The organism is Flavobacterium sp. GNP001 (genome assembly GCF_054343775.1).
The window spans coordinates 1,211,102-1,268,772 of sequence record NZ_JBTGUX010000001.1 but is presented as its reverse complement, the minus strand read 5'-3'; the positions used below and the strand labels follow the sequence as shown (position 1 = coordinate 1,268,772).

General features: G+C 35.8%; 48 protein-coding genes, 4 tRNA genes and 3 rRNA genes (1 of these 55 cut by a window edge). 30 read left to right on the top strand and 25 right to left on the bottom strand.

Annotation, left to right across the window (positions count from 1 at the left end):
• Positions 1 to 1,247, top strand: the 3' portion of a protein-coding gene (pheT, locus tag ACXX8U_RS05365; protein ID WP_458564943.1) for a phenylalanine--tRNA ligase subunit beta. The gene continues 1,174 nt to the left of window position 1, outside the view; the window shows 1,247 of its 2,421 coding nt (coding positions 1,175-2,421); its start codon lies beyond the left edge, outside the window; it ends in the stop codon at positions 1,245 to 1,247.
• A 126-nt stretch (positions 1,248 to 1,373) separates the two neighbouring features.
• On the opposite strand, the gene ACXX8U_RS05360 is transcribed toward pheT, so the two are convergent.
• On the bottom strand, positions 1,374 to 1,928 hold the full coding sequence (locus tag ACXX8U_RS05360) for a fasciclin domain-containing protein (RefSeq protein ID WP_458564942.1): 555 nt from the start codon (positions 1,926 to 1,928) through the stop codon (positions 1,374 to 1,376).
• A gap of 222 nt (positions 1,929 to 2,150) precedes the next feature.
• Between ACXX8U_RS05360 and ACXX8U_RS05355 the strand changes: the two genes are divergently transcribed.
• Positions 2,151 to 2,696 carry an ExbD/TolR family protein gene (locus tag ACXX8U_RS05355; protein ID WP_458564941.1) on the top strand — a complete coding sequence of 182 codons (546 nt, stop codon included), beginning with the start codon at positions 2,151 to 2,153 and terminating at the stop codon, positions 2,694 to 2,696.
• A gap of 321 nt (positions 2,697 to 3,017) precedes the next feature.
• Here ACXX8U_RS05355 and rpsA read toward each other — a convergent pair whose 3' ends face one another.
• The 4 genes from rpsA to porQ form a co-directional block, all read right to left on the bottom strand.
• The gene (rpsA, locus tag ACXX8U_RS05350; protein WP_210790290.1) at positions 3,018 to 4,793 is read right to left on the bottom strand and encodes a 30S ribosomal protein S1; all 1,776 of its coding nucleotides are present in this window, start codon (positions 4,791 to 4,793) and stop codon (positions 3,018 to 3,020) included.
• Between the two features lie 376 nt (positions 4,794 to 5,169).
• Positions 5,170 to 6,546, bottom strand: coding sequence for a nucleoside permease (locus ACXX8U_RS05345; RefSeq protein WP_458564940.1), 1,377 nt, complete (start codon positions 6,544 to 6,546; stop codon positions 5,170 to 5,172).
• Positions 6,547 to 6,621: 75 nt separating this feature from the next.
• Positions 6,622 to 7,317: a (d)CMP kinase gene (gene cmk, locus ACXX8U_RS05340; protein ID WP_458564939.1), complete on the bottom strand. Its 696-nt coding sequence runs from the start codon at positions 7,315 to 7,317 to the stop codon at positions 6,622 to 6,624.
• A gap of 34 nt (positions 7,318 to 7,351) precedes the next feature.
• On the bottom strand, positions 7,352 to 8,374 hold the full coding sequence (porQ, locus tag ACXX8U_RS05335) for a type IX secretion system protein PorQ (RefSeq protein WP_458564938.1): 1,023 nt from the start codon (positions 8,372 to 8,374) through the stop codon (positions 7,352 to 7,354).
• Positions 8,375 to 8,557: 183 nt separating this feature from the next.
• On the opposite strand from porQ, the gene ACXX8U_RS05330 reads away from it, so the two are divergent.
• On the top strand, positions 8,558 to 9,364 hold the full coding sequence (locus ACXX8U_RS05330; protein WP_458564937.1) for an alpha/beta hydrolase: 807 nt from the start codon (positions 8,558 to 8,560) through the stop codon (positions 9,362 to 9,364).
• Between the two features lie 91 nt (positions 9,365 to 9,455).
• On the opposite strand, the gene lon is transcribed toward ACXX8U_RS05330, so the two are convergent.
• Entirely contained in the window at positions 9,456 to 11,906 is a 2,451-nt protein-coding gene (gene lon, locus ACXX8U_RS05325; protein WP_458564936.1) for an endopeptidase La, read from the bottom strand.
• Positions 11,907 to 12,191: 285 nt separating this feature from the next.
• Between lon and ACXX8U_RS05320 the strand changes: the two genes are divergently transcribed.
• Genes ACXX8U_RS05320 through ACXX8U_RS05305 form a run of 4 tightly spaced genes read left to right on the top strand, consistent with a single transcriptional unit; the run spans position 12,192 to position 15,071 of the window.
• Positions 12,192 to 12,746, top strand: coding sequence for an RNA polymerase sigma factor (locus ACXX8U_RS05320; protein ID WP_458564935.1), 555 nt, complete (start codon positions 12,192 to 12,194; stop codon positions 12,744 to 12,746).
• Positions 12,743 to 13,279: an anti-sigma factor gene (locus ACXX8U_RS05315; RefSeq protein WP_458564934.1), complete on the top strand. Its 537-nt coding sequence runs from the start codon at positions 12,743 to 12,745 to the stop codon at positions 13,277 to 13,279. Before ACXX8U_RS05320 ends, ACXX8U_RS05315 begins: the two co-directional genes overlap by 4 nt.
• On the top strand, positions 13,263 to 14,324 hold the full coding sequence (locus ACXX8U_RS05310) for a hypothetical protein (RefSeq protein ID WP_458564933.1): 1,062 nt from the start codon (positions 13,263 to 13,265) through the stop codon (positions 14,322 to 14,324). Before ACXX8U_RS05315 ends, ACXX8U_RS05310 begins: the two co-directional genes overlap by 17 nt.
• Before the next feature lie 12 nt (positions 14,325 to 14,336).
• The gene (locus ACXX8U_RS05305; RefSeq protein WP_458564932.1) at positions 14,337 to 15,071 is read left to right on the top strand and encodes a head GIN domain-containing protein; all 735 of its coding nucleotides are present in this window, start codon (positions 14,337 to 14,339) and stop codon (positions 15,069 to 15,071) included.
• A 31-nt stretch (positions 15,072 to 15,102) separates the two neighbouring features.
• Here ACXX8U_RS05305 and ACXX8U_RS05300 read toward each other — a convergent pair whose 3' ends face one another.
• From ACXX8U_RS05300 to ACXX8U_RS05275, 6 genes are all read right to left on the bottom strand, one after another.
• Positions 15,103 to 16,431 (bottom strand): MFS transporter, encoded by a 1,329-nt coding sequence (locus ACXX8U_RS05300; RefSeq protein ID WP_458564931.1) that lies wholly within the window; start codon positions 16,429 to 16,431, stop codon positions 15,103 to 15,105.
• A gap of 169 nt (positions 16,432 to 16,600) precedes the next feature.
• Complete coding sequence (locus tag ACXX8U_RS05295; protein WP_458564930.1) at positions 16,601 to 17,413, bottom strand: M48 family metallopeptidase; 813 nt, start codon at positions 17,411 to 17,413, stop codon at positions 16,601 to 16,603.
• An 89-nt stretch (positions 17,414 to 17,502) separates the two neighbouring features.
• Positions 17,503 to 19,899 carry a glycoside hydrolase family 31 protein gene (locus tag ACXX8U_RS05290; protein ID WP_458564929.1) on the bottom strand — a complete coding sequence of 799 codons (2,397 nt, stop codon included), beginning with the start codon at positions 19,897 to 19,899 and terminating at the stop codon, positions 17,503 to 17,505.
• Positions 19,900 to 19,973: 74 nt separating this feature from the next.
• Positions 19,974 to 21,881 (bottom strand): 1,4-alpha-glucan branching protein GlgB, encoded by a 1,908-nt coding sequence (gene glgB / locus ACXX8U_RS05285; RefSeq protein ID WP_458564928.1) that lies wholly within the window; start codon positions 21,879 to 21,881, stop codon positions 19,974 to 19,976.
• A 57-nt stretch (positions 21,882 to 21,938) separates the two neighbouring features.
• Positions 21,939 to 23,219: a glucose-1-phosphate adenylyltransferase gene (locus ACXX8U_RS05280; protein ID WP_458564927.1), complete on the bottom strand. Its 1,281-nt coding sequence runs from the start codon at positions 23,217 to 23,219 to the stop codon at positions 21,939 to 21,941.
• Positions 23,209 to 24,636 carry a glycogen synthase gene (locus tag ACXX8U_RS05275; protein WP_458564926.1) on the bottom strand — a complete coding sequence of 476 codons (1,428 nt, stop codon included), beginning with the start codon at positions 24,634 to 24,636 and terminating at the stop codon, positions 23,209 to 23,211. Before ACXX8U_RS05275 ends, ACXX8U_RS05280 begins: the two co-directional genes overlap by 11 nt.
• 185 nt (positions 24,637 to 24,821) lie before the next feature.
• Between ACXX8U_RS05275 and ACXX8U_RS05270 the strand changes: the two genes are divergently transcribed.
• Together ACXX8U_RS05270 and msrB are read left to right on the top strand one after the other, a co-directional pair.
• Positions 24,822 to 25,697 (top strand): alpha/beta fold hydrolase, encoded by an 876-nt coding sequence (locus tag ACXX8U_RS05270; RefSeq protein ID WP_458564925.1) that lies wholly within the window; start codon positions 24,822 to 24,824, stop codon positions 25,695 to 25,697.
• 10 nt (positions 25,698 to 25,707) lie between these two features.
• Positions 25,708 to 26,097, top strand: a complete 390-nt coding sequence (gene msrB / locus ACXX8U_RS05265; protein WP_458564924.1) for a peptide-methionine (R)-S-oxide reductase MsrB — start codon at positions 25,708 to 25,710, stop codon at positions 26,095 to 26,097.
• Between the two features lie 65 nt (positions 26,098 to 26,162).
• On the opposite strand, the gene ACXX8U_RS05260 is transcribed toward msrB, so the two are convergent.
• The 8 genes from ACXX8U_RS05260 to ACXX8U_RS05225 form a co-directional block, all read right to left on the bottom strand.
• Positions 26,163 to 27,788: an amidase gene (locus ACXX8U_RS05260; RefSeq protein ID WP_458564923.1), complete on the bottom strand. Its 1,626-nt coding sequence runs from the start codon at positions 27,786 to 27,788 to the stop codon at positions 26,163 to 26,165.
• 161 nt (positions 27,789 to 27,949) lie between these two features.
• Positions 27,950 to 28,035, bottom strand: a tRNA-Leu gene (locus ACXX8U_RS05255).
• Positions 28,036 to 28,047: 12 nt separating this feature from the next.
• Positions 28,048 to 28,120 (bottom strand) — tRNA-Phe (locus ACXX8U_RS05250).
• A 58-nt stretch (positions 28,121 to 28,178) separates the two neighbouring features.
• Positions 28,179 to 28,288: ribosomal RNA gene (rrf, locus tag ACXX8U_RS05245) — 5S ribosomal RNA — on the bottom strand.
• 183 nt (positions 28,289 to 28,471) lie between these two features.
• A 23S ribosomal RNA gene (locus ACXX8U_RS05240) occupies positions 28,472 to 31,355 on the bottom strand.
• A gap of 190 nt (positions 31,356 to 31,545) precedes the next feature.
• A tRNA-Ala gene (locus ACXX8U_RS05235) sits at positions 31,546 to 31,619 on the bottom strand.
• A gap of 91 nt (positions 31,620 to 31,710) precedes the next feature.
• Positions 31,711 to 31,784 (bottom strand) — tRNA-Ile (locus ACXX8U_RS05230).
• Between the two features lie 132 nt (positions 31,785 to 31,916).
• A 16S ribosomal RNA gene (locus ACXX8U_RS05225) occupies positions 31,917 to 33,430 on the bottom strand.
• Together the 16S, 23S and 5S rRNA genes with 4 tRNA genes alongside form the textbook arrangement of a ribosomal RNA operon.
• A gap of 899 nt (positions 33,431 to 34,329) precedes the next feature.
• On the opposite strand from ACXX8U_RS05225, the gene ACXX8U_RS05220 reads away from it, so the two are divergent.
• Genes ACXX8U_RS05220 through arsB form a run of 4 tightly spaced genes read left to right on the top strand, consistent with a single transcriptional unit; the run spans position 34,330 to position 36,833 of the window.
• Positions 34,330 to 34,662 carry an ArsR/SmtB family transcription factor gene (locus ACXX8U_RS05220; protein WP_458564922.1) on the top strand — a complete coding sequence of 111 codons (333 nt, stop codon included), beginning with the start codon at positions 34,330 to 34,332 and terminating at the stop codon, positions 34,660 to 34,662.
• 18 nt (positions 34,663 to 34,680) lie between these two features.
• On the top strand, positions 34,681 to 35,145 hold the full coding sequence (locus ACXX8U_RS05215; protein ID WP_458564921.1) for a DUF6428 family protein: 465 nt from the start codon (positions 34,681 to 34,683) through the stop codon (positions 35,143 to 35,145).
• A gap of 12 nt (positions 35,146 to 35,157) precedes the next feature.
• Positions 35,158 to 35,793, top strand: a complete 636-nt coding sequence (locus tag ACXX8U_RS05210; protein WP_458564920.1) for a low molecular weight phosphatase family protein — start codon at positions 35,158 to 35,160, stop codon at positions 35,791 to 35,793.
• Positions 35,793 to 36,833 (top strand): ACR3 family arsenite efflux transporter, encoded by a 1,041-nt coding sequence (gene arsB / locus ACXX8U_RS05205; RefSeq protein ID WP_458564919.1) that lies wholly within the window; start codon positions 35,793 to 35,795, stop codon positions 36,831 to 36,833. Before ACXX8U_RS05210 ends, arsB begins: the two co-directional genes overlap by 1 nt.
• A gap of 118 nt (positions 36,834 to 36,951) precedes the next feature.
• Here arsB and ACXX8U_RS05200 read toward each other — a convergent pair whose 3' ends face one another.
• Both ACXX8U_RS05200 and rocD read right to left on the bottom strand, forming a co-directional pair.
• Positions 36,952 to 37,908 carry an arginase gene (locus ACXX8U_RS05200; protein ID WP_458564918.1) on the bottom strand — a complete coding sequence of 319 codons (957 nt, stop codon included), beginning with the start codon at positions 37,906 to 37,908 and terminating at the stop codon, positions 36,952 to 36,954.
• Between the two features lie 13 nt (positions 37,909 to 37,921).
• Complete coding sequence (gene rocD / locus ACXX8U_RS05195; protein WP_458564917.1) at positions 37,922 to 39,205, bottom strand: ornithine--oxo-acid transaminase; 1,284 nt, start codon at positions 39,203 to 39,205, stop codon at positions 37,922 to 37,924.
• Between the two features lie 224 nt (positions 39,206 to 39,429).
• Here rocD and ACXX8U_RS05190 point away from each other — a divergent pair, with 224 nt between their 5' ends.
• The 5 genes from ACXX8U_RS05190 (at position 39,430) to xerA (ending at position 45,688) form a co-directional block, all read left to right on the top strand.
• Positions 39,430 to 39,882 carry an Lrp/AsnC family transcriptional regulator gene (locus ACXX8U_RS05190; protein WP_166139113.1) on the top strand — a complete coding sequence of 151 codons (453 nt, stop codon included), beginning with the start codon at positions 39,430 to 39,432 and terminating at the stop codon, positions 39,880 to 39,882.
• Between the two features lie 19 nt (positions 39,883 to 39,901).
• Positions 39,902 to 42,103 carry a penicillin acylase family protein gene (locus tag ACXX8U_RS05185; protein WP_458564916.1) on the top strand — a complete coding sequence of 734 codons (2,202 nt, stop codon included), beginning with the start codon at positions 39,902 to 39,904 and terminating at the stop codon, positions 42,101 to 42,103.
• Positions 42,104 to 42,217: 114 nt separating this feature from the next.
• Complete coding sequence (locus ACXX8U_RS05180) at positions 42,218 to 42,988, top strand: dienelactone hydrolase family protein (RefSeq protein WP_458564915.1); 771 nt, start codon at positions 42,218 to 42,220, stop codon at positions 42,986 to 42,988.
• Positions 42,989 to 43,305: 317 nt separating this feature from the next.
• On the top strand, positions 43,306 to 44,316 hold the full coding sequence (locus ACXX8U_RS05175; protein WP_458564914.1) for a M28 family peptidase: 1,011 nt from the start codon (positions 43,306 to 43,308) through the stop codon (positions 44,314 to 44,316).
• A gap of 328 nt (positions 44,317 to 44,644) precedes the next feature.
• Complete coding sequence (xerA, locus tag ACXX8U_RS05170; protein WP_458564913.1) at positions 44,645 to 45,688, top strand: site-specific tyrosine recombinase/integron integrase; 1,044 nt, start codon at positions 44,645 to 44,647, stop codon at positions 45,686 to 45,688.
• Between the two features lie 131 nt (positions 45,689 to 45,819).
• Here xerA and ACXX8U_RS05165 read toward each other — a convergent pair whose 3' ends face one another.
• The 3 genes from ACXX8U_RS05165 to ACXX8U_RS05155 form a co-directional block, all read right to left on the bottom strand.
• A complete protein-coding gene (locus ACXX8U_RS05165; protein WP_458564912.1) occupies positions 45,820 to 46,065 on the bottom strand; it encodes a hypothetical protein in 246 nt (81 codons plus the stop codon).
• 163 nt (positions 46,066 to 46,228) lie between these two features.
• Complete coding sequence (locus tag ACXX8U_RS05160) at positions 46,229 to 46,378, bottom strand: hypothetical protein (protein WP_458564911.1); 150 nt, start codon at positions 46,376 to 46,378, stop codon at positions 46,229 to 46,231.
• Between the two features lie 1,169 nt (positions 46,379 to 47,547).
• Positions 47,548 to 47,964: a hypothetical protein gene (locus tag ACXX8U_RS05155; protein ID WP_458564910.1), complete on the bottom strand. Its 417-nt coding sequence runs from the start codon at positions 47,962 to 47,964 to the stop codon at positions 47,548 to 47,550.
• 187 nt (positions 47,965 to 48,151) lie between these two features.
• Between ACXX8U_RS05155 and ACXX8U_RS05150 the strand changes: the two genes are divergently transcribed.
• The 12 genes from ACXX8U_RS05150 to ACXX8U_RS05095 all read left to right on the top strand — a co-directional run bounded on the left by ACXX8U_RS05150 (position 48,152) and on the right by ACXX8U_RS05095 (position 56,633).
• Positions 48,152 to 48,583: a hypothetical protein gene (locus tag ACXX8U_RS05150; RefSeq protein ID WP_458564909.1), complete on the top strand. Its 432-nt coding sequence runs from the start codon at positions 48,152 to 48,154 to the stop codon at positions 48,581 to 48,583.
• Positions 48,574 to 48,708 (top strand): hypothetical protein, encoded by a 135-nt coding sequence (locus ACXX8U_RS05145; protein WP_458564908.1) that lies wholly within the window; start codon positions 48,574 to 48,576, stop codon positions 48,706 to 48,708. The genes ACXX8U_RS05150 and ACXX8U_RS05145 overlap by 10 nt, the downstream gene beginning before the upstream one ends.
• A gap of 39 nt (positions 48,709 to 48,747) precedes the next feature.
• Positions 48,748 to 49,152 carry a hypothetical protein gene (locus ACXX8U_RS05140; protein ID WP_458564907.1) on the top strand — a complete coding sequence of 135 codons (405 nt, stop codon included), beginning with the start codon at positions 48,748 to 48,750 and terminating at the stop codon, positions 49,150 to 49,152.
• A 171-nt stretch (positions 49,153 to 49,323) separates the two neighbouring features.
• Positions 49,324 to 50,175, top strand: a complete 852-nt coding sequence (locus tag ACXX8U_RS05135) for a hypothetical protein (protein WP_458564906.1) — start codon at positions 49,324 to 49,326, stop codon at positions 50,173 to 50,175.
• Between the two features lie 193 nt (positions 50,176 to 50,368).
• On the top strand, positions 50,369 to 50,728 hold the full coding sequence (locus tag ACXX8U_RS05130) for a hypothetical protein (RefSeq protein ID WP_458564905.1): 360 nt from the start codon (positions 50,369 to 50,371) through the stop codon (positions 50,726 to 50,728).
• Between the two features lie 152 nt (positions 50,729 to 50,880).
• Positions 50,881 to 51,543 carry a hypothetical protein gene (locus tag ACXX8U_RS05125; RefSeq protein WP_458564904.1) on the top strand — a complete coding sequence of 221 codons (663 nt, stop codon included), beginning with the start codon at positions 50,881 to 50,883 and terminating at the stop codon, positions 51,541 to 51,543.
• A 150-nt stretch (positions 51,544 to 51,693) separates the two neighbouring features.
• Entirely contained in the window at positions 51,694 to 52,227 is a 534-nt protein-coding gene (locus ACXX8U_RS05120; RefSeq protein WP_458564903.1) for a hypothetical protein, read from the top strand.
• A gap of 154 nt (positions 52,228 to 52,381) precedes the next feature.
• On the top strand, positions 52,382 to 52,984 hold the full coding sequence (locus tag ACXX8U_RS05115; RefSeq protein ID WP_458564868.1) for a hypothetical protein: 603 nt from the start codon (positions 52,382 to 52,384) through the stop codon (positions 52,982 to 52,984).
• Between the two features lie 167 nt (positions 52,985 to 53,151).
• Entirely contained in the window at positions 53,152 to 53,742 is a 591-nt protein-coding gene (locus ACXX8U_RS05110; protein ID WP_458564902.1) for a hypothetical protein, read from the top strand.
• Between the two features lie 183 nt (positions 53,743 to 53,925).
• Positions 53,926 to 55,281, top strand: coding sequence for a hypothetical protein (locus ACXX8U_RS05105; protein WP_458564901.1), 1,356 nt, complete (start codon positions 53,926 to 53,928; stop codon positions 55,279 to 55,281).
• 197 nt (positions 55,282 to 55,478) lie between these two features.
• On the top strand, positions 55,479 to 55,997 hold the full coding sequence (locus tag ACXX8U_RS05100; RefSeq protein WP_166124865.1) for a CbrC family protein: 519 nt from the start codon (positions 55,479 to 55,481) through the stop codon (positions 55,995 to 55,997).
• Between the two features lie 156 nt (positions 55,998 to 56,153).
• Positions 56,154 to 56,633 (top strand): hypothetical protein, encoded by a 480-nt coding sequence (locus ACXX8U_RS05095; RefSeq protein WP_458564900.1) that lies wholly within the window; start codon positions 56,154 to 56,156, stop codon positions 56,631 to 56,633.
• Positions 56,634 to 57,671: the final 1,038 nt, after the last annotated feature.

Genomic DNA, 57,671 nt, shown 5'->3' with positions numbered 1-57,671 from the left:
TAATTCAAGAAGTAGCCGGGGGAGAAATCACATCTGACGTGGTGAATTTTTATCCAAAAAAGATCGAGGATTTCACGGTTTTCTTGAATTTTAGTAAAGTTGCAAAGATAATTGGTCAAGAAATTCCAAAAGATACAATTAAGAAAATTTTAGTTTCACTTGATATTAAAGTTAATAGTGTTTCTGATGCTGGGCTTGGTTTAACTATTCCGTCTTACCGAGTAGATGTACAGAGAGAAATTGATGTTATTGAGGAAATTTTAAGAGTATACGGTTACAACAATATTGCTTTTTCAAATAAGTTGAACGCAACCGTTTTTAACGCTCCTAGAAACGAAGATTACAAAATACAAAATACAATTGCTACACAATTGAATTCTCAAGGATTTCATGAAATGATGGCCAACTCGTTAACAACAGCGTCCTATGTTGATTTATCAGAGCAATTGAATCCTAGCAATAATGTTACGATTTTAAATCCGTTGAGTACTGATTTATCGACCATGCGCCAATCGTTATTGTTTTCTGGTTTAGAGGCTGTATCGTATAATATTAATCGTAAAAATGCCGATTTAAAGTTATTTGAATTCGGAAAAACGTACCATAAATATTTGGCAGGTTACGAAGAAAAAAAGCATTTGTCTTTGTTTTTAACCGGTAATCGCAACGCTGAAAGCTGGACGGCTACACAAAAACAATCTGACTTTTTCTTATTTAAAGGTTATGTAGAAGGAATTTTATCACGTTTGGGATTATCTAAATTCCAAAACATCCCGACTAATCTAGATGTATTGTCAGAAGGAATTTCATTATCGATAGGAAACGATGTTTTAGTATCGTTAGGAGTTGTGAAAAAGAGCATTTTGAAACAGTTCGGAATCAAACAAGAAGTATTTTATGCCGATTTTGATTGGGATTTAATTTTGAAAAAACTTTCAACCAAAATTAAGTTTGTTGAAATTCCAAAATACCCTGAAGTACGACGTGACTTAGCTTTGTTGATTGATGAGAACGTAACTTACAGCAGTATCTACAACTTAGCGAGACAAACTGAAAAAGGCTTACTTAAAAATGTAGATTTATTTGATGTATATCAAGGCCAAAATCTTGCAGAAGGAAAAAAATCATACGCTATTAGTTTTACCATTCAGGATAGCGCTAAAACCTTGACAGATGTACAAATTGACAAAATCATGAGCAAGTTGCAAAAAACATTTGAAACGGAATTAGGTGCAGTTTTAAGATAAAAAGAACCAACAAAAATTAAAAAAACCGATATTCACAAAAAGTATCGGTTTTTTTATTGCACAAAAAAGCCCTGCATTTGGCAGGGCTTTTAAGACTAACAAACATATTAACCTTAAACTTGATTATTATTGTTTTGGCAACACTACTGTATCAACAACGTGAATTACACCATTTGATTGGTTTACATCAGCAATTGTAACTTTTGACATGTTTCCGTTTTCATCAGTGATGTACAAATCTTTACCTTTCATCCAAGCTGTTAATGTACCACCGCTTACGGTTTTCACGATAGCTTTACCGTTTCCTGCTTTAATTGCTTTAGCAATATCAGCAGCATTCATTTTTCCTGCAACTACATGGTAGGTCAAAATAGTTTGCAAAGTTTTCAAATTTTCTGGTTTTAGCAAAGTATCTACTGTACCTGCTGGCAATTTCGCAAACGCTGCATTTGTTGGGGCAAAAACGGTGAATGGTCCTTTACTTTGTAATGTTTCTACTAAACCTGCTGCAGTAACTGCCGCTACAAGAGTAGTATGGTCTTTCGAATTTACAGCATTTTCAACAATGTTTTTAGAAGGATACATTGCTGCTCCACCTACCATTACTGTTTTTTGAGCGAAAGAAGTTGCTCCAAATACTAAGGCCATAAATGCGATTGATAAGAATTTTTTAGTTTTCATAAAATTTATTTTTGTTAAGTTATATAAAGTCATTTACGCACATTAAATGGTTTTGGTTTTGATTTTTTACGAATTTGACAAAACAAATTCACCAAGCCTTAATCTATAAGGAGTTACAGATTAAAAATTTTGTAAAATTATTCTGCAAGAATGATTTTTTTGTATCTTTATTTCAATTGAAACACGATTTTGCTACTAATATCAATTTAAATCAAAACGATTATGGAAGATTTCAACCCGAATAGCGAAAAGAAACTTAAAAAAATTAGAAGCAAAAAACTAGAATCAAGAGTTGACCTCACTGCAATGGTTAGCGTATCTTTTCTTTTGATAGTGTTTTTTATGGTCACTATTGATTTGGCAAAGCCGAAAAGTATAAGTTTGGGTTTACCTGATAAGAATCCAGAATGGGATGGTAGAACAAATTGTGGATCAGGCACAGACATTCGCATGATTACCATTTTACTAGACAATAATAACAGGCTAGTAAGCTACCATGGCCTTTTAGGCTACCCTACTGAAAAACCCAAAACATTATCTTACGATGAAAATGGAATTCGAAAAGAATTGCAAAATAAAAAACGTTTAATTCAAGAGATTTACGGTGATCCATCAAGAGGACCAATTGTGATTATTAAACCAAGTAAAAAATCAAACTATAAAAATCTAGTTGACATTTTAGATGAAATGGCTATTGCCAAAATTGACACTTATAGTATCATAGACTATTTTACACCCGAAGAATCTCAATTATTAAGAGCTAATTAGACTGCGGCTCATTAAAAAGAGATTTACTGCTAAAAAATAAAACACAAATTACACAGATTTACACGAATGTAAATTGGTACAATTCTGAGTAAATTTTAACGTTGAATGAATACCAAATAGGTGAAACTTATAAAGAATTTATGTACTGCAAACGAATTCCCTAGCCCTGATAGCAGCGTAAATCCTTTTATGAAGCTTTTAGCCTCTGGCCAGAAGCTTTATAAAAGATTGGAGCGAATAGCAGGATTAGCTCCTATAAAAATTAAAGCACAAAAAAAGTCCCACATTGCTGTGGGACTTTCTATTTTAAAAAACGGAGAATTATTTTTTCTCTGATTTTTCCATTTTTGCTTTCAATGCAGCTAACATATCATTGTTATCTCCTAAAGTTGCAGCTGGTGCATTAGTAGATGAACCTGAATTGTTTTCTGAAGCTGATTTCACATTTTTCTCTTCTTCTTCACGGAAGATAGCAGTGTGAGATGCAACTACTCTTTTGAATTCTTTATTGAATTCGATTACTTTGAAATCAGCAGTATCGCCTTTTTTCAATTTCTTTCCGTCTTCTTTTTCAAGGTGACGAGTTGGAATGAAAGCAACGATATCATCTCCGAATTCTACAGTAGCTCCTTTGTCAACAATTTCAGAAATTTCACCATTGTGGATAGTTCCTACAGCGAATGAATCTTCGTACTGATCCCAAGGGTTAGCAGTAGTTTGTTTGTGACCTAAAGATAATTTACGTCCGTCAACATCCAACTCTAATACTACAACGTCAAGTTTTTCACCAACGTTTACGAATTCAGATGGGTGTTTGATTTTCTTAGTCCAAGATAAGTCAGAGATGTAGATTAATCCATCAATTCCTTCTTCCAATTCTACGAAAATTCCAAAGTTTGTAAAGTTTCTAACGATACCTGTGTGCTTAGAACCTACTGGGTATTTAGCAGTGATATCAGTCCAAGGATCTTGAGACAATTGTTTGATACCTAATGACATTTTACGGTCATCTCTATCTAAAGTTAAGATAACAGCTTCAACAACATCACCAACTTTCACGAAATCTTGAGCTGAACGCAAGTGCGTAGACCATGACATTTCAGAAACGTGGATTAAACCTTCAACACCTTCAGCAACTTCGATAAATGCACCGTAATCAGCGATTACAACTACTTTACCGTTTACTTTATCACCAATTTTCAAATCAGCATTTAAAGCATCCCATGGGTGAGCGTTTAATTGTTTCAATCCTAATTGAATTCTTGTTTTCTCATCATCGAAATCAAGGATTACAACGTTCAATTTTTGATCTAATTCAAGAACTTCAGATGGGTGGTTGATTCTAGACCAAGAAAGGTCAGTAATGTGAATCAATCCATCAACTCCACCTAAGTCAATAAACACACCATAAGAAGTAATGTTTTTAACAACACCTTCTAATACTTGTCCTTTTTGTAATTGACCAATGATTTCTTTTTTCTGGATTTCAATATCCGCTTCAATAAGCGCTTTGTGAGATACAACTACGTTTTTGAATTCGTGGTTAATTTTCACAACTTTGAACTCCATCATTTTGTTTACGTATACATCGTAATCTCTAATTGGCTTAACATCAATTTGAGATCCTGGTAAGAACGCTTCAATTCCGAAAACGTCAACGATCATACCACCTTTAGTTCTGCATTTAACAAAACCATTAACGATTTCACCTGTTTCGTTAGCCGAAATAACTCTATCCCAAGATTTGATAGTACGTGCTTTACGGTGAGATAATACTAATTGACCTGTTTTATCCTCACGGATGTCAATTAATACCTCAACAGTATCACCTACTTTTAATGCTGGGTTGTAACGGAATTCATTCAATGAAATTACACCTTCAGATTTAGCGTTGATATCAACGATAACGTCTCTATCTGTAATTCTTACAACTGTACCTTCTACAACTTCTTCTTGATCAGTTGCAATAAAAGTTTTAGAAACTAATTCTTCAAACTCTAATAAGTTTTTTTCATCAACAGCATCAATACCTTCTTCGAAATTGTGCCAGTTAAAATTTGCTAAAAACTCTTCTTGTGATTTTACTTGTTCAGACATGCTGATTAAAAATTTGTATTCTGTATTTTCTCGAGTTTCATAATGTGATAGAAAACAGCAGAAGTTGTTGGTATAATTTACTACAACCCAATGGAAACTCTTATTCACCAAAAGGTGTGCAAAAGTAACACATTAATCTTAAACCACAAAACTTTAGGCAAAAGTTAATCATTTGACTATCAGGAGCGAATAAATTGGCTTTTTTTGCGGAGAAAGTTCCCGCTTTCCGCTCTATCTTTTACAGTCCTTTCCCTTCGCTGCGGCGAACTGCAAGTCCTGAAAAAGGATGCCGCTGCAATCGGGGCTATTGAGGAAATTAGGGCATTTCTGGAATAAAAAAACCCGATACAAAATGGTATCGAATTTTGAATTTATTTTAGTGACTAATTTGCTCTACATCTTCTGGATTATGCTTGTGCTTGAATAAAACCGCAAAAGCTATTGCAATTGCTAGTGCGTACAGTGCAAAAGCCAACCAAATCGTATGCCAATCTTTCATTTGTATAACCGAATCAAAAAGACCGTCTGTTCCTATTGTTTTGCCCTGACTAGTAACAAACTCAACCATTTTTGCATTAGTAGGTTCCGTTTGTAAGAAACTAGCTAAATCAGCAGTTCCTGTAAATGACTTTGTAAAATATTTATCAATAGCCCAACCTGAAGTAAAACTTCCTAAAACCGCTCCTACTCCATTGGTCATCATCATAAACAATCCTTGCGCTGACGATCTGTTTTTAGCATCAGTATTCGTTTCAACAAATAAAGATCCTGATATGTTAAAGAAATCAAATGCCATTCCGTACACAATACAAGACATAATAATCATCCACAAACCACTTGTTGGATCTCCGTAAGCAAACAACCCAAAACGCAATACCCAAGCCAACATACTAATTAACATTACTTGTTTGATACCAAAACGCTTCAAGAAAAACGGAATTGCTAAAATAAACAAGGTCTCAGAAATTTGAGAAATCGACATGATAATTGTAGAATATTCCACTACAAATGAATCGGCGTATTTAGGAAAATGCTTGAACTCATCCAAGAAAACATCTCCGTAAGCATTTGTTAATTGCAAAGCGCCTCCTAAAAACATAGAGAAGATAAAAAACAAAGCCATTTTATAATTTGCAAACAATTTAAAAGATTCTAATCCTAAAGTTTCCATTAAAGAAGCATTCTCTTTAGACAATCGTTGTGGTTTACATGGTGGCAAAGTAAAGGCGTACAAACCAAGTGCTACCGCTGCTAAACCTGCAATGTAGAATTGATAGGCCGTTGCTTTATTTCCTGTTAAGTTGGTGATCCACATTGCTGCGATAAAACCAATTGTTCCATAAACTCGGATAGGCGGAAAACTCTTAACTACATCCAATCCATTTGTTTTTAATGCATTGTATGAAATTGAATTACTCAAGGCAATTGTTGGCATATAACAACACATAGCCAATAACATAATGTAAATAAAATTTTCAGGCGTAGTAACTTGCGGAATATAAAACAAAACCGCAGCGTACAATATATGTAACGCTCCATATAACTTTTCAGCATTGATCCATCGGTCTGCTAAAATACCCGTAAGCGTTGGCATAAATAAGGAAGCGATTCCCATGGTACTAAAAACCAATCCAAACTGAGTTCCCTCCCATCCTTTCGTTCCAAACCAATAATTTGCAATTGTAATTAACCAAGCTCCCCAAACAAAAAACTGGAGAAAACTCATTATTACCAATCTATTTTTAATTCCCATGAGATGAATTGTTTTATATACTTTAAAAAATTTACAAGGCGTAAATCTACTATTAAAAATGAAATCTGCAAATAATTATATGTTTTTAGTACGCTGTGCAACCAAATCTAAAACAACTGCAAATTGCTGCTCACGTGTCATAGCAGAATTATTTACTGATATGGCATCATCAGCCATTACTAAAGGCGAATCGTCTCTGTGTGTATCAATATAATCGCGCTCTTCCACATTTTTAAGCACCTCTTCGTAAGTTACTGCATCACCTTTTGCCACAAGCTCATCAAAACGTCGCTGCGCACGGGTACTTGCACTGGCAGTCATAAATACTTTCAGTTCTGCATCCGGAAAAACAACCGTACCAATATCGCGACCATCCATAACGATGCCTTTATTTTTACCCATTTCTTTTTGTTGCTCGACCAACTTGGCTCGAACTTCGGAGACTTCGGCAATCTTGCTCACAAAATTTGACACTTCTATGGTTCTGATTTCCTTTTCTACAAGTACGCCATTCAAATACATTTCGGCAAAACCCAAAGCGGGATTAAACTGAAACTGCAATGAAATATTTGGTAAATCATTCACAAGAGCAGCAACATCAAATCGAGCAGTTGTAATATATTCTTTTTGCATCGCGTAATAAGTCACCGCACGATACATAGCACCCGTATCGACATATACGTATCCCAAATGTTGCGCCAACTGTTTGGCCAAGGTGCTTTTTCCTGTTGATGAAAAGCCATCAATAGCAATAGTAATTTTATTTGTCAAAATAATTTATTTATTGATTGTTGAAACGATTGTTTTATTCATGAAAATTGATGGAGAGTCCAAAAAGACTCGTGTTTCCAGCAAGCGTATATCTTGAGTAGGAATAATTGAATTTGAGTTTGTTTAATTTGAGTCCAAAACCTACTGATAATCCCGAAAAATTACGCTGCTCTACAATTCGCAACTCCTCGGCTCGCCTAAAATTATATCCCAAACGCAGGTTGAAACCTCGATTAGGAAATAACTCTACCCCAGCGATTACGTGTCTTAATGCGTTGTTTACAAAAGAAACTTTTTCAGGAGTTGCCGTTCCATCAAATGATTGCTCTGCTCTTGCGGGGTTTGAAAAGGAAACATTCCACTGTTGTAAATTCTCTAATGTCAAATGCCAACGTATAGGAACATTTTCTAGCTCTTGTGAAACTCCAACTAAAATTTCTAATGGCAACTTTTCTCGAATACCATTATAGGTTGAAAATTGAGTACCGATATTTCGTATGGCTAACGCCCAATTTACATCATTGCGCTCGTCAATATACAAAGCCCCTAAATCTAAAGCGCCACCAAATGATTGGTAGGTTTCTAAACTTGAAGATATTAATTTAGCAATAGCGCCAATATGCAAATCGGTGTAAGGAACGTTATACGCATAACCCAATGAAAGCGCTACTTCGCTACCCGAAAACGACTCCGTTGGTTGACCTTGTTCATCATAACCTTCAAAACTACCATAATTGATGTAATTAATACCCGCTTGAAAAGTTTGAATGTGCCTGTCATAAGTGTAGGCATACGAAGCAGTACCGTAGGTAAGTTCTCCAAAATAACTTCCGTAATTTATGGCTAACTGATTGTGCATTTCTGGATTGATTGTAGCAGGATTGTAATGCGCCTGATTGACATCGTTATCATAAATAGTCAATACTTTACCACCCAATGCAGCTTGCCTTGGCGAGGCTACTAAATTCAAAAATTGATATACCGTTTGACCACCTATCTGTCCGATGGATGCGCTGCCGTAGAGTAACAAACTGGATATCATTAATTTTTTAAACATGTCTTAGGAGCGCAAAAGTACAAAAATGATAACGCTTGTGCGAAGATATTATTTTTTAGAAAAAGAAAAGTTTAAAATGATACAATTCAGTCTTTAAAATCGACAGTTGAGTAGGCTTTGTTTTGCAACGAATTATCCTCCTGCTACTTTTGACATGAAATTAAAACCTAAAACTCAACGACCATGAAAAAATTACTTATCAGCAGTTTATTACTTTTAGCAACAGTAGCCACGCAAGCGCAAATGGATGATAAATTTTACTATCCTAAAAAAGCAAAAACAATAACAATTGATTCTTTACAATTCAAGGAGCAAAATTATTTTATAGAAAAAGACACTATTAACACCATTGTTTTATCGCCAAAACAAAAAGCAAAACAAGCAGTAATACTTTATTTTCAAGGTGCAGGAGGCAATTGTATGAATTATGCAGGCTATGTAAAACCTTTGGTAAATGACGGATATACCGTAATCATGATCGGCATGAGAGGATACGGAAAATCAAGTGGTAAACCCACACACCTCAACATTGCATCAGATGCTCAAACTGTTTTTAATGAAATTCAAAAAAATCCCGACTTTAAAAACAAAAAAATCATCATTTACGGCGCATCAATGGGAACACAAGTTGCGGTGAATTTAACCAAAAACAACCAAGATAAAATAAGTGGATTAATTGTAGATGGCGTTATAAGCTCCTTTACAGAAATTGCGGTAAGTAAAACTCCCGAAGCACAACATCAAATGATTCGTACCTATGTAACTTCGCCTTATTCTGCTGCAGAAGATATCAAAAGCATACAATCAGTGCCTGTTTTGTTTATTCATTCAAAAACCGACAAAGACGTACCGTTTAGCCAATGCGAAACGGTTTTCAACAACACCAAATCAAAAAAAGAACTTTGGATTTACGACGGCGATCACCTACAAGCGCCAAAACTTTATCCTTCCGTTTTGGTAAAAAAAACAAATGCGCTCTTGAAGTTGTAGAATAAAATATGTATCTATGAAAAAATCCAAATTCAACACACTTTTAACTAGCTGTCGAATTTGGATTTTAAACTTTTAATTGAAAACGTTTTTACAACGTCTTGGCATTTTTAACTTTCTGATCGGTTAAAGCAAACTCAAGAACTTCGCTCATTTCCTTCACGTAATGAAATGTCAATCCTTGCAAATATTCTGGCTTGATCTCGTCAATATCGTTTTTGTTTTCGTGACACAAAATAATTTCTTTGATGTTAGCTCTTTTGGCTGCCAAAATCTTTTCTTTGATTCCGCCTACAGGCAATACTTTTCCACGTAATGTAATTTCGCCCGTCATTGCTAAATTTTTCTTCACTCTTTTTTGAGTAAATAAAGATACCAACGAAGTTAACATTGCGATACCCGCACTTGGTCCGTCCTTAGGTGTTGCTCCTTCTGGTACGTGTAAGTGAATATTGTATTTGGACAAAATTTCCGACTCTAACCCTAATAATTTTGTATTGGCTTTGATGTATTCTAGCGCTATTGTAGCTGATTCTTTCATCACCGTACCCAAGTTTCCTGTAATGGTCATGCTTCCTTTTCCAGGAGAAAGCAACGATTCTATAAACAAAATATCACCACCAACTGAGGTCCAAGCTAGTCCCGTAACTACACCCGCCACTTCATTGTTTTCGTATTTATCTCTTTCTAAACGTGCTACGCCAAGAGTTTTTACCAAATCTTCATCGGTTACTTTTTTATTGTACTCCTCTTCCATTGCCACTGATTTCGCAGCATTACGAATCACTTGCGCAATTTTACCCTCAAGTCCACGAACACCTGATTCTCTGGTATAGCCTTCCACAATTTTTTCTAATTGTTTTTTGCCAATAGTCAAATCTTTTGATGTTAATCCGTGTTCCTTCAACTGTCTCGGGAACAAATGCTGACGCGCAATTTCTACCTTTTCTTCAATAGTGTATCCTGACATTTTTATGATTTCCATACGGTCACGCAATGCGGGCTGAATTGCTGCCATATTATTTGAAGTGGCAATAAACATTACTTTTGAAAGATCATATCCCATTTCAAGAAAATTATCATAAAAAGAATTGTTTTGCTCTGGATCTAAAACTTCAAGTAATGCTGATGATGGATCACCTTGATGACTATTTGACAATTTATCAATCTCATCTAAAACAAAAACCGGATTTGATGTTCCTGCCTTTTTCAAACTTTGAATTATTCGACCTGGCATAGCGCCAATATAGGTTTTTCGGTGCCCACGAATTTCTGATTCATCACGCAAACCACCTAATGAAATACGAACATATTCTCTACCCAACGCTTCTGCAATAGAACGACCAATTGAGGTTTTACCTACACCTGGAGGTCCTGTTAAGCAAATTATGGGAGACTTCATATCATTTCGCAATTTTAAAACTGCCAAATGTTCAATCATTCTTTTCTTAACATCTTCTAAACCAAAATGATCACGATCTAGAATTTTTTGTGCTCTTTTTAAATCGAAATTGTCTTTAGAAAATTCATTCCAAGGCAAATCTAAAAACAACTCTAAATAATTGCGCTGAATACCAAAATCAGGCGCTTGCGGATTCATGCGGCGCATTTTCGAAAGTTCTTTTTCAAAATGTTTTTTGGTTTTATCATCCCATTTTTTCTTGAGGGACTTTTGAAGCATTTCGTCCATTTCTTCTTCTTGCGAAACGCCACCCAATTCCTCTTGAATGGTTTTTATTTGCTGGTGCAAAAAGTACTCACGTTGCTGCTGATCTAAATCAAAACGTACTTTAGATTGAATATCGTTTTTCAACTCGAGTTTTTGCAACTCAATATTCATATAACGAAGTGTTTCTAAAGCCCTGCCTTTCAACTCATTGATAGCCAACAAATCTTGTTTTTCTTGTACTAACAAGTTCATGTTCGAAGTCACAAAATTGATTAAAAACGACTGACTTTCAATGTTTTTAATTGCAAATGTAGCTTCGCTAGGAATGCTCGGGCTTTCTTTAATGATTTGGATGGCCAACTCTTTCATCGAATCTAAAATGGCTACAAATTCTGTATCATTTTTAGCCGGACGTTCTTCAGGAACTTCTTTAATTTGAGCAGTCATGTATGGCAACTCTTCAACGATATCTTCGATTTCGAATCGCTTTTTACCTTGCAAAATCACGGTTACATTGCCATCAGGCATTTTTAAAACACGTAAAATTCGGGCAACAGTACCTATTTTATGAATGTCATTTTTAGTAGGATCTTCATCTTCTTCATTGATTTGAGCCACAACACCAATCGTTTTTCCTGAAGCATTGGCATCGTTAATCAGTTTGATAGATTTGTCACGACCCGCAGTAATCGGAATAACAACACCTGGAAACAAGACCATGTTGCGCAATGGCAAAATGGCTAACAATTCCGGTAAAGCTTCGTTATTCATTTCCTCTTCGTCTTCAGGAGTTAAAAGTGGAATTAAATCTGCATCAGAATCAAATTCTTGAAGTGACAGATTGTCAATAGTAAGTATTTTATGATTTGACATATTATTATTTAAGTCTTTTTGTCATTAATTATTATAAAAGCGACACCAATTTGAGCTCTACACTTTTGAAAATTGCTTGAAAGCAAAGCAAAGACCTTCAAATTCGAATGTCCCTTAATGGTTCAATCACTATGCCAAAAGAACGTATCTTTCGGTTACAAAAAAAGCATCAATGCTATTTTAATCCATTTTAAAATTCAAAGTAAAGTCAATTACAATATTTTTTTAAAAAAGTGTAACAATACCAAATTTTCAAAGTCTCTTAAAATAACTAGCTAAAACTATTTGAATTCAAAAGAAAACCATATCGACGACTTGATTGCAAGTTGCAAACAAAACAATCAAAAAGCACAATTCGAAATTTACAATCGATATGCAAAGGCTATGTATAATGTAGCACACCGCATTGTAAAGGACAGTCATTATGCAGAAGATGTGATGCAAGAAAGTTTCTTGAAAGCCTTTACTAAAATTCACGATTACAAACAAGAAGTGGCTTTTGGAGCTTGGCTCAAAAGAATAGTTGTCAATCGAAGTATTGATTTTTTAAAGAAAAACAATGTTTTTAAAACAGAAGATTTTGAAAATACCATTTTCAAATTAGAAGATCAAACTGAAAATTGTGTCGATATAGCCGAATTTAAAGAGCTAAAAGTAAAACAAATTATAGACTGTATTGGAACACTCAAATACAATTATCAAGTGGTATTGAGCTTGCATTTTATTGAAGGTTACGACCAAGAAGAAATTAGCGAAATCCTGCATATAAGTTATGCCAATGTGCGAACCACATTGAGTAGGGCAAAAGAAAATTTAAGAAAAAAACTGGAGGAATTATGAAAAAGGAAAATGAAAATTGGAAGGAATTATTTGAATCTTGGCAAGACGAATGGGATGTAACTCCTTTACCAGAAGGTCACGAGAACAGATTCAAAAACAAACTAAAACAAAAAAAATCGTTTAAAAAGTATTTGATTCCGTTAAGTATTGCTGCTTCACTATTGCTACTCATGACAATCACACTTTTTAATAAAGCAGAACCGCCAACGCCCAACTTACATTTTGCATCTCAAGAAACCAAGCAAACCGATTCGATTTTTACAGTAATAATCAAAAAAGAACTAGATAAACTCAATGAAAAAGAATCACCTGAAAACAAAAAAATAATTGCCGATGCTTTACAGCAAATGAAAGTTCTTGATGCAGATTATGAAAAAATTATTCTAGAACTCGAGAAAAATGGCGAAAGCAAACCCATTTTACAAGCTATGATTGCCAATTTACAAACCCGAATTTCATTTTTACAAACGGTGCTTCAGCACATTGAAGAAAACGAACGAAAAATAAACATACCCGATGAAAAAACAATGTAAACTGCTTTTCCTACTGCTTTTTATTCCATTTTTAGCGCAAGCGACTTCAGATGATTTTGCACACAGTAAGCAAAAAAACATTAAAAAAGCGTACTACGTAAACGCTGATGCCACGGTAGCGATTGACAATTCGTACGGAAATATAAGCGTAACTACTTGGAATCAAGATATCATCGAAATTGATGTTTTAATAAAAGTAAGTGGGGATAATGAAAAATATGTAAACCAGCGAATTGATAATATTTCAGTTGCTATTACAGCCTTAAAAAATTTAGTAAGTGCCAAAACTATTCTAGAAAACACTTCTTACAGCGGAAAAAGTAAAAACAACAACTTTGAAATTAATTACACCATTAAAATTCCCAATAAAGGCGGTGTTAAATTAGTAAACAAATACGGTTCTATATTGGTTGCCGATATCAATGCTGATGCCGATATTACTTGCAAATACGGAAAAGTGACGATGGGGAAAGTTTCAGGGAATAGTGAATATAATTTAGAGTATTGTTCTAATTCTAGCATGAGTTCATTGCGAAATGGAAAAATACAGGCGAAATATTCGAGTATTAAAATCGCTGAAGTTGGCAAACTGGATATAAATACCGACTACACTGATGTAGAAATTACCAACGCTGACATGATCAGATACGATTGCACGTATGGCAAAATCAAATTTGATGCAGTTCAAGTTCTTGAAGCTACAGGAAATTATTTAACCATCCGTCTTGGCGAAGTGTCCAACGCCTTAAAACTAGCTACACAATACAGTTCATTAACAGTACAAAACCTTTCTGCAAAAGCCAATAATGTTAGCATAAAAGGCGATTACACTGGAATTAATTTAGGATATCACCCTAATTATGCATTTGACTTTGATGTTAATTTAAGATATGCTAATTTTAAATATTCATCTGATTTAGAAATAGATAACAAAGAAGAAGTTTCAAATAATAAACGCTACGAAGGCTTTCATAAAAAGCGAGGACAAAACACAATCACAATTATATCCGGATACGGAAATGTTGCATTAACACAAAACCAATAAACAACAATAACTATGAAAAAGACAAAACAATTAGCACTTACTTTTGCCATTTTGGCTACCTCTTTTGCGCAAGCGCAATGGTCTAGCAAAGGAAAAATAACAGGAAATGGCAACGTAATTACCCAACAAAAAACTACTGCAAGTTATGATGGAATTGCTGTAACAGGCTTTTTTGATGTGGTTTTAGTCGAAGGAAAAGAAGGGAACATCACCATAAAAGGCGAAGAAAATTTACTAGAATACATCAACATTTCAGTTGAAAATAATCAATTGAAGATCGCTTCCGAAAAAAACAAATACATCAGCCCAAGTAAAGGAAAAGAAATTATCATCACAGTTCCTTTTGAGTCCATTTCAAAGGTGGCAATGACCGGATCAGGTGATGTTACCACAAAAAGTCCTATTGAATCAAAATCCTTTCAAGTCCAATTAACCGGTTCTGGTGATATGAATTTAGATGTGCGTGCTACCAATGTTGATGTAACTTTAACTGGGTCTGGCGATATCAATTTAAGTGGTTCTTCTTCTGAAATCACCACTGTTTTAAGTGGTTCAGGCGATATCGACACTAGCAAGCTAAAAACACAAACTGCCGATGCAACCGTTTCAGGCTCTGGAGATACTACCGTTTATTGCACCGAAATGATTCGTGCGCGCGTTTCAGGATCGGGTGATATTCAATACAAAGGTGACCCAAAGAAAAAAGATACTAAAGTAAATGGCTCTGGCTCAATTTCTAAAGCTTAGTAAAAAATATTTAAAATTATAGCAAGGTGTTTTAGTTATCTAAAGCACCTTTTTTTGGCACTTTATTTAACAGAACAATCGCCGTTAGAAAAAACAACGCTAAAATTACGATTGCTGTTCTAGGACTTCCTGTAACTTGATCTACAACACCGTAAACAATCATTCCAATTACAATTCCTATTTTTTCGGCTACGTCATAAAAACTGAAAAATGAAGCTGTGTCTTCTGTCTCCGGCAACAATTTAGAGTACGTGCTGCGAGACAAAGACTGAATTCCGCCCATTACCAATCCAATACAACCTGCCATGATATAAAATTCTGTAGGTTGTGTAATGAAATAAGATAAGGCACATAAAACCAACCAAATGCTATTGATTGCAATCAAAGTTGGAATATTACCAAAACGACCTGAAGCTTTTGAGGTTAAAAAAGCGCCCAAAACTGCTACTAACTGAATCAATAAAATACATATAATTAGCCCAATGGTTCCCTCCTCTTTTGTACTCCATTCTATTTCTTGCGCACCAAAATAGGTTGCTACCAACATCACCGTTTGAACAGCCATACTTGACACGAAAAAACTTCGCAAGTAGCGTAACAGCGGAATATTTTGTTGCAGTAACTGCCAAACTTTTTTTAATTCTTTGAAGCCGTTAAAAACAACTGCTTTACTGATTTTTTGATTTTTAACAGCACTCCCTTTCGGTAAAAAGTAATAAGAATATTGACTAAATAAAACCCACCAAACACCCACCATCACAAAAGAATAACGCATGGCTTTCATGGCTGCCTCGCCATCGGTTCCTGTAATGCCAAACAATTTTGGCTTCATGATCATTCCAAGATTGATGACTAATAAAATCACACTGCCTACATAGCCCATTGAATACCCTTTGGCACTAATGCTATCTTGTTGCTCCGGAAAAGCAATATCTGGCAAATACGAGTTGTAAAATACCAAACTACCCCAATAACCGATCAAACCCAAGAAATAAAACAATAAACCGGTATAAATGGAATCCAAATTAAACCAATACAATCCCATACAAGAGAGTGCGCCCATGTAACAGAAGAACTTCATAAACGACTTTTTGTCGCCTAAATAATCAGCTATTCCGGAAAGTAAAGGAGACAAAAACGACACAACTAAAAAAGCGAAGGCAGTTACAAAACTTATTAAGGCAGAGTTTTTTAAATGCAAACCAAAAACATCTATGTAATGATCACGCTCTGCAAAAAGTGCTTCATAAAAAATTGGAAATACCGCCGAAGCAATCGTTAAGGTATACACAGAGTTTGCCCAATCGTAAAATGCCCAAGCATTTAATAATTTCTTACTTCCTTTTTCAAGCTGTACCATAGAATTTTATTTACTGCACGAATTTATTTCTTTTTCACGTAACTCAAGCTTATTGCTGTAAAAATTTATCTAAAGATAACCTTCGAATTTCAGAAAGGTACTTCATGATACAAACGAAAAAAGGCTAACTGTACTCAGTTAGCCTTTAATATTTCTTAAAAAAATAAGATTATTTCAAAACTCCAACTTTTGCTGCAATAGCTTTAGCCTCTGGAATAAAAGCTTGTAAATTAGCTATACGAGTTGCATCAGATGGGTGCGTACTCATGAATTCTGGCGGTGCTTGGCCACCAGATTTTGCTGACATACGTTGCCAAAATGCAATTGATTGCTCTGGGTTGTATCCTGCAATAGCCATCAATGTCAAGCCAATTTTATCCGCTTCTGTTTCGTGGTTTCGGCTAAATGGCAACATAACACCAAATTGTGAACCTAAACCATAAGCCTGACCTATAATCTGCTGCGTTCTTTCACTTTTACCAGATACTCCTACAGCTATTACTTGACCTATAACCTCTTGAGCTTGTGCTGTACTCATACGTTGCGCACCATGATCAGCCAAAGCGTGAGATACTTCATGGCCCATTACGGTTGCTAATCCTGCATCATCTTTTGTAATTGGTAAAATACCCGAGTAAACTACAATTTTTCCACCTGGCATACACCAAGCATTAACCTCTTTGCTATCTACTAGTTTGTATTCCCACTGATAATCTTTTAAATACTGTCCTTGCCCCAAATAAGTTAAGTATTTTTCTGCTGCTGCTTTAATTCGGAAACCAATCGCTTCCACTTTTCTTGATTCAGCCGTACCTGTAATTACTTTATTTTCTTTCAAAAAAGTCCCGTATTGCTGAAATGAAGATGGGAATAATTGGCTATTCGGAACAAAATTAAAATTCTTTTTTCCTGTTATCGGATTAGTTGAGCAAGCTACTACAAGTGCAACTACTGCTATTCCTGCTATTAGATTTTTTTTCATGATATTTGGTTTTGATTGATTACAAAAATACAATTATTATCCACGCTCAATTTATACAATTAACAAAAAAAGTAACATCATTTTGTGCTTTAACCTTTGATATGTAAAACTGAAAAACCTTTTTCTACAAACAAAAATCCATTTTGAATGTAGATATCTGTCTGTAATGAAACAGCCACAGTATCTATTTCAATGGAACGAATTTCAAAAGGCAAACCAATTAAATTTATTTTGTAGTTCTTGTACGAGGTTTCAAATTTCCCGTCTTTATGTTGCTGAATCATAAGTTCGTTTTCTTTTCCAGTTAATTGAAAAGAGAGCAAACTGAACCTGCCTTTTTTATAATCGTAGCCATCTTGTGCGTCTTCATAAACCACTGATTTTTCTTTTCCATTTTTGAAATAAACGTCTAAAGTCAGTTCTTCAAAAGTCAGTTCGCCAATATATTGTTGTACTGGATATTTTGGAATAATAGCACCTGCTTTGACAAAAAGTGGAATCTGATCAAAATTAGTATCAATCCAAAGCTCTTTTCCGCCCGTTATTACTGTATTATTCCAGTAATTATACCACTGCCCACGCGGAATGTACAATCTTCGACCTAAAGCATTAGGTTCAAGTATTGGGCAAACCATAATTTGGTTTCCAAAAATAAATTCATCGTTACGGTAATGCGTTTGAATATCTTCTTGGTCAAAATAAACCAACGGTTTTAACATCGGAATTCCTTCTTTGATGTACTGCCAAAACATGGTGTACAAATACGGAAGCAATTGATACCTCAGATTGACAAATTTTCGAGTAATATTGAGAACTTCTTCATCAAAAGCCCAAGGTTCTTGATTTCCATGATCACCCGAAGAATGCGTTCTACAAAATGGATGGAAGACGCCCAATTGAATCCAACGCGCGTACAACTCCCCCGAAGGTTGCTCTGCAAAACCACCAATATCAGAGCCCGTGAAGCCCATGCCCGAAAGTGATAAACGCTGTACTTGAATATTAGCCAACCACAAATGCTCCCATGTTGCCACATTATCACCTGTCCAAGACGAGGTGTAGCGTTGCGCTCCTGCAAAAGCTGATCTGGTAATTACAAAAGGTCTTTTAGGATAAGCGTATCTTTTAACACCATGGTAAGTAGCACGCGCCATTTGGGTTCCGTAAATATTATGAGCTTTACGGTGACTGCAAGGGTTTCCGTCATAATCGTGACGTACATCCATAGGAAATGTTTTGTTTGGCACTTCCATAACAGCGGGCTCATTCATATCGTTCCAAACTCCTTTTACACCAATATCTGAAACCAGTTCTTTAAACAAAGTTGCCCACCATTCTCGCACCACAGGATTGGTAAAATCAGGAAAATTACATTCGCCAGGCCAAACTTTTCCCTTCATGTAGGGTCCATCGGCTCTTTTGCAAAAATAATCTTTGGCTAAAGCTTCTTGGTAAATGGCATATTCCTTATCGATTTTTATTCCGGGATCAATAATTACGATTGTTTTAAAACCATCTTCGGCAAGCTCTGCGACCATGCGCTTTGGGTCCGGAAAATGCGACTTGTTCCAAGTAAAACACCTGAAACCATCCATATAATCAATATCTAAATAAATCGCATCACAAGGAATTTTTAGCTCTCTAAAAGTCGCAGCAATCTCCTTGACATTGCTCTCCGGAAAATAACTCCACTTGCACTGATGATAACCCAAAGCCCACAAAGGCGGTAGTTCTGGCTTGCCCGTTAAATCAGTGTAAGTAGTAACCACATCCTGCATTTGAGGGCCATAAATAAAGTAATAATTCATTTCGCCACCTTCGGCCCAAAAACTAGTTACGTTGCGACGCTCATGGCAAAAATCAAAAAAAGTACGGAACGTATTGTCAAAAAAAATTCCGTACGATTGCTTGCTGTGTAAGCCAATATAAAAAGGAACTACTTTATACAAAAGATCTTGATCTTTTTGATAAGCGTATTGATCGGTAGCAAAATTTTCGAGTCGTTTTCCCTTCAAATTCATCTGAGTAGCTTTATCACCTAAGCCATAAAAACATTCTCCATCTCTAGAATTTTTACTCATTTTGACAATATTTCCGCCATATTCGTAACTTTCTTCCCAATGAAAACCGAGTTCATCTTCAAGAATTAAGTGATTGTTTTTGTCTAAAATAGCAACGCGCAAATCAGCTTTTTGAATAATGCAATTCACTTTACTCGTAGTAATACAATAAGATTGCTCCAATTCTTTAAATTCTAAAAAATTATATCCATGTGTATGACTTTTATCAATTGCATACGAAAAATCGGTACTAAAATATCCTTTTGTAGTATATCGAAATCGAATTAAACTATCACGGAGCACCGTAATTTTTAAAATAACATTATTCTCTGAATGAAAATAAAAAGAATCAACGTTTTGCTCTACTAAAATAATTTTTGACGGATAGGTATCTCCTTTGTACTCTAACGAAGTATTTGTAATCATGATCTGTGGTATTTTGACTAAAGCTAGTAAATCGAAAAGCCACTTAAGGTAAATTAAATGGCTTTGGATTTTATTTAAACAATTTTAAAAATAACTACACTTAAAGGCGGAAGTGTAATTGCAACCGAGTAATCTCTGCCATCATATGGAGTGGCTTCAATAATTAATTTTGAGGTATTCGAAACGCCACTGCCCGCGTATTGCGTGGCATCACTATTGAATATTTCTTGAAGTTTGCCAGTACGCGGCATACCAATTTTATAATCCTGACGAACTACTTGGGTAAAATTGCAAACTACAATTACATCCTCATTGGAAATTTTTCCTTTTCTAATAAAGGATAGTACTGCATTTTGATGATCAGAATAATTGATCCATTCAAAACCACTGCCCTCAAATTGTTTTTCATGAAGGGCTGTTTCCTTTTTGTACAAAGCATTTAAATCGGTAATGAGTTTTTTAATTCCCAAATGATTGGGTTGTTCGAGCAAATGCCAGTCTAAGCTAGCTTCGAAATTCCACTCTTTTTCTTGCGCAAATTCGTTACCCATAAAAAGCAATTTGGCTCCCGGATGCGCAAACATGTAACCGTATAACAAGCGAAGGTTAGCAAATCTTTGCCAATCATCGCCAGGCATTCTGCCTAAAATAGATTTTTTTCCGTAAACTACTTCGTCATGAGACAAGGGCAACATAAAATTCTCAGAAAAAGCATAAGTCATCGAAAAAGTCAAATCATTTTGATGGTATTTTCGATAAACGGTTTCTTTTTTGAAATAATCCAAAGTATCATGCATCCAGCCCATCATCCATTTCATTCCAAAACCCAACCCTCCGATAGATGTTGGTCGAGATACCATAGGAAAAGAAGTGCTTTCTTCGGCTATCGTTTGCACACCTTCGTAATTGGCATAAACAGCTTCGTTAAATTCTTTTAAAAAACTGATCGTTTCTAAATTTTCTCTTCCTCCATAAATATTAGGCTCCCATTCACCATCATTTCTTGAATAATCTAAATATAACATCGAGGCTACAGCATCAACTCGCAACGCATCAACGTGATAGTGATCTAACCAAAACAAGGCATTACTTATCAAAAAAGAAAGCACTTCGTTTCGTCCGTAATTAAAAACCAAACTTTTCCAATCAGGATGATAACCTTTTCTTCTGTCAGGATGTTCAAAAAGGTTCGATCCATCAAAAAAACCAAGCCCATGCGCATCATCAGGAAAATGTGATGGAACCCAATCTAGAATAACTCCAATATCGGCTTTATGCAATTCATTGACCAATTGCATGAATTCTTGTGGATTACCAAAGCGCGAAGTTGGCGCAAAATACCCAACCAATTGATAGCCCCATGAAGGATCGTACGGATACTCCATAATGGGCATAAATTCAACATGAGTAAAACCCATTTCCTTAACATACTGCACCAAATCCTGAGCTAATTCTGCATAGGATAAAAAACGATTGCCATCAACATGACGTTTCCAAGAGCCTAGATGTACCTCATAAACTGAGTAAGGTTTGTCTAAATTATTGTGTTTTGGTCTGTTTTTTATCCAATTATTATCGCTCCATTTGCACTCTAAATCCCAAACAATCGATGCTGTTCTAGGTGGATGTTCACAATAAAAAGCAAAAGGATCTGCTTTTTCTGCTACAACACCTCCATTATTTGATTCTATAAAATATTTGTACGCAGTTCCCTTTTGCACCCCAGGAATAAAGCCTTCCCAAATACCTGATGAATCCCAACGTACGAATAAAGAGTGCTCCCCTTTATTCCAGAAATTAAAATCTCCTATCACAGAAACTTGGCGTGCAGATGGTGCCCATACGGCAAAATAAACACCGGCCACACCATCGATTGTTGTGAGGTGCGCTCCTAATTTTTCATAAAGACGAAAGTGTTTCCCTGCTTTAAATAAATCAATATCAAAATCGGTAAAAAGAGAATGTGTTATAACTGTACTCATAAAAGGTGGATGTGCTGCTAACTAATTGTAAGTAAAAACTTTTTTTGCATTTATGATTTATCTAATCTCATAATTATCTGGGATTGTAACTCCTTTTTTAACTACAACAATTCCATCTTTAATTGCGTACAATTCATTTGAAAAATCGGCTAAATGAGCGCCGCCACTGATATGAACATCATTTCCGATGCGACAGTTTTTGTCAATTAATGCATTTTTCAAAAAACATCTTTCTCCAATGCCAACTAATTGTTTACCATTTGCTGCATCGTTATTCATGTCATCTATATTTTGATAAAAATCATTTCCCATAACATAGCAATTCTCAATTACTGTTCCTTCCCCAACTCGAGAACGAATCCCTATGACCGAATTCACAATTTCTTTGGCGTTTAAAATACAACCTTCAGAAATTAGCGAACGATCGACCATGGTTTTCTGAAATTTGGAAGGCGGTAATAAACGAGGTCTGGTAAAAATTTTGTTATCGTTGTCAAACAAATTAAATTTAGGTAAATCCTCAGTTAAACCAATGTTAGCCTCAAAAAACGAATCAATATTTCCAATGTCAGTCCAATATCCTTCGTACTGATAGCTTAATATTTTTTTGTTACCAACGGCTTGCGGAATGATCTCTTTACCAAAATCCTTGGTTTCTTTATTAGCCATGATATCAATAAGCAATTGACGATTGAAAATATAAATCCCCATTGATGCCAGGTAGTTTTTACCTTCTGATTTCATTTGGTCACTTACATCAGATTCCCAATCAGGTAATAATTCTTTCGCTGGTTTTTCAATAAACGATTCAATTTCACTAGCGCTATTGGTTTTTAAAATACCAAATTCTGGGGCATCTTTGGCATTTACTGGCAAGGTTGCAATAGTAATGTCTGCCTCGTTTTTGATGTGCTCCTCAACCATATCATTAAAATCCATTTGATACAATTGATCTCCTGAAAGTATCAATGCATAATCAAAATCATGATTTAAAAAATGCGGCATACATTGTCTCACCGCATCGGCTGTACCTTGAAACCATGTTGGGTTGTCTGGAGTTTGCTCGGCGGCCAAAATATCAACAAAAGCATGACTAAAAATACTGAAATTATAGGTGTTTTTTATATGCGCATTAAGCGAAGCTGAGTTGAATTGCGTAAGCACAAACATTCTGTAAATATCTGAATTCATACAATTAGAAATTGGAATATCTACTAAACGATACTTTCCTCCAATGGGAACAGCAGGTTTAGATCGTGTTTCAGTAAGAGGGAACAATCGGGAACCTTGTCCACCACCCAAAATAATGGCAATTACATTTTTCTTTTTAGCTTTCATTATGTGATATAATTAGGTTGTACATTTCTATATATTCTTGACAAACTCGCTCCCAAGAATGATCGGTTTGCATGGCTTTCTTTATTAATTGATTCAAATGCTTTTTGTCTTGAAATAAGTCTACCGCACGACCTATTGAGTAAACTATATCATCTGCCGATGCTTGGTCATGACAAATGCCATTACCATCATCGCCAAAATCAATAACTGTGTCCCGCAATCCTCCTGTTCTACGAACAATTGGAATGGTTCCGTATCTTAAGGCGTACATTTGATTTAAACCACATGGCTCAACTCTTGAAGGCATCAAAATAAAGTCAGAACCTGCATAAATTAAATGTGCTAACTCCTCATTATAACCTATAAAAGTATTGTAATTACCCTCAAATTCAGTTAAAAGTCCATTTAATTGTTGTTCAATAACTGCATTACCTGAACCTAAAATTAAGATATTAATAGATTTATAATGTGCATTTAACGATCGTGATGCAGCTTCAGGTAGTAAGTCCCCGCCTTTTTCGTCAAAAAGTCTGCCTATAAAACTGAATAATGGCTTTTCAGGGTCCAGATTAAAAAGGGAACATAATTTATTTTTATTTTCTTGCTTTCCTTTTTGAACAGTGGCCAAAGAATAATTTTTTGCCAGCATTACATCCTTAGCAGGATCCCAAACCTCAATATCTATTCCGTTCAAAATACCACGCGATTTAAATCTAACGGAGTTAAAAAGCGACTCTAATCCGTTAGCAAAATAATTTATTTCATTTAGGTAACTCGGAGAAACAGTTGTTACACCACCTGCGCATTTGACTGCCACAGCTAATGAATTGATACAATTGTCCCACTCTAAAAGCTTTACATGTTCTAAATCAAAAGGCGGTAAATAATACAATTTATCGAAACCAAATTGACCCTGATATAGCCCATTATGAATGGTAATTAAGGTAGATATTGACCGTAATTTGGCATATTTATGACAATGTAAGGTCATAAAAGGAATTAATCCTGTATGATGATCGTGACAGTTAAGCACATCTGGAATTTCAGCTCGACCTACAATCCAATCAAGAGTAGCTATTTGAAAAGATAAAAAACGCTCAATATCATCTTGATAGCCGTAAACTTGTTTTCGATCAAATAATTCAGGAATCTCAATCAGGTATAGTTCAAAACCTAATTCATTATCTATTTGTTTGAGCACACTAAACGGAAAATTAAAATGTCCCAAAGTTACATTGCCCCAATGTACACATTCAAACTGATTTTCGGTTCTAAATTTAGTATCATAACAAGGCATTACTACGCTAACTTGATGACCCGCATTACATTGATATTTCGGTAAGGCACCCACGACGTCTGCTAAACCACCTACTTTTGCAACGGGATAACATTCGGCACTGATATGAAAAATTTCCATCGTGATAAAATCGATTTGAATTATTAAAGTATTCCATTTTTAAACAAGCAATTTTTATAAGAAAGCTAAACCTAACAACTTTATATTTTTGTCTTTTCAACTACAGCTTAAAAATACTACTTTTATGTTTTTCTAAATTTAGTAAAAAAATACCAATAACTCGACCGACGTGAAAATTTAATAAAATGACAAAAAAAAGTTCTCCTGCTACTCAATCATTGAAAATTCCTAAAATTATAGTGGTCCCAACTAAATTAATCTCTTTATTATCTGAGAGATTGACAATACTTTTAATTGCGAAAATTTTTACTACACCAGTAAAACACAAAATTCCCAAAAGAGAACTTCAAATGCTGCAAAAAAGCGGTAAAAGAAAGCTATATATTCCCTCTTTGAATCAAGATATTCAACTTTATGAAAACGGTACATTCAATAAAAAAATCTTAATAGTTCATGGTTGGTCAGGCAGAGGGACACAATTGTTCAAAATATCAGATACACTACTAGCCGAAAACTATTCGACTATAAGTTTTGACGCCCCTGCTCATGGCGCTTCTGCAGGAAACTCAAGTTTGATGGGGGATTTCATTGAAACTATACTTGAAATTGATAAAACTATGGGGCCTTTTGATGCTATTATTGGACACTCATTAGGAGGTATGGCAGTACTTAATGCTATGAAACAAGGTTTAAAAGTAAAATGTGCTGTCGCTATTGGTAGCGGTGACATCATCGAAGAAGTGATAGAAAACTTTGTTAAAAAATTAGGTTTAAATTCAAAATATGTGCCTTTACTAATAGGGCATTTTGAAAAAAAACTAAGAACAAAAATGAGTGAGCATGCTGCATTTAAAGCCGCAAGTGCAATTAATGTCCCAGTATTAATTATTCATGACAAACATGATCCAGAAGTCCCTGTAAAAACAGCTCACCATATTTATAAGCATTTAAAAAAGGGAGAATTAGAACTTACAGAAAATTTAGGACATCGAAAAATACTGGGAAATGCTGGGGTAAACTCTAAAATTATTACATTTATAAAAAGTCAAGAACTCAACTAAATCTGCGATTATGAAATATGAAATAATAAAAACTGAGCAAGAATGGAAAGAACAACTTGGTGAAGAGCGTTTTCGCATTCTACGTTTAAAAGGCACCGAATATCCACATACAGGAATTTATAACTTGCACTTTGAAAAAGGAACTTATACCTGTGGAGCTTGTCATGAGCCATTATTTGAAAGTGATTCTAAATTTGATGCACATTGTGGTTGGCCTTCATTTGATGAATCGATTCCAGGAAAAGTACAATACATAGAAGATTCGTCACACGGAATGAAACGCACTGAGATTTTGTGTGCAAATTGTGGAAGCCACTTAGGACATGTTTTTAATGATGGCCCTACAAAAACAGGACAAAGATATTGCGTCAATTCTTTATCCATAGATTTTAAAGAATAAAAAAATCGTTGGCACTGCAGTTCTAATAAAAAAGGGTAACTAAATACCCTTTTTTTATTTATGACTTATTCTAAAAATGATTTTTTAAATGATGGCTTAACGCGTTTCTTGGTTGCTTGCTCAAATGCAAATCCTAATCCAATTAATTTACCCTCTTGATATGGAGTACTAAAAAATGATAACCCTACAGGTAAATCATAAACCTGTCCACAAGGAACCGTAATATGCGGAAAACCAGTAACAGCGGCAGGTGATGTAAGTGAGTAACTGCCCCATTTATCTCCATAAACAGTATCGATACTGCAAGAAGGCCCCATCGTTATACCACAAATTGCATCTAGCTTATTACTCTCAAAAACAGATTTTAAAAAAGATTTATTTTGAGCAGTACTAATTGATAAAGCTTCCGTATATTTCTTATCGGAGAGTGGCCCTTTTTCGTCAGAACTTTCCAAGGTTTCTTGCTTAAAATATGGCATTGCTTCCTTTTCATTACTCTTATTAAACGCTATGACTTCTTTTAAGTTTTTAACTTTAGCATTTGAAGATGATAAATACTTATTAACACCATCTTTAAATTCATACTGCAGTACTTCAAATTCAGATTGCCCGGTAGTATTAATTTTATCTAAATAATCTATCTCTACAACTGTTGCTCCTTGTTTCCTTAAAATCGCAATAGCATCATCCAACAAAGCATTAATAGCGGAATTTGTACCTTGCGGCTTCTTCTCAATACCTATTCGTTTCCCTTTGAGTGCATTCAAATCCAAAAAAGTAGTATAATCCTTTTCTATCTTCCCCTTACTTTCATTTGTAATAGTATCTAAAGGATCAAAACCTGTAATAGCTGAAAGTAGTATAGCTGCATCTTCAACAGTTCTTGCCATCGGACCGGCAGTATCTTGAGTTGCAGAAATAGGAATAATACCACTTCGACTAACAAGTCCAACAGTAGGTTTAATACCAACGATTCCATTTACAGATGAAGGACATACAATAGATCCATCTGTTTCGGTACCAATAGCTACAACACATAAATTTGCTGAAACTGCGGTACCAGAGCCAGCACTTGAACCACAAGGATTACGATCTAAAAAATAAGGATTTTTAGTTTGACCACCTCTACTGCTCCATCCACTACTAGATTGAGTGGAACGGAAATTTGCCCACTCACTTAAATTAGTTTTACCTATTATAACAGCGCCAGCTTCTCGTAAATTGCTAACAATAAAAGCATCTTTTTTGGAAATATTTCCAGCAAGTGCCAAAGCTCCTGCTGTAGTTTGCATTTTATCAGCGGTATCTATATTATCTTTTATCAATACAGGAATACCATGTAAAGGACCACGTTTTTTACCATTTTTCAACTCAACATCCATTGCTTTAGCAATTTCTAAAGCATCAGGATTGACCTCAATAACAGAATTTAATTTTGCACTATTTTTGTCAATTGCCTCAATTCTATTTAAGTACAGAGTAACTAATTTTTCAGAACTATAGGTGCCATTTTCGATTTTTTTTTGCAAACTAGAAATAGTTTCCTCATCCAATTCAAAATCAATCTCAAAGTCGGAACCGTCGTTTTTTTTTGTTTCATTTTTTGCACCATCAGAGCAACTTGATAGCAGAAGTGTACTTAATCCGGCCGAAGCTAAGGTAGCAGTTGTTAAGAAGGATCTTCTTTTCATTGTGGTTAATTATGTTATGTTAGATATAATTTTTTACTAATATACTGCTAATTGTAAATAAATTTTAGACATTTTTATATATTCCTAAAGAATCATCCTCTAAAACCGTCTAAACGCAAAAAACTCCCTACTTCATAGGGAGTTTTATTTTGTTGATTTAGTACTCAGAGCGGGACTTGAACCCGCACGAACATTGCTGTTCACTGGATTTTAAGTCCAGCGTGTCTACCAATTTCACCATCCGAGCGATGTTTGGTTGTGGTACCTCCAGGGATCGAACCAGGGACACATGGATTTTCAGTCCATTGCTCTACCATCTGAGCTAAGGTACCTTACTTGTAAAAAGTAAGTGATAAAAAAAAGCCCATCCGATTAGAATGGGCTTTCAAAGAAAGGCAACGACATACTCTCCCACATAACTGCAGTACCATCTGCGCAGGCGGGCTTAACTTCTCTGTTCGGGATGGGAAGAGGTGAGCCCCGCCGCAATAATCACCTTAAGGTTGTTAGTCTAAAGTCGAAGGTCTTAAAGTCTAAAGTTAACCTTTGGACTTGTGACTTTCGTCTTTGGACTGCTCTTGCGTCGAGCAAATATCTTAACATACTGAGATAAAGAATATAAAAAAGTATACATTGAAGTATTAGAAAGTTTCTCCCTCCCGATTACTCGGGAGGAAAAGGGTGTACATAAGCTTACGGGTTATTAGTACTACTCGACTATGACATTACTGCCTTTACATCTATAGCCTATCAACGTGGTCATCTCCCACGACCCTTAAAAGAAATCTCATCTTGTGGTGGGTTTCGCGCTTATATGCTTTCAGCGCTTATCCCTTCCAAACGTAGCTACTCTGCGGTGCCACTGGCGTGACAACAGATACACTAGAGGTTTGTCCAATTCGGTCCTCTCGTACTAGAATCAGATCCACTCAAATTTCTTGCGCCCACAGTAGATAGAGACCGAACTGTCTCACGACGTTCTGAACCCAGCTCGCGTGCCACTTTAATGGGCGAACAGCCCAACCCTTGGGACCTTCTCCAGCCCCAGGATGTGACGAGCCGACATCGAGGTGCCAAACCCCCCCGTCGATATGAGCTCTTGGGGGAGATCAGCCTGTTATCCCCGGCGTACCTTTTATCCTTTGAGCGATGGCCCTTCCATGCGGAACCACCGGATCACTATGCTCTACTTTCGTACCTGATCGACCTGTATGTCTCTCAGTCAAGCTCCCTTATGCCATTGCACTCTACGCACGGTTACCAAGCGTACTGAGGGAACCTTTAGAAGCCTCCGTTACTCTTTTGGAGGCGACCACCCCAGTCAAACTACCCACCAAGCAATGTCCTCCGCAATGCGGAGTTAGGCCTCAGATAAACAAAGGGTTGTATTTCAACAATGACTCCACAACGCCTAGCGACGCCACTTCACAGTCTCCAACCTATCCTACACATCATTTATCCAAGGTCAATACTAAGCTATAGTAAAGGTGCACAGGGTCTTTTCGTCCCACTGCGGGTAAGCGGCATCTTCACCGCTACTACAATTTCACCGAGCTCATGGCTGAGACAGTGTCCAGATCGTTACACCATTCGTGCAGGTCGGAACTTACCCGACAAGGAATTTCGCTACCTTAGGACCGTTATAGTTACGGCCGCCGTTTACTGGGGCTTCATTTCAATGCTTCTCCGAAGATAACATCTCCACTTAACCTTCCAGCACCGGGCAGGTGTCAGGCCCTATACTTCATCTTACGATTTTGCAGAGCCCTGTGTTTTTGATAAACAGTCGCCTGGACCTCTTCACTGCGGCCAGCATTGCTGCTGGCGACCCTTCTCCCGAAGTTACGGGTCTATTTTGCCTAATTCCTTAGCCATGAATCTCTCGAGCACCTTAGGATTCTCTCCTCGACTACCTGTGTCGGTTTGCGGTACGGGTACTTATTACCTGAAGTTTAGAGGTTTTTCTTGGAAGCCCTTAGGCGCACTATCTCTTCTACCGAAGTATCCGAGTACTATCGTATTTCCCCAAAACCCGTGGATTTGCCTGCGGGTCTTATAGGTAGGTACTTCAACGAACTATTCCGTCAGTTCGCGGCGCTTTCATCACTCCGTCACCCCATCACAGTAATAACTAGTACGGGAATATTAACCCGTTGTCCATCGACTGTCCCTTTCGGGTTCGCCTTAGGTCCCGACTAACCCACAGCTGATTAGCATAGCTGTGGAAACCTTAGTCTTTCGGTGTGCGGGTTTCTCGCCCGCATTATCGTTACTTATGCCTACATTTTCTTTTCTAACCAGTCCAGCATACCTTACGATACACCTTCTACCCTGTTAGAATGCTCCCCTACCACTTACAATAAATTGTAAATCCATAGCTTCGGTAATACGCTTATGCCCGATTATTATCCATGCTCGTCCGCTCGACTAGTGAGCTGTTACGCACTCTTTAAATGAATGGCTGCTTCCAAGCCAACATCCTAGCTGTCTGGGCAGACAAACCTCGTTCTTTCAACTTAGCGTATATTTGGGGACCTTAGCTGATGGTCTGGGTTCTTTCCCTCTCGGACTTGGACCTTAGCACCCAAGCCCTCACTGCACGGAAACATTATATAGCATTCGGAGTTTGTCAGGAATTGGTAGGCGGTGAAGCCCCCGCATCCAATCAGTAGCTCTACCTCTATATAACTTTATGCCGTGCGCTGCACCTAAATGCATTTCGGGGAGTACGAGCTATTTCCGAGTTTGATTGGCCTTTCACCCCTACCCACAGGTCATCCGAAGACTTTTCAACGTCAACCGGTTCGGACCTCCACACTGTGTTACCAGCGCTTCATCCTGCCCATGGGTAGATCACACGGTTTCGCGTCTAACACTACTGACTAAAGCGCCCTATTCAGACTCGCTTTCGCTACGGATCCGTGGCTTAACCACTTATCCTTGCCAGCAACGTTAACTCGTAGGCTCATTATGCAAAAGGCACGCCGTCACCCCACTAAAGGGCTCCGACCGCTTGTAAGCGTATGGTTTCAGGATCTATTTCACTCCGTTATTCACGGTTCTTTTCACCTTTCCCTCACGGTACTGGTTCACTATCGGTCTCTCAGGAGTATTTAGCCTTAGCGGATGGTCCCGCCAAATTCAGACAGGGTTTCACGTGCCCCGCCCTACTCAGGATACCACTATTTATTATACTCGTTACCCATACGGGACTATCACCCTCTATGGTTCGACTTTCCAGTCAATTCCGGTTCCTTGTACATAAAATATCGTGGTCCTACAACCCCAACATTGCCGTAACAACATTGGTTTGGGCTAATCCGCGTTCGCTCGCCACTACTTACGGAATCACTTTTGTTTTCTTCTCCTCCGCCTACTTAGATGTTTCAGTTCAGCGGGTTTGCCCACCTATCGGTGTACTATCTCTTCAAGATAGTGGGTTGCCCCATTCAGGTATCTACGGATCAATTGGTGTGTGCCCATCCCCGTAGCTTTTCGCAGCTTATCACGCCTTTCATCGCCTCTGAGAGCCTAGGCATCCCCCATACGCCCTTATTTTGCTTATTGTACCAATCGTAAAATTAATTACGACCGTTTTTTTTCGCTTTTTCTAATAAATTAGAAAAAACTGCTTTCTACTTTTTATTATTTCTTATCTCAATATGTCAATGAACTTTATTTAGGTCAAAAGTTGTAAAGCCTAAGGTCATAAAGTCATACTTTTGACTTTCAGACTTTAGTCTTTCGACTAAATTTGTGGAGAATAACGGAGTCGAACCGTTGACCTCCTGCGTGCAAGGCAGGCGCTCTAGCCAGCTGAGCTAATCCCCCATTTTTTAGTTGGCAGTTAACAGTTTTTAGTTAACAGTACTTAAAACGGTTACTCAACCTCTAAAATTTCCTTTTCGAATGGTTAAAATAGTAGTCCCGGGCAGACTCGAACTGCCGACCCCTACATTATCAGTGTAGTACTCTAACCAGCTGAGCTACGAGACTCTGTTTTACTTCATTCTTCTTTTCAATTTCTTTAAATTAACAGCAAGAGTAATAGAACTTCTTTATTTAGTAAGTTCCTCTATCATTTATCTTTTTCCCTAGCGTGTATTACTACTAACACTAAGGCTCTAGAAAGGAGGTGTTCCAGCCGCACCTTCCGGTACGGCTACCTTGTTACGACTTAGCCCTAGTTACCAGTTTTACCCTAGGCAGCTCCTTGCGGTCACCGACTTCAGGCACCCCCAGCTTCCATGGCTTGACGGGCGGTGTGTACAAGGCCCGGGAACGTATTCACCGGATCATGGCTGATATCCGATTACTAGCGATTCCAGCTTCACGGAGTCGAGTTGCAGACTCCGATCCGAACTGTGACCGGTTTTATAGATTCGCTCCTGGTCACCCAGTGGCTGCTCTCTGTACCGGCCATTGTAGCACGTGTGTAGCCCAAGGCGTAAGGGCCGTGATGATTTGACGTCATCCCCACCTTCCTCACAGTTTGCACTGGCAGTCTTGTTAGAGTTCCCGACATGACTCGCTGGCAACTAACAACAGGGGTTGCGCTCGTTATAGGACTTAACCTGACACCTCACGGCACGAGCTGACGACAACCATGCAGCACCTTGTAAATTGTCTTGCGAAAAGTCTGTTTCCAAACCGGTCAATCTACATTTAAGCCTTGGTAAGGTTCCTCGCGTATCATCGAATTAAACCACATGCTCCACCGCTTGTGCGGGCCCCCGTCAATTCCTTTGAGTTTCATTCTTGCGAACGTACTCCCCAGGTGGGATACTTATCACTTTCGCTTAGCCACTGAGATTGCTCCCAACAGCTAGTATCCATCGTTTACGGCGTGGACTACCAGGGTATCTAATCCTGTTCGCTACCCACGCTTTCGTCCATCAGCGTCAATCCATTAGTAGTAACCTGCCTTCGCAATTGGTATTCCATGTAATCTCTAAGCATTTCACCGCTACACTACATATTCTAGTTACTTCCTAATAATTCAAGTTTAGCAGTATCAATGGCCGTTCCACCGTTGAGCGATGGGCTTTCACCACTGACTTACTAAACCGCCTACGGACCCTTTAAACCCAATGATTCCGGATAACGCTTGGATCCTCCGTATTACCGCGGCTGCTGGCACGGAGTTAGCCGATCCTTATTCTTACGATACCGTCAAGCTCCTACACGTAGGAGTGTTTCTTCTCGTACAAAAGCAGTTTACAATCCATAGGACCGTCATCCTGCACGCGGCATGGCTGGTTCAGACTTGCGTCCATTGACCAATATTCCTCACTGCTGCCTCCCGTAGGAGTCTGGTCCGTGTCTCAGTACCAGTGTGGGGGATCTCCCTCTCAGGACCCCTACCCATCGTCGCCATGGTAAGCCGTTACCTTACCATCTAGCTAATGGGACGCATGCTCATCTTTTACCGTTGGAACTTTAATAATCTCTTCATGCGAAAAAACTATACTATGGGGCATTAATCCAAATTTCTCTGGGCTATTCCCCTGTAAAAGGTAGATTGCATACGCGTTACGCACCCGTGCGCCGGTCTCTAGTTCCGAAGAACTATACCCCTCGACTTGCATGTGTTAAGCCTGCCGCTAGCGTTCATCCTGAGCCAGGATCAAACTCTTCATCGTATATTGTTTGTCCGCCGTGGCGGACTGTTGTATGACGATAAATTCTATCGGTTCTTTTCAAATCTCTCGATTCTATTACTCTTATTCTTTTGTTTTGAAATCTCTTTCAAAACGGCTGTCAATTCAATATGTCTAGGAACGTATTCTTCTTTATTTAATACGCTTTTCGTGTGTCTCAAAGCGGGTGCAAAAGTAGAAATTTCTTTTTAACTATGCAAGAAAAATTTAAAGTTTTTTTCGAAAATGTTTTTCTCAATTTTCTTTTCTTTTTCTCTCAATATGTAATAAGAACTCTGTTGTATTGCGGGGTGCAAAGGTAACATCTATTTTAACTCTGGCAAACTTTTTGCAATCTTTTTTTAAAAATTGTTTCTTCGTTTGTTTCAGGTTTTTAGTAGAACGTTGCGCTGATTGCGGGTGCAAAACTACAACCTTTATTCGCTTTTACAAGCCTTTTTTAAACTTAATTGTAAACTATTTTTTAATTGTCTTAAAATCAAAGGGGTTAAATATAAAGTTTTTTTGGTTGGTAAGATAGTTGGGGTGGTTTTGAGGGGTTGATGAGGGAATTGGGCAGTGATTTGATAATTCGTCTCATTATATATAGCCTTAAATGTAGTTGTGTTTTAGTCTATATATAAGTAGCTGTTTTAAAATTCGTCTTTAAAATATGCAGCTCGCGTTAGGGATAGCAGCGGAAAGCCCGCAGGCACTACCGTCTTGAGGGAGTGGCGAGGACTTGCAGCGAATAGCCCGACGACTTGCTTGATCTTGCCCTAACAAAAGGCAAGAGCAAGAAAAGCGGAACGCCCAACGAAAAGAACTCACCTATATATAATGTATAAATTGTTGTTTTAATTTAAAAGTTTATCGTAATATTGCAATATTAATATATAACGATGGGTACAACTAAATTTGAATTTTATACAGAAGAACAGAATGAGCTGGCTGTTTTAGCAAAAGCAATTGGCCATCCGGCGCGTATTGCCATAATAGAACACCTGATTAGTGTTGGGAGTTGCGTGTGTGGCGCGATTGTAAACGAACTTTCGCTGGCGCAACCAACGGTATCACAACACTTGAAGGAACTTAAAAATGCAGGTATCATTAAAGGTTCACTGGAGGGCAATGCGATTTGCTACTGCTTAGACGAGAAAGGATTCGCTAAACTAAACACTTTTTTTGGAAAAATCACTACTCATTTTGAAAACAAAAACAACGCTTGTTGCTAATATTTAAACACTTAACCAATGAAATTATCAGAGATTAAAGCAGAATTGCATCAATTGAATCAGGTAACATTTGTTTTGCCTGATGGCTCGTATGTACCAGAACATTTTCATGTTACCGAAGTGGGCCTACTCGTGCGCCGTTTTGTAGATTGTGGTGGGAAATTACGAGAAGAAAAAATAATCAATTTTCAACTATGGGATGCGAATGATTACGACCATAGACTGAAACCAGCTAAGTTATTGTACATTATCAGTATATCTGAAAAAATGTTAGAAATGGATGACTATGAAGTCGAAGTTGAATACCAGAGTAACACCATTGGTCGTTATGATATTGGTTTTAATGGTACTGATTTTTTGTTGCTGAACAAACAAACTGCCTGTTTGGCTGAAGACCAATGCGGGATTCCGGCTCCCAAGCAAAAATTAAGTTTAAATACACTAACCAACAACAGCTGCACACCAGGCGGAGGTTGTTGCTAAAATACAAGTGGAATGAAAAACTCTAACACTACCCTATTGCCCAAATTACAAGAAAGTATTGAGCGATTAGATTATGACTCTATAGCTGTAGATAGGCGCAACCTTTTGAAGCCGATGATTGAATATCTTCAAGATAAAGTTTCTGCGGGATCAAACATCAGGCTGAACTTTATTTGCACTCATAATTCAAGAAGAAGTCATTTGTCTCAGATCTGGGCACAAGCAGCTGCTGCTTATTATGAGATTCCCAATGTTTATTGTTATTCTGGCGGGACAGAAGCAACGTCACTTTTCCCGATGGTTGCTGAGACTTTGAAGGAAAATGGTTTTTTGCTAGCAACTATTGCAACAAGTAGTAATCCTATTTACACAATAAAACACAGTTTAAATGAGCCTGCTGTAATAGGTTTCTCTAAGAAGTATGATGATGACTTTAACCCCACCGATGAATTTGCTGCTTTAATGACTTGCTCACAAGCGGATGAAGGCTGTCCGTTTATATTTGGAGCTGAAAAAAGAATTCCGCTTCAATATGAAGATCCAAAATTATTTGATAATACAACAGAGCAAGCCGCCAAATACATGGAACGAAGTTTACAAATTGCAACAGAGATGTGTTTTGTGTTTTCTCAAATAAAATCAAAGTAATGGCAAAGAAAAGACTTCATTTTTTAGATCAATATCTTACGCTTTGGATATTCTTAGCAATGTTGCTTGGTGTGAGTATTGGTTACTTTATTCCCGATAGCAGTACTTACTTGAACTCCTTGTCTAATGGAAGCACAAATATTCCGTTAGCAATAGGGTTGTTGTTGATGATGTATCCGCCATTGACTAAAATAGATTTTTCGAAAGTGCCACTGATGTTTCAAAAACCAAAATTACTTGTACTATCATTATTAGTCACTTGGATTATTGGTCCATTTTTAATGTTTGGACTTTCGACATTGTTTTTGCAAGATTATCCAGAGTACATGACCGGCCTCATTATTATAGGTATCGCGCCTTGCATTGCAATGGTTATTGTTTGGAACGAGTTGGCCGAAGGCAATCGGGAATTAACAGCTGGTTTAATTGGCATTAATAGCCTTTTACAAGTTTTCTTTTTCAGTTTTTACGCTTACTTTTTTTTAGAGATTATGTTGCCTTTGGTAGGCATCAAAGGATTAAACTTACCAATAACCATTGGAAGCATCGCGGAAACAGTTGGAATTTATCTCGGTATTCCATTTGTATTAGCACTTATAAGTCGGTACGGAATTATAAAAGCAAAAGGACAAACATGGTTTAACCAAAAATTCATTCCTTTTATATCACCAATTACTTTAATAGCATTGCTTTTTACGATTGTAATTATGTTTAGTTTAAAGGGTGAAATGATAGTTGCCTTGCCTTTAGATGTCATTATAGTCGCAATTCCTTTGGTAATCTTTTTTACCATCATGTTTTTCTTAATGTTTTTTGTGGCGAAAAAATTTGGTGCTAATTACAAAGATACGGTAGCACTTTCGTTTACTGCATCGGGGAATAATTTTGAATTGGCGATTGCTGTTTCTATCGGTGTTTTTGGCATTAATAGTGGTCAAGCTTTTGCGGGTGTTATTGGACCTTTGGTAGAAGTACCTGCCTTGATTCTGCTTGTGCGGGTTGCCTTTGCTTTGAGAGAAAAATACTTTTTGAAAAATTAAATATTGCATAAAACAAAAAGCATCGATAGAACTGCTATCGATGCTTTTTTGTTGGTAAAAATTATAAAATTAAAAAGATTAGAATGTTCATTTTTACGCGGTGGTAGCTTTATTATCCCTATGATTCAAGCAAGGTAGTTGTAAATTCTTCTAAAATCTCAAAAGCTGTTTCTGCCATTTTGTTTCCTTTCGTATCGAGTAAAGGATTGATTTCAACGAATTCAATACACGCTACTTTTTGAGAAGCTACAATTTGTTTTAACATTGCTTTTATTTCTAGTGGATCAAATCCTCTTGGCACAGGAGTTCCGGTACCGTAAGAAACCATATCGCAATCTAGAGAATCAACATCAAAAGATACGTAAATTATGTCGCAATCGTTCATTTTGTTCAAAGCTTCGGCTACGCAAACCTCCAGACCTCGGTAGCGCACTTCGGCTACTTTATAATTTTTTATTTGCAAGCGTTCGATTTGCTTGTCTTCTTCTTCTTCGGTATCGCGAACGCCAAAATAAACCAAGTTTTCTGGAAGCACTTTTGCTCCCGAGAAACCAATATTTTTCATTTGCTCCCAATCCTCTTGTGTATCAAGGCTTACGTCATTATTTTGGCACTCTAAATTATCTTGTCCTAAGGCAGCTGACAAAGGCATGCCATGAATATTTCCGGATGGCGAAGTGTACGGCGAATGTAAATCGGCATGAGCATCAATCCAAAATACACCAATTTTTTTATCCGGATAAGCTGCTTTTATCCCACTAAGTGTTCCCAAAGCAGAGGAATGATCGCCAGATAAAACAATTGGAAAAAATCCTTCTTGCAAAGTACTTTTAACTACCTCGTGTACGCGGTTGCACTGCTCCAACACATGCTCGATTCGCTTGGCCGATGTACTGGTACTTTTATTATAAATAGTTTCGTTGTGCGTTTTTACATCCTGAAACAGATATTGATTAAAATAATCATTGTCTCGATTAATAGCTGCAATTTCTAAAGCGTCGATTCCTAAATCAGATCCACGTGTTCCTGCACCAATATCAGATCTGTTTTTAATTAGTTTTATTGTTGTTTTCATAAAAATCCGCAGTCTATTTAAAATCGTTCAAAGCCCGTTCGATAATTCCTAAACACTCGTGAATTTGAGATTCGGTTATCACCAATGGCGGCGCAAAACGAATTTTATTTCCGTGTGTTGGTTTAGCAAGCAAACCGTATTCACTAAATTTCATGCAAATATTCCAAGCCAAATCGGATTCCTCATCGCAGTTTACAACAATCGCGTTTAGCAATCCTTTTCCGCGAACCAATGTTATGATTGGATTTCTCGCTGCAATTTCGTTCAAACCTTGACGCAACACTTCGCCTAGATAAGCTGCATTTTGAGCCAAATTTTCGTCCTTAACTACCTCAAGTGCTGCAATAGCAACTGCTGCCGCAACAGGATTTCCTCCAAAAGTAGACCCATGTTGACCTGGCTGAATGACATTCATAATGGCATTATTCGCCAACACAGCAGAAACAGGATAAACTCCTCCAGAAATTGCTTTTCCTAAAATTAAAATATCAGGTTTTACCTCAGGCGTATTTTCACAACCGTTTTTGCATTCGCAATTGCCACAAGTTGCCAATAAACGACCTGTACGCGCAATACCTGTTTGCACTTCATCAGCAATAAACAAAACATTGTGTGCTTCGCACAGTGCTTTGGCTTTTGCCAAATAACCTTCGCTTGGTACATACACTCCTGCTTCACCTTGAATTGGTTCTACCAAAAAACCAGCGATTGTGCTTGATGATTGCAAAGCTGCCTCAAGTGCTGCAGTATCATCGTATGGAATTTTTATAAATCCAGCAGTAAAAGGTCCGAAGCTTTTACGCGCATTTTCATCATTTGAAAAAGAAACGATTGTAGTTGTACGTCCGTGAAAATTATTTTCGCAAACAATGATTTGTGCTTGATTTTCTGGAATACCTTTTACTTCATAAGCCCATTTTCTGCACAGTTTTACAGCTGTTTCAACCGCCTCCGCACCAGTATTCATTGGTAAAACTTTGTCGAAACCAAAGTATTTAGTCACATATTCCTCAAAAGGACCTAATTGATCGTTGTAAAAAGCACGTGAGGTTAGAGTTAGTTTTTGCGCTTGCTCCATCATTGCTCCCACAATTTTCGGATGACAATGCCCTTGATTCACTGCTGAATAGGCCGACAAAAAATCAAAATAACGTTTACCATCAACATCCCAAACATACACTCCTTCTCCTTTTTCGAGCACTACAGGCAAAGGATGGTAATTGTGTGCGCCATATTTTTCTTCTTTCGCAATTAATGCTTCGGCTTTATTGGATAAATGGGAATTTGTTGATGTCATAGCAAAACGTATTTAATTAGTACTGAAACAAAAATACTAATATTATTTAAAAAACCACATAAAAAACAATAATTTGACTTAAAATTAAACTTAAAAAAATATTTTACACAATTTACAACTATTAAAAAGTCATTTTATTAAAGATAATTAGAGACTAAATTTTTAATTTGAAGAAAAAAAAGTACTTTTATAATTCGTAAACACTTAAAACACAAAAGCCTGATATGGAACCCATAGACGATTTCGATATTAAAATCATTCAAGAATTAGAAAAAGACGGTCGTATGGCCTACTCCGCGATAGCAACTACTTTAAAAATTTCGAATACTATGGTGCATCAACGCATCAATCGATTGATTGAGCACGGTATCATTACGGGTATTAAACCCATCATTAACGAAAAAAAATTGGGTTACGATTGGGGCGCCTTTACAGGATTAACATTGAATAAAGATCAAGATTCAGATCGCATTATCGAAGAGCTGAAGCAAATTCCTGAAATTACAGAGTGCTACTACATCACGGGATCTTTTACTTTGTATGTAAAAATAAACGCAAAGAATCACGAACACATGCGTCGTATTCTTTACGAGAAAATAGACAATATTCCTGGAATTGCTAAAACCGATTCAATCATTGAGCTAGGCTGCGCCTTTAAACGCAATGTAAGTTTGTAAATCTAAATACTTCACTCCTATGAAAATTTTGTCAAAACACATTTCTATTGTTTTAATAGCTTTATTTTTTACTACAAATACCTTTGCACAAAGTATTGATAAAAAAGAGATTAACCGACTCGAAAAAACTGCAAAGCAAGTTCAAATCATTAGAGACCAATGGGGAATTGCACATGTGTACGGAGCGACTGATGCCGATGCCGTTTTTGGACTTTTGTATGCACAATGCGAAGACGATTTTAAGCGCGTTGAAATGAATTATATTGAGAAACTAGGTCGATTAGCGGAAGTAAAAGGCCAAAGTGTTTTGTATAATGATCTCGAAACTAGATTACTTATTGATACTGAAGCCGCACAAGCTGACTACAAAAAAGCGGCGCCTTGGCTGAAAAAATTGCTTCAAAGTTTTGCAGACGGAGTCAATTACTACTTATACAAACATCCAGAAGTTAAACCGAAACTTTTGCAACGTTTTGAACCTTGGTATCCTTTATTATGGACCGATGGCAGCATTGGCGCCATTAGCAATGGTGGATTAACTACCGCTGAACTTAAAACTTTTTATTCAGGTAACAGTAGTAAAGTAGCTTATACAGAGCGAGAACCAAACGTGCAAACAGGATCAAATGGTTTTGCCATTGCCCCATCAAAGTCGGCTACGGGAAACGCAATGTTGTACATCAATCCGCATACTACTTTTTACTTTAGACCTGAAATTCAAATGAGCAGCAACGAAGGTTTGCAAGCATACGGCGCTGTTACTTGGGGACAATTTTTTATTTACCAAGGTTTTAACGAAAATTGCGGTTGGATGCACACCTCGTCAAATGTTGATGTAGCCGATTTATATGCTGAGAAAATCGTTAAAAAAAAGAATCAATACTTTTATGAATACGAAGGTAAATTACGAGCCGTTCAACAAAAAAACATCACCATATCGTATTTAGAAAACGGAAAATTAATCCCAAAAACTTTTACCACTTATGCCACGCATCATGGACCGATTATGGGCGAGCGCGATGGTAAATGGATTAGTTTGCGCGCCAACAACAGATCAATGATTGGCTTAGAGCAAAGTTGGTTGCGTACCAAAGCAACTTCGTTTGCTAGCTATCAAAGCGCAATGGATTTAAAAGCCAACACCTCTAACAATACTGTTTATGCGGATAAAGAAGGGAATATTGCCTATTGGCACGGAAATTTTGTTCCTAAACGCGACCTGAACTTTAATTGGTCGAAAGAAGTTGATGGCAGTATAAAAACTACTGAATGGCAAGGCTTACATGCAGTTTCAGAAAGTGTGCATGCTTACAACCCAAAAAATGGATGGCTACAAAACTGTAATTCTACACCTTTTACAGTAGCAGGAATCGAAAGTCCAATGGCGCAAAATTACCCTAATTACATGGCTCCCGATGGAGAAAATTTTCGTGGCTTAAATGCCGTTCGACTGCTTGGGCAAGATAAAAAATATACTTTAGAACAATTAATCGCCGATGGGTACAATACCAAACTAACTGCTTTTGAATATTTGATTCCTGCTTTGCTTAACGCTTACACGAAAACTTCAGCTGCGAATACTGATACATACAAAAATCTGGAAGAACCTATCGCTGTTTTAAAAAATTGGGATTTTCATTCCGATGAAAAATCTGTCTCAACAACATTAGCCGTAGAATGGGCTTACCGATTGGATCCTATTTTACAAAAAGTATACGTGAATCAAGGTGAAAAAGATCAAGTTCAAAACGCCATCGCTTTTGCAGAAGCAGCCACAGCTGAACAATTGTTACCGCAATTGCAGGCCGTGGTCGCTGATTTACAGTCTAAATTCAATACTTGGCAGGTGCCATGGGGAACCATCAACCGTTTTCAACGCAGCTCGGGCGCTATTGATTTAACCTTTGATGACGAAAAAGAAAGTTTACCAATAGGTTTTGGACCAGCATTGTGGGGAAGTTTGCCAGCCTATAAAAGCAGCTATGCTAAAAATACGATCAAGCGTTATGGCAGCAATGGCAATAGTTTTATTTGCGCCGTAGAATTTGGACCAAAAGTAAAAGCCAAATCACTTTTGGCAGGCGGCAACAGCGGTGATGCCAATTCAAAGCATTTTGACGATCAAGCCGAAATGTACCAAAAAGGAGTTTTTAAAGACGTATTATTCTACAAAGAAGATGTTTTGGCTAATGCTAAAAAATCTTATCACCCTGGAGAATAAACCTGAAGGTTGGGTCTATCATTTTTAAAAATAGCGGCATTGGTTTTTTCCATCAAACTTTTCCATAGTGATTAAAATAAGCTTCAAATTTGTAGTAACAAAAAATAAAAAATTATGAAACAATTCGTTTTAACATTATTGGGTGCTTTTGCGATTTCGTTTGGCGCACAAGCTCAATTAAAAGCCGTTGCTTATTCTGATGGCGCTCAAAAATTAAATGGTTTATCAATTGCTCCTCAAAAAGGAAGTAAAAGCAAACCAGGTATTTTAATTCTTCCCGCTTGGAAAGGCATTGATCCGCATGCCAAAAGATCAGCCGAAGAATTATCAAAAATGGGATACTATGCCTTTGTCGCTGATATTTATGGAGAAGGAAACTATCCGCAAAACACACAAGAAGCAGGACAAAGAGCGGGTTACTACAAAAACAACGTAAAAGAGTACCAAAGACGCATACAATTGGCACTAGACCAATTGGTAAAAGCAGGTGCTAATCCGGACAATATTGTGACCATTGGCTATTGCTTTGGTGGAACGGGCGTACTTGAAGCTGCAAGAGCCGATATGAAATTGAAAGGAGTAGTATCATTTCACGGAGGTTTAGGACGCGATGCCGCAAGACCCAACAACCCAATTACCACGCGCGTTTTGGTATTGCACGGAGCAGACGATCCTTATGTTCCTGCAGCTGAAATCTCAGCTTTTCAACAAGAAATGAGAGATACAAAAGCCGATTGGGAAATGATTTATTATGCTGATGCAGTGCATGCTTTTACAGAGCCTGAAGCTGGCAATGACAAGTCAAAAGGAGCTGCTTATAACGAAAAAGCAGCCAAACGTTCTTGGGCACGCATGAATACCTTTTTGAAAGAGGTTTTGCAATAAAACAAAAACACATTATTTTAAAACAGTACACCATTGGTACAGCACTTTCATAAAGTTTGTACTTATTAATGAGGTACTGTTTTTTTATACCCAAAAATTCACACGACGCTCAAGACTCGATTCGCTTTTGCAACAGCGCACCATTAACAACTCTTACAGCCTCGAATAGAAAACAAAATCAAATTTGTTTAACTATCCAAAGTAAGTTCACGAAAAAGATAATATTGTTAAATTCCTACATTATTGGGTTAAAATTTTCATATTTGAGAATCTTTTACTCATATTTGTCACTTAGTAAAAATTAAAAAACGAAAACCATGAAAAAAATCCCATTATTGGCAGTCATAGCCGGGCTAACCATCAGTTGTGGCAGTCAAAAAACTGGTGTTGTAGCGGCAAATCCAGGCAAATATATGAATACCATTACCGCCGATGAGTTAAAAACACATCTTTACATTGTAGCTTCGGATGAAATGGAAGGCCGCGAAACAGGCTCCGCAGGACAAAAAAAGGCAGGTAAATACATGATTGAACAATATACTAAAAACGGAATTTCGTTCCCAAAAGCTGCCACTGATTTTTATCAAAAAGTGCCGGCTAGTTTTTTAAACGCTAGAAGAAATCAAAACTTACCCGACTCTGAAAATATTTGGGCTTTCATTGAAGGATCCGAAAAACCTGAAGAAGTAATTGTGATATCTGCGCACTACGATCACGTGGGTGTCGAAAAAGGGAAAATTCACAACGGAGCCGATGACGACGGTTCAGGAACTGTGGCACTTTTAGAAATTGCACAAGCTTTTCAAATGGCTAAAAAAGCAGGACACGGACCAAAAAGATCCATCCTGTTTTTACACGTAACGGGCGAAGAGCACGGCTTGCTAGGCTCTCGTTATTACTCAGAAAATCCGTTGTTTCCGCTAGCCAATACGGTTGCTGATATCAATATTGATATGATTGGCCGTCGCGACAAAAACCACAGCAATAGCAATTATGTATATGTAATTGGGGCTAACCGACTTTCAAGCGAGCTAGACGCCATTTGCAGCACTGCCAATGCGACCTACACGCAGTTAGAATTGGATTACACCTTTAACGACCCAAAAGATCCCAACCGTTTTTATGAGCGTTCAGACCATTATAACTTTGCGAAATTTGGAATTCCATCGGTGTTTTTCTTCAACGGAGTACATGCCGATTACCACAAACCTACCGATACTCCTGACAAAATTGAGTACGATGCATTGGCAAAAAGAGCCCAATTTGCCTTCGTAACGGCGTGGGAATTAGCTAATCGTGCGAACCGCATCGTGGTTGACAAAAAATAATTATTGGGGCACCACCTTCCCTACACTATCGTTTCGGAAAGGTCGGGCTATCCGTTACAATCTCCCGAGAAAAATCGGGAGGATTTTCACTACTATCCCTGGTGCATAAAAAAAGCTTTGATTCACGTCAAAGCTTTTTTTATGGCCTATTTTCAAGAGATTGAACTTCTTTCAAAAGGCAATAAAACATTTGATTGCTGCATTGTTAACACAATACAAAACACTATTAATCAACACAAAAGAACACTAAATTGTCAAAATTTACGACCTAATTTCTAGCACAAATTCCAAATTTTTCTTATCTTTAATATTCGAAATTTTTATTGCTATGAATTGGAAAGCCACTGCACTTACACACAAAAACGAAACACGCATTGCCGTATATTTTGACAGAAATCCGGATCTAATAGCCCGAATCAAGCAATTTGAAGGCGCACGTTGGAGTCAGAGTTTAAGAGCGTGGCATGTACCGGCAACACCGGAAAATGTGGTTCGTTTTCGCGTAGAAATTCCAGAAACTCATCATCCCTCTACCGAAGGCGTTCATGAAATAATTAAATTTCAAAACTGGCTCCGCTCCAAGCGTTACAGCGAAAACACAATTAAAACGTATTCTGAAGCCCTTAAATCCTTCCTCACCTTTTTTAGAGAAAAAGCTGTTGTTGCAATTAACAACAACGACATCATCGAGTACAACAACACCTATATTTTGGGTAACAAATTATCGGCTTCGTACCAAAACCAAATTGTCAATGCCATCAAATTGTATTTTAGCACCGTTCAAGAAACCAAGATTGAAATTGAAAAAATTCATCGTCCGAAACGCGAAAAAGTGCTGCCCAACGTTTTGAGCAAACAAGAAGTGAAACAAATCTTGAACGCACACAACAATATCAAGCACAAAACAATGCTTTCGTTAATTTACAGTTGTGGTTTACGACGCAGTGAACTTTTAAACCTAAAACCCGTTGATATAGACTCGAAAAGAAATATCATTATAATTCGCCAAGGCAAAGGCAAAAAAGACAGAATAGCACCTTTATCGCCAAAAATACTTGACATGCTTAGGACCTACTATACAGGTTACAAACCAAAAACATGGTTGTTTGAAGGCATGTATGTGGGCGAACCTTATTCTGAAAAAAGCTTACAAAGCGTTTTAAAACAAGCTTTAGAAAAAGTAAACATTACCAAACCGGTTAGTTTACATTGGTTGCGTCATAGTTTTGCAACTCATTTGCTAGAAAGTGGCACTGATTTGCGATACATACAAGAATTATTGGGACATAATAGCAGCAAAACCACCGAAATCTACACGCATGTTAGTACGAAAAATATCCAACAAATTAAAAGTCCGTTTGATGATTTGTAAAATAAATCACTTATATTTGGTTCAAATAAAACTGACGTCAGTCAGACAAAGCCACCCATTTTTGGGTTGTTATATCTGATTTTGTAAGACGTATATATAAGTTATCACTCAGCTTATGAATAGCGTTGTGCTTAATCTTCTTGATAAAAATCAGTATTTCCATTTGCGTCACACAGAATATATTTACCATCATAAAAAGGAGGTAAAGCTTCGCATATATCTCCCTCAGATGAAAATTTGAAATATTGTTTACCAGTTTTGAAAATAATGCCTTGATACCTTGTAATGTATATTTCAATATCGTTTTTTGATAAAAACTCGTTTAATGATTCTAATTTTTTAAAAGTTTCAGAATCTTGTTTTAATACTTTTACCATATTATGTCAGGTGTTAAAAAGCCGAAGTGATAACAGCTAGTATAGCTCACTAAGGCAAAGGTTATTAATTTGTTTAATTGTCTGTGTTTTTTATGATTTTGGCAACTCCGAAACATAACGCTGGCTTAACCCTTAGCGTGCCATACTAGCGAAACGTTATCACTCAGCTTGAGTGTAACTGCTTAAATTCGTGTGCGGGAGCATAATACTCTCGACCATTGTCTAATCGTATCATAATTGAACGACCATAATAATTATTAAACTCTTTTACAAAAGTTCCTACTTTGCCAGTTAAAACGTGAACATATTTCATAATATTTATGTGAATTAAGCCGAAGTGATAACAGCTAGTATATTTCAGCTTGGTGCTTTGGCTTAGGTTATTAATTGTGTGTATTTGTTTTAAATTGTGCTAGCGGAATAATGGTCTTGTACTTATCCAAGCCGAAATTATACTAGCGGGGCGTTATGTGCAATTATGAGCTCGAAACCTGATAAATAGCTTAAAATTGGATTAAAAAGGAAAACGTTTAAAGCGGAAAATAAAGAATTTAATTTTTCGTCAAGCCTTGCAAACGAGATTTGCTGAAAATGTATTTTCAAAGCGAAGACGCTTAAAGGGCTTGCCAAAGTTATAAGAAAAAAACCAGAAAGTCAAGTGTTTTTTTATTCTAACTAATTAAACGTTAGACTTTAGCAATTTTTAAGCTAAGATTTTAAAAGACTACTCCTATCCGTACGGTAGGATAAGATCAATCTTTTAAAATCATTTATCTAGTTTTCTCACATCCTAACTGTTCCTGCTTTTCTTTTCGCGGCAGAAAAGAAAACAGCACATAACACGGGCTAAGAGAAATGCCTTGCGCTTTCCTGGAGAAAATAGTACAAACTAAAAAATTTGACTATTTTAGCTAAAAATAGGAAAGCAGCCGAAAAAAGGCACTTCTCCTAGCCCGAAACCGTTATGTGCAATTATGAGCTCGAAACCTGATAAATAGCTTAAAATTGGATTAAAAAGGAAAACGTTTAAAGCGGAAAATAAAGAATTTAATTTTTCGTCAAGCCTTGCAAACGAGATTTGCTGAAAATGTATTTTCAAAGCGAAGACGCTTAAAGGGCTTGCCAAAGTTATAAGAAAAAAACCAGAAAGTCAAGTGTTTTTTTATTCTAACTAATTAAACGTTAGACTTTAGCAATTTTTAAGCTAAGATTTTAAAAGACTACTCCTATCCGTACGGTAGGATAAGATCAATCTTTTAAAATCATTTATCTAGTTTTCTCACATCCTAACTGTTCCTGCTTTTCTTTTCGCGGCAGAAAAGAAAACAGCACATAACACGGGCTAAGAGAAATGCCTTGCGCTTTCCTGGAGAAAATAGTACAAACTAAAAAATTTGACTATTTTAGCTCAAAATAGGAAAGCAGCCGAAAAAAGGCACTTCTCCTAGCCCGAAACCGTTATAAGCCATTTTAGGACGACCGCTACCAATCAGACGAACTTGATGATGAACTATCATAAGAACTTCCTGAATCATAACTTGATGAATCGCTACTGCTTGACCAACTACTGCCACTATCATAAGAACTACTGTCGTTGTGGCTCGAATGGTGGCTACTGCTATCATAATTAGAATGACTTGAACCACTATCGTAATTAGATGAATTATCGTTGTGGTTTGAATGACTACTACTATTATCGTCATTGCTGTTTCCTATCCAAAATGGACTTAACGGATTTAACGGACTTAAAAGATTTGTAGGGCTTAATAAGTCGTTATCATTGTTGTTTTGCGAATTATTAGTTGAATAACCGCCACCACTTACGCCATTTGAGTAAGTTCTTTTTTGTTCTTTTTTTGGCTCTTGTTTTTTACCGAATAATCTTTTTAACCAATTCATTGTTTTTAAATTAAATTGTTACGCCAAACACGAATAAAAACGGCTTATAACAGTGGTTTGGCAAAATACCGCCACAAGCCTTTGTACTAAATTTCAACATTCTGCAAGGCGGTACTTCGCCAAGCCCCAAAACGTTGGCGGTAACCTTATCGGAAATCAAGAAGAATATATGTTAATAATTAAAACTATGAAGAGACTACTTTGTTTGTTTATTTTCCTTTTTCTTTCTTGTAATGAAAGTCCAAAAAGTAAAAATTATTGCGTAAAAAAAATTTCATATGTAAATCAAAAACAGAAATTAATTCCCTCCATAATACAAATTGAAATTAAAGATTCCGAAAAGTCGATATTGAAAAATATTGAAATGGGAAAACTGACAAATGTTTTTCTATATTCTTTAAAAAAAGAAGACAGATATTACTTTCGTTATATTGACGAAATGAAAATTAAGGGAAAACCCAATACAGATAAAGAGTCAATAAAATTAACGCTTATAACAGGCTATTTTGATAGCAAAATATATCATAAATGGACAAAAGAAGAAATTGAAAAAATTTTAAAAACTGATATAGGTTTAGTAATCGGAAAAGATACGTTAAGATTGAAAAAATGCAACTAAAAAGGCTACCGCCAACACACGCTACAAGCGATTTGGGCATTTGGTTTAATGGGAAAATTGGTTTGTATTTGGAAGTTTTGGCTTATTCGAAAAATAACGCTACTTTAGACCCAAACCGCGTGTAGCGCGGGAACGTTGTAAGCAATTTTCAGAAAACTCGCATAATGAAAGACATTCAGAAATTACTAAAACCAAAAGTTACCGAATTTAAGAATAATTTTCCTGATTCAAATCCTGAAATTTTTAATATCAGTTATGATTTATGGACTTTGAAAATAACTTTAGGTTTTGATGGAATTAACAAGCCGATTTATATCATTTTTAAGAATGTTATAGGATTCAGAGTGTTGGACGAGGGAAACCTTCTGGAATTTTGGAATAAAGAAGTGAGAGTTTCTGGATGGCTTTGGAAAGTTGAAAGTGGAGGTTGGTTTGAACTTGAAAAATTAAGGTCAGGATTTTTAGCGCAAAATCATCGAGAAAATCATAATGAATTTTTAATTGCTGGAATCAATGATTGTGTGAGTGTGTTGGCGGAAACAGAACCGCTAATTATTGATTCGGAATAAAAAACTGCTTACAACAGCCGTCTCAAGCCATTGCGAATTTTCTCCTAAATTGACGCTTTCGTTTCGCAAGTTTATTTATATTTGGTGGAAAATAATCGCGTCCGAAGTTCGCAACGGCATGAGGCGGCGGGACGTTGTGTGTCATTTTAGCCGAACGAAAACCAGAATTAAATGAGAAAGATTCTCCTACTTTTTATACTTTTTTGTGGAAATTTTATATTCTCACAAAACTTTGAAAATATAAATAAAATCAAATTTTCATACATGCATGGAGGTTCTTCTTGGGGAAAAAATGGTATTTACTCAAGAAGTGAAATATTTGAATTAACTAAAACTGAGAATGGAGATTTTAAAATTTCACAACATCTTAAAATAAACCAAAAAGTATACAATAAAGTCTTCTCAGAAGATTCAATAACAATTAAAACATCAAATTATAAAACCATTCCAAAAAGCGATGTGGATTATCTTTTAACTTCACTAAATACAAACAAAGAGAACTTTACTGAAGAATTTTTAATGCAAAATTTCACAAAACCAACTAAAAAAGAAATTTTAAAAATCGCAAAGCAAAATGGCGATAAAAACTATTTAAAAAATGATTACGACGAAAAAAATGATACTAAAAAAAAATATTCTGAAATTCAAAACTATAAATATTTTGATGAATACTTAGAACTAAATAAACCTAACTTAAACATAATATCATTAACTCTGGACGGTTGGAATAGTTTAGGAATTATTACTTTCTCAAAAGAAGAAACAAAATTATATGATTTAGATTTTCCTAAATATTGCGGACATCCGATTTCCGTAAATTATATTGAAATAAACGAAAAGGATAAAAAAATAAATATCATAGAAAACAAAAGTTCCTCAATAATTAATTTAAATGTGAATATAACTTTATTAAAAATATTACCAAGAAACACAAAATTAAGTATTGAGTTAAATCTAAATAATATTCGAGATGAATATATAACTTGGTTTTTAGAAAATAAAACAGACGAATTTGAATATTAAAAAAAAACGAACACACAACAGGCGTTTGGCAAGATTGCGAATTTTGTAGTAAATTCACGTTTATTTCTCGCAAGAAATTTTATCTTTAACAGAAAATAATCGGTTCCGAAGTTCGCAACCTCGCCAAGCGCCGGAACGTTAGCGGACATTGCTCAAAACCGCGGAAAATATGACAATTACATTGAATAAAACTATGAATACAGAAAATCTGACAGCCCTTTTTGAAACAAAATGGTTTGATTTATATCAAACTGGTTTAAACGCAAGATTTTCGGCTAATGGAATGGATTATCACTACAAATATGAAAATAAAAATTCAATTAAATCCTTGATTGTCATTTTGGGAAACGAAGAAACAAAAACTAAAATACATTTTGACGAAAAAGGAAATCTAAATTTTGATTATAACATAGAATCACAACATAATTCTGAAAGTTTTAAAAATTGTGATCAAGAAGATTTTCATTTAATGCTTGCATATGCTTTTATATTTGTTAGAGACAAAAATTTTGAATATCATAAAGAATGGCATTCTAAACTTGAAATAAATTAATATTGCAACGACCGCTAACAGGCGTTTGGCAAGATTGCGAATTTTGTAGTAAATACACGTTTATTTCTCGCAAGAAATTTTATCTTTGATAGAAAATAATCGGTTCCGTAGTTCGCAACCTCGCCAAGCGCCGGAACGTTAGCCGTCACTTTATGAATATCCTGCAAAACATAAAAACACTTTTTCAACAAACTGACAAGAAAACTGACTTGACAATTGAGTATGGACAAAAATTGAAAAATTTCTTTCCCGCTTTTTTGTTTGCTGACCTTGAAAAAGTGTTAGAAATTATGCCTTTGAAAGAAGAAGTTTATATTAACTCTTTTGGACAATCTTACAAAGTTGAAAATGGCATTTATGGAGAACAAACTGAAGTTAAATTATCGACAGACGAACTAACTTTTTTCATTTATAGAATTTATTTTAATGAACCAAACCCAGAACTTGAAAACAAATTAACAGAAACTCAAAAAAACATTCTAAATTGCATTTACACAAGACACTACAATGGTTACATTAGAGAAAAACGATTAAAAAACTTGTTGGGCTTTGACCAAGAATGGATTTTGCCGTATAAACTGCAATTACTTGGCGAATATGTTATAGAAATTCTATTTGAACTTGACAAGCATATAACTGATGAAAACGTTCAACAATACAAACAACTTACATTGAACAATAGAAAATATTGGGAACAAACAAAAAGTAGAATGACAAGTTATTGGAGCGAATATTATAGATATCCTAACTACAAAAGAATAAAGAATTATATTGGTTATAAAATAATGAAACGAATAAACAAAGCGAACGGCTAACAGGCGTTTGGCAAGATTGCGAATTTTGTAGTAAATTCACGTTTATTTTTCTCAAGAAATTTTATCTTTGATAGAAAATATTCGATTCCGAAGTTCGCAACCTCGCCAAGCGCCGGAACGTTATGCCTAATGGTACAAAAGACGAGTAATATGATAAAGAATCCGAAATTAATTAAAATACTTAAGATTTTTGCATCAGGGTTAATGATGCTCGTGATATTGACATTAACTATCAATCTCATTGAGCCACGCATTGAATTTCCTAGCGTTGAATTTAATAGACTTTGGGGATTTCTGATTTGTTATTTCTGCTTGATTTCATTTTTAATATTTATTCTAATTTTCAAGAGCTTTAGTAAAATTGCTAAATGGATTTTATTGGTTATTGGAACCCCAACTGTTACAATATCAATATTTTACATATTGACTATGAGCCTTAAACTTGAATATGAGCCACATTTTGATAGATATATAGCATATAGAAATATAGATAAACCTAGTCAATATGTAGTTGTTCAGGATTATGTGAAATGGAAGCCTAATCGACCATCGGTAGATACGGCCTTGATTAAAGATTTTTATTTCATACGAAAGGCCGAGCATCTTGACTCTATGAAAATTAAAGGGACATGGATTAGATTAGATGAGAAAGGAAAAGTAATTGATACTATATTGATTAAATAAAAACCACTAGGCATAACACACACTACAAGCAATTTGGGGATTTAGCTTAATGGAAAAATTGGTTTGTATTTGGAAGATTTCGCAAATCCGAAAGATAACGCTGATTTAATCCCAAACTGCTTGTAGCGCGAGAACGTTAGCAACCATATCAGAAATGAAGCAACTAAATATCATAATTATAATTTTGACTTTCATCTTTTTTGGATGTGAAAAAAAAGTCTCTGAAGCGGAATTTGAACAAAATGTCTTTGACGAAGTGTTTATAAAGATTGTAGATTCAACCTACATCGACAAAAGACTTTATACTCTTTTTCCAAAACAAGGAAAACCTATCTATGACAAAAAAGGCAAATGGATAGGTTTGGATTCGACAGGGCAAAAACAAAGAGATAAAGAGTGTGAAATTAAAAGGACAGCTTTGAAAAAAGACACACTTAATCTTGTTATTGCAGTTGGAAATGACGGTATAATAAACAGCAAAACTAACGTCGAAAAATACAACAATAAAAAATTTATTTTTAAGCATTTTGATGAACTTCCCAAAGTTGAAGAATATAAAAATTGGGAAACTAAATATCCAAAATTTGCTGGTACAATGTCTTTCTCTCATATAAAATTCGATGCCAAAAAAGAATCTGGTGTTTTAAATGTAAGTTATAGTTGTGGCGGAAAATGTGGCTTAGGATATTCAGTTGTCATCAAAAAAATAAAGAATAAATGGTTTATTGCTAAAATTGAGGAAACCTGGATTTCATAAAGATACGGTTGCTAACACACGCTACAAGCAATTTGGGGATTTGGCTTAATGGAAAAATTGGTTTGTATTTGTGATGATTTGGCAAATCCGAATAATGGGCTTAATTTAGTCCCAAACTGCCTGTAGCGCGGGAACGTTACCAGTAATTTTATCGCAAAAATCTTAAAATGAGCAATTTAATATTTTATAGTTTAGGTTTTTTAATCTTTCTTCCGATAATTATTGGTTACTATATTGATTATAAAAGTAATCCAAAAGAATTCAACTTATCGCTAAAATCTTTGTGGAAAAAACGATCATCAAAAGCTTTATTTTTATTAATTATATACTTCAGTTTGGTTAAAATCTATGAACATACTATTCCTTTAAACAAAAACAATGGAATTGAATATAACTCAACAAGAGAAAAACTTGGAATTCCAATTATTGGCGAAAATTGGAAAATAAACAAATCTGAATCTAATCAGTTTGAAACCTATTGGTGGAAATCAGAACCAAAAAATGGACATTTTAAAAAAGTTATTGAATATGGAATTTTGAAAGCAAAAACTGAAACTGACTTTTATCAAAACAAAAAACAAGAAGGAACATTTGCGTGGTCAATTTATAATTTTGAAAATAAATCTTTTGAATACTACATTGAAAAGCCAAACGAAAAGATAGTTTCTGTTACAGAAAGAGGAAATTTGAAATATGAAAAACCGACTATTGAAACGAAAATAAACAAAACGGAATTTGAAAAATATATAATTGAATAAAAAAAACTACTGGTAACAGCGGTTTCAAGAAATGGCGAGGCTCGGGATTTATCAGAAATCAGAAAGGTTTTTAATTAAAAGTTTTGTTATATTTGTGAAGGCTTGGTCTTGGTTCATCGCCACTTCTTGAAGCCGCGAAACGTTAGCAGATATTATTCCCAAAAATGACGAAATAACAAAAATATGAAAGAAGAAAAATTAGTTATTTATCAAACTAAAAAGATATTCACACCAGCATCATCTGCTAAATTTACATTTGTAGAAAGGGAAGGAAAAGTTAATAATCACTTTGTTGATGCATTAAATACACCTGGAAAACAAATTGTCTTATATGGTCATTCAGGTTGCGGAAAGACAACATTATTAAAAAATAAAATCAACCAAATTTATGAGAATTCTTATACAACACGTTGTATGGAAGGGATGACTTTTGAAAACATTTTATTGGATGGATTTGACCAACTTTCAGGATTGTATAACGAAAATAGTACTTCTAAATCATTTAAAATTTCACCTGAAATAAATCTAACATATTTAGACATTAAAGCTAGTATTAAACTAGGAGATTATACAAAGCAAAAAACGGAAACGAGTAAACATATTTTACCGCCACAACTTACACCACAAAGATTGGCTAAATTTTTTGGAGCTTCAAAATCGTGTTGGATATTGGAAGATTTTCATAAAATTAAAGGTGAAGAAAGAACAAAAACTTCACAATTGATGAAAGTTTTTATGGATATGTCCGAAGAATTTGAAGATTTAAAAATAATTGCATTAGGAGCAGTTGGAACAGCTAGACAAGTTATAGAATACGATAAAGAAATGAATAATCGTGTTGCAGAAATATTTATTCCTTATATGAATGCAAACGAAATTGAAAGTATTATAAATACAGGAGAAAAATTACTAAACATAATTTTTTCAAAAGATGTAAAATCTAAAATAATTAAATATTCTTGTGGTTTACCCGCAATATGTCATCAACTTTGTCTAAATATTTGTTTTAATAAGAAAATAACAGAAACTGTTAAGACTAAAACATCAATTAACATTGATGACTTAGATGAAGCGATTTCTAAATTTGTTGAAGAAAAATCAGATACTCTAAAAGCAGATTTTGATAAATCTATAAAAGTTGGTAATGGGGTAAAAGTTAATGTTCCAAAAATTATTTTAGAAAATTGTTTAGAATTAAACAAAGATGAATTTTCATATCTAGAAATATTTAACCGAATAAAAAACAATGCAATTAATGAAACACATTTTACAAAATTTCTATCTGAATTATGTATGCCAATTAGAAGTGAAATTTTAGTTTATGATGAAAATTCAAATCTTTATAGATTTAATAACCTATTTTTAAAAGCATATGCTTATCTAGGCTTGAAAGAGGAAATAACAAAGAATGAAAATGCAGAATTAGAAAACAAAAATCTAAAAGAAGCGAATATAATTAAGAAATTACTTGAGATTATTGAAAATGATATTTATAACCAATTGGAAGATGACGACTATTTTATAAATGAAGAAATATAACATCTGCTAACAGGCGTTTGGCAAGATTGCGAATTTTGTAGTAAATTCACGTTTACATTTCGCAAGAAATTTTATCTTTAACAGAAAATAATCGGTTCCGAAGTTCGCAACCTCGCCAAGCGCCAGAACGTTGGTGGCAATATTACCTGAAAATCGCAGAATCGAAGCAAAATAAAACTAAACTTAAAAAAATATTTATGGAGTTACCAAAATTTGAATTTAGTCCAAACGCATACGAACTTGATGTTTTTGAAAAAGAAGACGGAATTTGTTCTTGTTGTAACGAAAATAGAAACTTAAAATATACCGGCTCATTTTACAGCGAAGAAGAACCTGATTATATCTGTGCTTGGTGTATAGAAAACGGAAAAGCGGCAGAAATGTTTGAAGGAGAATTTAACGATTATGCAGGAATTGAAAATTCTGAAAATATTGCTGAGGAATTATTACTAAAAATTAGCGAAAGAACTCCAAGTTATATAAGTTGGCAACAAGAAGTTTGGCTTTCACATTGTAATCAACCTTGTAAATTATTAAGTTATGCAGACGCAAAAACAATTGAACCGTTGTTAGACGAATTAAATGACGATATTGAAAACAACGGATACGAACCAGAAATAATAAAAGAGCACTTATCAAAAGAAGGAAGTTTAGTTGGTTATTTATTTCAGTGTGTGAATTGCGGACAACACAGATTACACGTTGATTGCGACTAATAAATACTGCCACCAACAGGCATTTGGCAAGATTGCGAATTTTGTAGTAAATACACGTTTGTTTCTCGCAAGAAATTTTATCTTTGATAGAAAACAATCGGTTCCGCAGTTCGCAACCTCGCCAAGCGCCGGAACGTTAGCAGTAATTTAAAAAAAATGAGAAGAAATCTATTTATTAATAATCTATTTATTGTTCTTTTAATGGTTTTTATTTCTTGCAACAAATCAAAATCTGAAGAGTGGACAAAATCCGACATGGCTCATTTAATTCAAGAAAAAACTGATTTAAAATTACCAATAAATTTTAAAGTTATACTTGACTCTGTTAAAAATACTGAAGATGCTTTTGATTCTGATTACTTTTATGCTTTAACGATAGAATACAAAAAGTCTAATGAAAAAGAAATAATTAAGCAGATAACTAATTCTATTCTTTACGATACAATCAAAACGAAAAATTATGCTGATCCAATTTGGGCAGTAATAAATTCAAAAACTGAAAAAGGAATATGGGCAAATGAAAAAAAAGGATTTGAATTTTTGCATTGTAATAATGACAAAAACAGAGATGAACCATTTTATTTAACTGTAGATACATTAACAAATAGAATTGAACTTAATTTAACGTATTTATAAATAAAAAAACTACTGCTAACAGCGGTTTGCTAAAATGGCTAGTTTTGTAGTAGATTCACGTTTTTCTTTCGCAAGAAATTGTATCTTAGCATCAAATAATAATTTACGAAGTCGCCACTTCAGCAAGCCGCGGCCCGTTATGTGCAATTATGAGCTCGAAACCTGATAAATAGCTTAAAATTGGATTAAAAAGGAAAACGTTTAAAGCGGAAAATAAAGAATTTAATTTTTCGTCAAGCCTTGCAAACGAGATTTGCTGAAAATGTATTTTCAAAGCGAAGACGCTTAAAGGGCTTGCCAAAGTTATAAGAAAAAAACCAGAAAGTCAAGTGTTTTTTTATTCTAACTAATTAAACGTTAGACTTTAGCAATTTTTAAGCTAAGATTTTAAAAGACTACTCCTATCCGTACGGTAGGATAAGATCAATCTTTTAAAATCATTTATCTAGTTTTCTCACATCCTAACTGTTCCTGCTTTTCTTTTCGCGGCAGAAAAGAAAACAGCACATAACACGGGCTAAGAGAAATGCCTTGCGCTTTCCTGGAGAAAATAGTACAAACTAAAAAATTTGACTATTTTAGCTCAAAATAGGAAAGCAGCCGAAAAAAGGCACTTCTCCTAGCCCGAAACCGTTATGTGCAATTATGAGCTCGAAACCTGATAAATAGCTTAAAATTGGATTAAAAAGGAAAACGTTTAAAGCGGAAAATAAAGAATTTAATTTTTCGTCAAGCCTTGCAAACGAGATTTGCTGAAAATGTATTTTCAAAGCGAAGACGCTTAAAGGGCTTGCCAAAGTTATAAGAAAAAAACCAGAAAGTCAAGTGTTTTTTTATTCTAACTAATTAAACGTTAGACTTTAGCAATTTTTAAGCTAAGATTTTAAAAGACTACTCCTATCCGTACGGTAGGATAAGATCAATCTTTTAAAATCATTTATCTAGTTTTCTCACATCCTAACTGTTCCTGCTTTTCTTTTCGCGGCAGAAAAGAAAACAGCACATAACACGGGCTAAGAGAAATGCCTTGCGCTTTCC

What these genes read in the sequence shown, in the direction of transcription:
- ACXX8U_RS05115 (WP_458564868.1), top strand. Translation starts at nt 52,382, where the DNA reads ATGAAGCAACTAAATATCATAATTATAATTTTGACTTTCATCTTTTTT.
- ACXX8U_RS05360 (WP_458564942.1), bottom strand. Translation starts at nt 1,928, where the DNA reads ATGAAAACTAAAAAATTCTTATCAATCGCATTTATGGCCTTAGTATTT.
- ACXX8U_RS05110 (WP_458564902.1), top strand. Translation starts at nt 53,152, where the DNA reads ATGAGCAATTTAATATTTTATAGTTTAGGTTTTTTAATCTTTCTTCCG.
- xerA (WP_458564913.1), top strand. Translation starts at nt 44,645, where the DNA reads ATGAATTGGAAAGCCACTGCACTTACACACAAAAACGAAACACGCATT.
- ACXX8U_RS05295 (WP_458564930.1), bottom strand. Translation starts at nt 17,413, where the DNA reads ATGAAAAAAAATCTAATAGCAGGAATAGCAGTAGTTGCACTTGTAGTA.
- ACXX8U_RS05260 (WP_458564923.1), bottom strand. Translation starts at nt 27,788, where the DNA reads ATGAAAAGAAGATCCTTCTTAACAACTGCTACCTTAGCTTCGGCCGGA.
- ACXX8U_RS05355 (WP_458564941.1), top strand. Translation starts at nt 2,151, where the DNA reads ATGGAAGATTTCAACCCGAATAGCGAAAAGAAACTTAAAAAAATTAGA.
- ACXX8U_RS05190 (WP_166139113.1), top strand. Translation starts at nt 39,430, where the DNA reads ATGGAACCCATAGACGATTTCGATATTAAAATCATTCAAGAATTAGAA.
- ACXX8U_RS05185 (WP_458564916.1), top strand. Translation starts at nt 39,902, where the DNA reads ATGAAAATTTTGTCAAAACACATTTCTATTGTTTTAATAGCTTTATTT.
- ACXX8U_RS05270 (WP_458564925.1), top strand. Translation starts at nt 24,822, where the DNA reads ATGACAAAAAAAAGTTCTCCTGCTACTCAATCATTGAAAATTCCTAAA.
- rpsA (WP_210790290.1), bottom strand. Translation starts at nt 4,793, where the DNA reads ATGTCTGAACAAGTAAAATCACAAGAAGAGTTTTTAGCAAATTTTAAC.
- ACXX8U_RS05345 (WP_458564940.1), bottom strand. Translation starts at nt 6,546, where the DNA reads ATGGGAATTAAAAATAGATTGGTAATAATGAGTTTTCTCCAGTTTTTT.
- ACXX8U_RS05165 (WP_458564912.1), bottom strand. Translation starts at nt 46,065, where the DNA reads ATGGTAAAAGTATTAAAACAAGATTCTGAAACTTTTAAAAAATTAGAA.
- ACXX8U_RS05145 (WP_458564908.1), top strand. Translation starts at nt 48,574, where the DNA reads ATGCAACTAAAAAGGCTACCGCCAACACACGCTACAAGCGATTTGGGC.
- ACXX8U_RS05275 (WP_458564926.1), bottom strand. Translation starts at nt 24,636, where the DNA reads ATGGAAATTTTTCATATCAGTGCCGAATGTTATCCCGTTGCAAAAGTA.
- ACXX8U_RS05315 (WP_458564934.1), top strand. Translation starts at nt 12,743, where the DNA reads ATGAAAAAGGAAAATGAAAATTGGAAGGAATTATTTGAATCTTGGCAA.
- ACXX8U_RS05305 (WP_458564932.1), top strand. Translation starts at nt 14,337, where the DNA reads ATGAAAAAGACAAAACAATTAGCACTTACTTTTGCCATTTTGGCTACC.
- ACXX8U_RS05210 (WP_458564920.1), top strand. Translation starts at nt 35,158, where the DNA reads ATGAAAAACTCTAACACTACCCTATTGCCCAAATTACAAGAAAGTATT.
- lon (WP_458564936.1), bottom strand. Translation starts at nt 11,906, where the DNA reads ATGTCAAATCATAAAATACTTACTATTGACAATCTGTCACTTCAAGAA.
- arsB (WP_458564919.1), top strand. Translation starts at nt 35,793, where the DNA reads ATGGCAAAGAAAAGACTTCATTTTTTAGATCAATATCTTACGCTTTGG.
- ACXX8U_RS05310 (WP_458564933.1), top strand. Translation starts at nt 13,263, where the DNA reads ATGAAAAAACAATGTAAACTGCTTTTCCTACTGCTTTTTATTCCATTT.
- ACXX8U_RS05120 (WP_458564903.1), top strand. Translation starts at nt 51,694, where the DNA reads ATGATAAAGAATCCGAAATTAATTAAAATACTTAAGATTTTTGCATCA.
- ACXX8U_RS05160 (WP_458564911.1), bottom strand. Translation starts at nt 46,378, where the DNA reads ATGAAATATGTTCACGTTTTAACTGGCAAAGTAGGAACTTTTGTAAAA.
- ACXX8U_RS05330 (WP_458564937.1), top strand. Translation starts at nt 8,558, where the DNA reads ATGAAAAAATTACTTATCAGCAGTTTATTACTTTTAGCAACAGTAGCC.
- glgB (WP_458564928.1), bottom strand. Translation starts at nt 21,881, where the DNA reads ATGAGTACAGTTATAACACATTCTCTTTTTACCGATTTTGATATTGAT.
- ACXX8U_RS05105 (WP_458564901.1), top strand. Translation starts at nt 53,926, where the DNA reads ATGAAAGAAGAAAAATTAGTTATTTATCAAACTAAAAAGATATTCACA.
- rocD (WP_458564917.1), bottom strand. Translation starts at nt 39,205, where the DNA reads ATGACATCAACAAATTCCCATTTATCCAATAAAGCCGAAGCATTAATT.
- ACXX8U_RS05180 (WP_458564915.1), top strand. Translation starts at nt 42,218, where the DNA reads ATGAAACAATTCGTTTTAACATTATTGGGTGCTTTTGCGATTTCGTTT.
- ACXX8U_RS05290 (WP_458564929.1), bottom strand. Translation starts at nt 19,899, where the DNA reads ATGATTACAAATACTTCGTTAGAGTACAAAGGAGATACCTATCCGTCA.
- porQ (WP_458564938.1), bottom strand. Translation starts at nt 8,374, where the DNA reads ATGTTTAAAAAATTAATGATATCCAGTTTGTTACTCTACGGCAGCGCA.
- ACXX8U_RS05135 (WP_458564906.1), top strand. Translation starts at nt 49,324, where the DNA reads ATGAGAAAGATTCTCCTACTTTTTATACTTTTTTGTGGAAATTTTATA.
- ACXX8U_RS05125 (WP_458564904.1), top strand. Translation starts at nt 50,881, where the DNA reads ATGAATATCCTGCAAAACATAAAAACACTTTTTCAACAAACTGACAAG.
- ACXX8U_RS05155 (WP_458564910.1), bottom strand. Translation starts at nt 47,964, where the DNA reads ATGAATTGGTTAAAAAGATTATTCGGTAAAAAACAAGAGCCAAAAAAA.
- ACXX8U_RS05280 (WP_458564927.1), bottom strand. Translation starts at nt 23,219, where the DNA reads ATGAAAGCTAAAAAGAAAAATGTAATTGCCATTATTTTGGGTGGTGGA.
- ACXX8U_RS05095 (WP_458564900.1), top strand. Translation starts at nt 56,154, where the DNA reads ATGAGAAGAAATCTATTTATTAATAATCTATTTATTGTTCTTTTAATG.
- ACXX8U_RS05200 (WP_458564918.1), bottom strand. Translation starts at nt 37,908, where the DNA reads ATGAAAACAACAATAAAACTAATTAAAAACAGATCTGATATTGGTGCA.
- msrB (WP_458564924.1), top strand. Translation starts at nt 25,708, where the DNA reads ATGAAATATGAAATAATAAAAACTGAGCAAGAATGGAAAGAACAACTT.
- ACXX8U_RS05300 (WP_458564931.1), bottom strand. Translation starts at nt 16,431, where the DNA reads ATGGTACAGCTTGAAAAAGGAAGTAAGAAATTATTAAATGCTTGGGCA.
- ACXX8U_RS05140 (WP_458564907.1), top strand. Translation starts at nt 48,748, where the DNA reads ATGAAAGACATTCAGAAATTACTAAAACCAAAAGTTACCGAATTTAAG.
- ACXX8U_RS05220 (WP_458564922.1), top strand. Translation starts at nt 34,330, where the DNA reads ATGGGTACAACTAAATTTGAATTTTATACAGAAGAACAGAATGAGCTG.
- ACXX8U_RS05215 (WP_458564921.1), top strand. Translation starts at nt 34,681, where the DNA reads ATGAAATTATCAGAGATTAAAGCAGAATTGCATCAATTGAATCAGGTA.
- ACXX8U_RS05175 (WP_458564914.1), top strand. Translation starts at nt 43,306, where the DNA reads ATGAAAAAAATCCCATTATTGGCAGTCATAGCCGGGCTAACCATCAGT.
- ACXX8U_RS05150 (WP_458564909.1), top strand. Translation starts at nt 48,152, where the DNA reads ATGAAGAGACTACTTTGTTTGTTTATTTTCCTTTTTCTTTCTTGTAAT.
- ACXX8U_RS05130 (WP_458564905.1), top strand. Translation starts at nt 50,369, where the DNA reads ATGAATACAGAAAATCTGACAGCCCTTTTTGAAACAAAATGGTTTGAT.
- ACXX8U_RS05100 (WP_166124865.1), top strand. Translation starts at nt 55,479, where the DNA reads ATGGAGTTACCAAAATTTGAATTTAGTCCAAACGCATACGAACTTGAT.